The sequence below is a fragment of the Aliarcobacter cryaerophilus ATCC 43158 genome (genome assembly GCF_003660105.1).
Classification (GTDB): Bacteria; Campylobacterota; Campylobacteria; order Campylobacterales; family Arcobacteraceae; genus Aliarcobacter; species Aliarcobacter cryaerophilus.
The window spans coordinates 1,441,787-1,499,457 of sequence record NZ_CP032823.1 but is presented as its reverse complement, the minus strand read 5'-3'; the positions used below and the strand labels follow the sequence as shown (position 1 = coordinate 1,499,457).

The following is a 57,671-nucleotide window of genomic DNA, read 5'->3' as shown; positions in this document are numbered from 1 at the left end:
TAGAATTTCTAGCCCCTTTTAGAATTTAAGTAAAAAACTCAAATTATTTAACTATTACAGCATGAACTCTTCTGTTTTCTGCTTTACCTTCTGCAGTTTCGTTAGAAGCTATAGGTTTAGATTCTCCATAACCAACAGCTTTTAATCTTGATTTATCAACACCTAAATCTGTTAAAGCTTTAACAACTGACGCTGCTCTTCTTTCTGATAATTTTTGATTATATTTATCTGAACCAACAGAGTCTGTATGACCTTCTATATCAGCTTTTAATTTTTTATCTGTATTCATAGCTTTTGCAAAATCATGAATTCTTGTTCCATAAATATCTTTAATTTCAGATTTATCTGTATCAAAATTAACATTTAAATTAACTAGAGTCATACATCCAACAGTATCAACTTTTGCACCTTTAATTGTATCTGGACATTGATCTAATTCATCAATAATTCCATCTGCATCACTATCTTTAGGAGCAGCTTTTGCAGCTACAGGAGCAGCTACTGCTACAGGAGCAACTTTTGCAGCTTTTTCACCAAAAGGAATAGCTAAACCAAAGTTATATAATAAAGTACTGTCCCCATTTTGTGCAGATATTAAATGTCTTAAATCAAATTTTAAAGCCATTGCATCTGTTAATTGGTATTTTAAACCAACTCCATAGTTTCCAAATAGACCATCTTTTTGGTGTTTAGTTAATTCATTATCAAAAAACTCAACTCCAAGTCCTGCTAATGCATATAAAGATAAATCAGTAGTTAAACCATAATCTTTAACTAAGTTACCAAATACTCTAGTAATTGAAGTATCTTGATTTCTTACAGAATTTTTTCCATCAACATCTTGAACTGTTCTTAAAAAACCTAATTCAAATTGATCAATTAATGAATCTTCTGATTGATTAAAACCTAAAGCTAATCCAGCATTTGCATAATTTCTTTCTAAACTATGATTACCTTCACCTAGAGCTCCTCCTATTAATGGAGTAATCTCATATTTGTAGTCACTATTTGCAGCAAGTACTAAAGAAGCACAAGCTAATGAAGATAGTAATATTTTTTTCATTTATTTTCCTTAATTTAAAATTATCATGTAAGAATTATATCAATAATTTATTAATTTTTTATTAACTTTTGTTTAATTATTGAAAATAGAATTTACTGATTCGTTATTATGTATTCTTCTTATGGCTTCACCTATTATTGTTGAAGCTGTTAGCACAGTTATTTTTTTTGCATTTTTTTTCGTTGGAATTGTATCTGAGATAACTAATTCATCTAAAACACCATTTGCAACTCTATCATAAGCTGGACCACTTAAAACTCCATGAGTACAACATGCCATTACAGATGTTGCTCCTTTTTCTTTTAAAACTTCAGCAGCTTTTACCAAAGTTCCTGCTGTATCAACCATATCATCTACTAAAATAACGTCTTTGCCTTTTACATCACCAATTATATTCATAACTTGAGACTCATTTGCTTTTTCTCTTTTTTTATCAACAATTACTAAGTCATAACCTAGTTTATCAGCATATTGTCTAGCACGTGCTACTCCACCAATATCTGGACTTGCAATAATTGGATTTTTTAAATTTTTACTTTTAATATAGTTTACAAATAAAATTGAACCAAATAAATTATCAGCAGGAATATTAAAAAATCCTTGAATTTGAGCAGCATGTAAATCAATAGTTACAACTCTATGTATTCCAGCTTTTTCTAGTAAATCAGCAACTAGTTTTGCAGAAATAGGTACTCTAGGAGCTGCTTTTCTATCTTGTCTTGCATATCCATAATAAGGAATTACAGCATTTATTGATTTTGCACTTGATCTTTTAAGTGCATCTATCATTATTAAAAGTTCCATTAAATTATCATTTGTAGGAGCACAAGTTGGTTGAATAATATAAACATCTTGACCTCTTACACTTTGAGTTATTTGAACAGATATTTCACCATCACTAAATTTATTTAATTTAGCATCAGATACATTCATTCCTAAGTAGTCACCGACTTTTTTTGCAAATTCAGGATTTGCACTTCCACTAAAGAGTTTAAAAGTAGACATAAAAATTCCTCTAATTTTGATTTTTTTATTTAAAATAGTATCAAAAATCTACTTAATAAAAATTTGTTGATTATTAATAAAAAATTAATAAAATATTAATAAAAAAAAATGTACTATTCCAAAATCTAAAAATAATGATAACAAGTATCATTTGGATTATTAATTAAAGGAGTATTTATGAAAAAATTAAGTTTAGTTGTTTCAACTATTATGTTATCAAGTACAATGTTTGCTGCTTCAGCTTTTGATAAAGAGATGGATGCGCCTTTAAAAAAAGAAAATATAGAAAAATCAACAGATTCAAACTCTATTGATGAAGCTTTCAAAAATGGTAAAATTGAAGGAAGCGTAGGAGTATATGGATTAACTCAAGATAATAAAAATGAATCTATTAAAAGAGATTTTGCATTTGGAAATGGTAATTTAACTTTAGGATATAACACTGCTAATTTTTATGGTTTTAGTTTAGGAACTCAAGTTAAAGGAAATATAAAACTAGGTGAGAAACATAAAGATGATAGAAAAAATGAAGCACCTTTTGAAAACAATGCTTTAATAACTCAAGCATTTTTACAATACTCTTTAAATGAAATGCTATTAATTAAAGCTGGTAGATATGAAGGTGAATTAGAGTGGCTTACAGATTATCAACAAGGTGCTATTGCTCAAATTACAGCAATTCCTGATACTATTGTATCTTTAGCATTTTCAAATAGAAAAGCTGAATCAGGAATTGATACAAGTGAAGATTTTCATAAACCAAATGATTTAAATAAAGGTATTTATGTAGTTGATATTAAAAATGAGAGTTTAGAAGGATTTGAAATAAATCCTTACTATTATCAAATTCCAGATGCAGTAAAATTCTATGGTTTGAAAACTTCTTATAATTTAGAATATTTTGGAGCTATTGCACAATATGCAAAAAGTAGTTTAACTCATAAATATAAAGCTAATAATTCTTTAGAAAATGGTTATATAGCTCATTTTGAATTAAATGGTAATTTCCAAGATTTAACTTCAGCAGCTGGTTTAATAAAAACAAGTAAAAAAGGTGGAGCTGATATAATAACTTCTTATGGAGATAACATTTCACCATTTGAAGATGGAAATCAAGTATATACTTTAGATGCTAGAACAATTTATGGTTCTTTAGGTTATTCAATTTATGATTTTGATTTTGGGGCTTTGTATGGAATTACAAGATATGATAATAGTAGAAACTCTGGTTTAAAAGAAAAAGAGTTAAATCTAAGTGCTGGATATAACTTCACAAAAAGTTTAAATACGAATATTATGTATGTAAATGTAGATGCTGATCAAGCAAATGGCGACACGGACTATGATAAATATTTAGCTAGTGTTGAATATAAGTTCTAATAAAATAATTAAAAGTGGAACTCCACTTTTAATTATTTTGCACTTTTTATAAAAGCACTTCCAATAACTTTATTTCCATCATAAAATACAGCCAATTGCCCACTAGCAACTCCAAAAGCTGGCTCTTTTAATTTGATAATTACTTCATCATCAATAATCTCAATATCACAAGGAGTTGTATTACTTCTGTATCTTAGTTTTACAACACATGAGAATTTTTTATCATCAATATACATATTTAGCTGGTTACCAATAACCTTATTAATTTCTAAAGATCGTTTTTTACCAACAATAATTGTGTTATCTTTTGGATTTATTTTTGTAACAAAGTGAGGATCATGTGCACCTTTTACACTGAAGCCTTTTCTTTTTCCAATTGTGTAGTGAGCATAACCTTTATGTTTTCCAACAACATTTCCATTCTCATCTAAAACATCGCCTTCAACATCTATATTTGCATGTTTTTTAATAACATCTGTGTAAACAGTTTCAACAAAACAAATTTCTTGAGACTCATTTTTTTCAGTTATTTTTTTGTAAGCAACATCAAGATTAGCACCTAGGTTTATAATATCTTCTTTTTTGAAATTACTTAAAGGAAACATCATAAAAGGAAGAGCTTCTTTATTTATTTGTGATAGAAAATAGCTTTGATCTTTTGATTTATCACTAGCTTCGTAAAAAAACTTTCCATCAGTTTTTGCATAGTGACCAGTCGCTAAATAAGAAGCTTGGTGTTCTTTTGCAAAATCAAGCATAGCACCAAATTTTATATTTCTATTACACTTTACGCATGGGTTTGGAGTAGTTCCTTCTAAATAAGAGTTTACAAAGTAGTCATAAACCTCTTCACTAAATTTTTGCGATAAATCTAATATATGGTACTTTATGCCTAAAAATTTAGCGACACCATCAATATAACCTAAGTTTGATTCGTGGTAACCATCAGATCTATTATGAAGTTTTAAGTAAATTCCTTCAACTTCATATCCTTGTTGTTGAAGCAAATAAGCTGTAACTGAAGAATCAATTCCACCGCTCATACCAACCATTACTTTTTCTTTAATCATCTTTTGCCTTTTTATTTGTAGTAACTTATAAAGCCACCACCAAGACAATAATTACCAGAATATAAAACAAGACTTTGTCCTAGTGTTACAGCTCTTTGAGGATTTTCAAATTCAACCACTACTTTTTCATCACTAGCTTCAACAACCGTACAAGCTTGTTTTTGTTGTCTATATCTAACTTGTGCCATTAATTTATCTCCCATTTTGGGTATTTCTTCTAATACCCAATGCATATGGCTTGCTTCTACCTTTTTGCTCATTAGTAAAGGATGATTTGTATCTTGAACAATTGTTAATGTATTATTTACTACATCTTTAAGAGCTACATACCAAGGTTTGTGTGTATTGTTTTCATTTTCATTGTCCTTAATACCACCAAGACCAATACCTTTTCTTTGTCCCAATGTGTAACATACTAGACCTTTATGTTTTCCTAAAACTTTTCCATTTTCATCTAAAATATCTCCAGGAATAGCCTTTAAATGTTGTGTAATAAATTCATCAAATTTTTGATTACCAATAAAACAAATTCCTGTACTATCTTTTTTATCACTAACTGGTAAATTATGCTCTCTTGCTATTTCTCTAACCTCTTTTTTTGTTAAATCTCCAAGTGGAAACATAGCTTGTGATAATTGTTCACTTGATAATGCATGTAAAAAATAACTTTGGTCTTTTGTATTATCTTTTGGAGTATCTAGTACAAAGTGATCTTTGTATTTTGTAATTTTTGCATAATGACCAGTTGCAATAATATCGGCACCCATACTTTTTGCTTCATTTAAAAATACATTGAATTTTATTTCTTTATTGCATAAAATATCTGGATTTGGTGTTAGACCTTGTTTTAAACCTTCTAAAAATACATCAAAAACTCTATCTTTGTACTCTTTAACGAAGTCTTTTCCTCTTACTTCAATTCCTATTAATGCACCAACTTTTTTTGCATCTTCAAATTCTATACGATTAGGACATTGACTTCCTTTGATTCCATACTCCCAGTTACGCATGAATAGTCCAATAACATCATAACCTTGTTGTTTTAACAATAAGGCAGTAACAGATGAATCAACTCCACCTGACATTCCTACAACTACTTTTTTATTTTTGCTCATTTTTTACCTTTAAAAAATTGTTTTTTATATATTTTAAAGGAATAATCACTGACTCTCTATTTGCCCAATTTTTGTGAGGGATAATAAGACTTTTTGTATTTATTTTCTTATTATCAAAAAATATTATATCAATATCCAAGGTTCTAGGCGCATCTTGAAAGGATCGCTTTCTTCCGAATTTTTTTTCATATCTTTGCATAGCTTGTAAAAACTCAACGGCACAAAGATCTGTTTTGAGCGTGATTATACCATTTAAAAAATCACTTTGTTGTAAAAAACCAAAAGGAGGGTTTTTTAAAAGTGGTGAACTCATAAGTAAAGTAAATCTTGCATCTTTTTTTAAACATAAGATTAATTTATCAAATATTTTTTTTGTATCTCCAATGTTCCCGCCAATTCCTATAGTTACAATATGTTTTTTATTTGAAGTAATATTGAAAATTTTTGGAAAATTTGATGTATAAAAAAGTGTTAAATTGTGTGATAATTTTTTTTTCAAATTTCTCTCTCGTTTTTTATAAAAAATCTAAACTTATTTAATAAGTTTTATATATTTTATTAATTTTTTGCATTTATAAAATCTCTGCTTTTGTATTTTGCATATAAATAGTATCTTCAATTCTTACACCAAACTCATTTGGAATATAAATTCCAGGTTCTACTGTAAATACCATATTATCTTCAATCATAAGTTCATTTTTACTATTTATATTTGGAAATTCATGAATATCAAGTCCAACTCCATGACCAGTACTGTGAACAAAATATTTTCCATATCCAGCTTGAGTAATAAAATCTCTAGCAATTTTATCAACATCTTTGGCCATCATTCCACTTTTTGCCTCTTTTATACATTTTTCTTGAGCTTTTAATACAATATCATATATTTTTTGATGTTTTTTGTTTTTGAACTTTTGCTCTCTTTTAAAACTGAAATTATTAAAATCAGCAACACTAGTGCAAGTTCTATCTGAACAATATCTTTTATATTTTATTCCAGCATCAACTAAAATTAAGTCATTTTTATTTAATTTTTTAGATGTAGCAAGTGCGTGAGGTTTAGCTGCATTCTCATTTATTGCAACAATTGGATTAAATGATATATCATATTTTGAACTTTGACTTATATACTTGTAAGCATTAAAATATAACTCTTTTTCGCTTCTTTTAAATCCATTATTTTTGATATATTTTGCAAACTCTTTAAATCCATCTTTTCCTAATAAAGAGGCTTTTTTTAGAAGTTTTATTTCCTCATCACTTTTTATTAATCTTTTTGTTTTAGAAAAGTTTGGCTTTTCAATAAAATTTATATCTAAATCTTTTATTAAATTTTTATAATCAAAAAATGTAAAATCATTTGGATCAAAAACTAAATTTTTTATACTATTTTTTTTCAAAATCTCTTTTGTACTATCAATTAAATTTGAACTTTCAATAATTTCACAATTTTTAGCATACTCTTTTGCTTCAATTGTATATCTTGCATCTGTAATAAAAAACTTTTCACTTCCTAAATTTAAAAATATAGCATTGTCGCAAGAAAAACTACACTCATAATATATTGAATTTTCATTTTTTAAAATAAAGTTATCCACTAAGATTGCCTTTTTTTGGGTTTTTTAACAAAAATTTGATTATAATCTTACCTAAATTTTATAAAAGGAATATAATAATGAAAATAGCAGTAATTCAAGGACCAAACTTAAATATGTTGGGAGTTAGAGAACAACATATTTATGGAGGAGTAACTTTGGATCAAATTCACGCTCAACTTCAAAATGCAGCTGATCAAAATGGAGTTGAAATTGAGTTTTTTCAATCAAATTTTGAGGGAGAAATAGTTGATAGAGTTCAAGAGTGTTTAGGAACAGTTGATGGAATTATGATAAATCCAGCTGCATACTCTCATACTTCAATTGCAATTAGAGATGCTTTAGCAGCTGTTAATATGCCAGTTGTTGAAGTTCACATTTCAAATATTTATAAAAGAGAAGAGTTTAGACAAAAATCTATTACAGCAGGGTCTAGTACAGGCGTAATTACTGGATTTGGTGGGTTTGGTTATCATATGGGACTTATTGCTTTAATTCAAATGTTAAATGAGTTAAAAGCTTTAAATGAGGCAAGAAATGCTCAAATACAAGCACAAACACAAGAAGAGAATAAATAAGCTTTTATGAAAATATTAACTGCTTCTTATGTTGTTACATTTGATGAAAATTTTACTATTTTAAAAGATGGCTGTATTGTTTTTGATGAAAAAATTATTGAAGTTGCAAGCTATGATATTATTATAAAAAAATATTCAAATATTGAAATTATAAATCTTGGTGAAAACTCTGTTTTAATGCCAGGACTTATAAACTCGCATATTCATCTTGAATTTAGTGCAAATAAAACAACTTTAAAATATGGTAGTTTTTACTCTTGGTTAAATTCTGTTATAAAACATAGAGAAAAACTTATTGAAAAAGCTAAAACATCTTTGATAAATCAAGAGTTAAAAAAACTTTTAAAAACAGGAACTACAACTATTGGTGCTATATCATCTTACTCTTTTGATTTGGAAGCTTGTTTAAAATCTCCAATTAATACAATCTTTTTTTGTGAAGTAATTGGTTCAAAAGCAGATATGATTGATACTTTATTTACTGATTTTAAAGCAAGATTAAAAGATGCTCAAAAACATAATAGTAAAAGATTTAAAGCAGGTATTGCGATACATTCGCCATACTCTGTTCATCCATTTTTAGTTCGTGAAGTTTTGAATATTGCAAAAGAGGAGAAGCTACCAGTTACTTCTCATTTTTTAGAATCAAAAGAGGAAAAAGATTGGCTAAATAAAGATGAGGGAAGTTTTTTGGATTTTTTTAAAAAATTTTTAAATCAAGAAAAAGCAACAACAAAACCTTTAGAATTTTTAAACCTTTTTAAGGGTGTAAAAAATCTATCTTTTACCCATTGTGTAGAAGCAAGTAGTGAAGATTTTAATAAGATAAAAGAGTTAAAAGCAACTATAAATCATTGTGTTAGTTCAAATAGATTTTTAAATAATAGTAGATTAAATCTTGAAAGTTTAAATAATACTCCTTTTAGTATAGGAACAGATGGCTTAAGTTCAAACAATTCTTTAAGTATGTTTGATGAGTTGAGAGTTGCACTTTATGCACACTATGAAAAAAATATAATAAAATTTTCAAAAACTTTGTTAAATGCTGCAACTGTAAATGGAGCAAAAGCTCTAGGAGTTAACAAGGGTAGTTTAATAAAAGACTTTGATGCTGATATTATAGGTTTTTGTTTACCTGATAAGATTGAAGAAATTGAAGATATATATATGCAGATAATTTTGCATACAAAATATGTAGATAAAATTGTAATAGGAGGAGAGTTTGTTTGATTTTTTAAAAAAACTATTTTTACCAGTTGTTTGGTTTTTAGATTTTATTACAAAATATTTTAAAACAATAGTTTTTTTAACTATTGTATATTTTATATTTTTTAGTGGAGCAGAAGATGAAACTATTGCAAAATATAATGCAAACCTACAAAAGATTGATTTAGTTGGACAGATAATTGATCCATCAAAGGTGCTAGAAGATATAGAAAGAGCATCAAATGATGCTAGCATAAAAGGTGTTTTGTTTGTAATAGATAGTCCAGGAGGAGCTGTTGCACCTTCTGTTGAGATAGCTTATGCTATAAAAGAGTTGAGTATGAAAAAGCCAGTTGTTGCATATGCAAGTGGAACAATTGCAAGTGGAAGTTACTATGCTTCTATTTGGGCAGATAAAATTATTGCAAATCCTGGAAGTATTGTTGGTTCAATTGGTGTTATTATGCAAGGGTTTGAAGCTAGTAAACTTTTAGAAAATCTTGGAATTAGTTCTCAAACAATAAAAGCTGGAAAATATAAAGAGTCAGGAACATTTACAAGAAAATGGACAAATGATGAAGAGCAAGAGCTTCAAGGTGTTATAAATAGTACATATAATATGTTTATAAGTGATGTTGCAGATGCTAGAAAACTAGATATAAAAAAACATACAAGTTTTGCAGATGCAAAAATTTTTACAGCACATCAAGCAAAAGATGTTGGACTTGTAGATGAAGTTGCAACACTTAATTTTGCAAAACATAGTTTAATAGAGTTATCAAAGGTTGAAAAACCTATTTGGAAAAAAGAGGATAAGTTTGAAAAATTTATGGATAAACTTATGAGTCAAGCTATTTCAAAAGTTCTTATTAATTTTTCTAGCAGTTTAAAAGCATATTAGAATTTTATTAAAAGGCGATATTTTCGCCTTTTAACTTATCTACCTTTAGAAACTATATTGTAAGTATCATTTGCAATTACATACTCTTCTTGAGTTGGAATTACGAATATTCTAGCAGGTGATGCATTTGTAGAGATATCTCTTGCTTCACTTAATCTTTTATTATTTTTAGTTGGATCAATTACTAGTCCCATAGAATCTAGACCTGCACAAACTTTCTCTCTAATTAAAGCTGCATTTTCACCAATTCCACCTGTAAAACAAAGTGCATCAATACCATTTAATGCTGCAACATAAGCTCCAACATAAGATTTAATTTTATATGCAACCATATCAATAGCAAGTCTACATCTATCATCACCATTTGCCATACCATCTAAAACTTCTCTTAAATCAGATGATTTTCCTGAAATTCCTAAAATTCCAGATTTTTTATTCATAATATCAAGAACTTCATCAATATCTTTATTCTCTTGTTTCATCATATACTGAATAGCTCCAGCACCAATATCTCCAACTCTCGTACCCATCATAAGACCTTGAATAGGAGTTAATCCCATTGATGTATCAATACATTTTCCATCAAAAACTGCACTTACAGATGAACCATTTCCTAAGTGACAAACAATAATTCTAGTGTTGTGTTTTTTCTCTAACATTGTTCTTGCTTCATTTGAAACAAAATAGTGGCTAGTTCCATGGAAACCATATTTCCTAATTCCATGTTTTGTGTACATTTCATATGGTAGAGCATACATATAAGCATAATCAGGCATTGTTTGATGGAATGCAGTATCAAATACACCAACATTTGGTTTTCCTGGCATTAACTCTTGACAAATTTCAATTCCTAAAATATTTGCAGGATTATGTAAAGGTGCTAATGGAGATAATCTTTTCATAGTTTCAACAACATCTGGAGTAATTAAAACAGAACTTGCAAACTCTTCTCCTCCATGAACTGTTCTATGTCCAATAGCTTCAATATCATTTGTAGATTCAATAACTTTTCCCTCACCAGTTGTAAGTGTTGTTAAAACAGCATTTATAGCCTCTCTATGTGTAGGCATTGCTTCATTTAAAACTAATTTTTTCCCATCATTATATTCATGTTTTAAAACACCATCAATTCCTATTCTTTCGCAAATACCACTTGCCAAGATTTTTTTTGTAACTGGGTTCATTAATTGATATTTTAAAGATGAACTTCCTGCATTTAATACGAAAACTAACATTTACTAATCCTTTTTTGAAATTTAATTTATTATTTAATTTGAGTTGCTGTGATAGCTACTAAGTTTGAAATATCTTCAACTGAACAACCTCTTGATAGGTCATTTACAGGTTTATTTAAACCTTGAATAATTGGTCCATGAGCTTCAGCTCCTGCAAATCTTTGTACAAGTTTATATCCAATATTTCCAGCTTGTAAATCAGGGAATACCAAAATATTTGCATGTCCAGCGACTTTTGAATCAGGAGCTTTTTTAATACCAACACTTGCAACGATTGCAGCATCAGCTTGAAGTTCTCCATCAAATGCAAATTTTACATCTCTATCTTTTAGTATTTGGCAAGCAGTTGTAACTTTATCTACCATTGGGTGTGATGCACTACCTTTTGTAGAAAAAGATAACATAGCAACTCGAGGCTCAAGACCAACAACACTAGCAGCAGTTGCAGCAGTTGCACTAGCAATATCAGCTAACTGTTCAGCATTTGGGTCTGGAATAACAGCACAATCTGCAAATAAAATTAGACCATTATCTCCAAATTTACCATCAGCTGTTTCCATAATAAATGCAGATGAAACTGTATTTATACCAGGTGCTGTTTTGATTACTTGAATAGCAGCTCTTAAAACATCAGAAGTTGGAGAGTTTGAACCAGCAACTAATCCATCTGCATCTCCTAGTCTTACCATCATACAACCAAAAAATCTAGGTTCTGTAAGCATTAGTTTTTTAGCTTCATCTTTTGAAAGATTTTTACTTTTTCTAAGTTCAACTAATTCATCAACATATTTATCAAGATTTGCACATTTTGAAGGATCAACAATAGTTGCTCCAGAAATATTTGCACCATATTTTGAAGCATCAGCTTTTATTGTTTCTTCATTTCCAATAAGGATAATTTTTGCAGTTTTATCTTTTAAAACTATTTCAGTTGCTTTTAAAACTCTCTCATCCTCAGATTCAGGAAGAACTATAGTTCTTAAATTTTGTTTAGCTTTTTCTTTGATATTATCAATTAAACCCATAATGTAACCAATCCTTTCTTTTTTCAAATATAACGAAAACTATAATGAAAAAAAATAGCATTAAAGTAGCAAATAAAAGCGATATTTGAGGGCTTTGAGAGTGTTTAAAAAAGTGAAAAAATAAAACAAAAAGAGCATTTTTGAGTAAATTCTACAAGTCTGCTCTTTTTATTTTTATAAATTTTTACTTTTTTAGTAGATTATAAGTATCTGTTGCAATCACTAATTCTTCATTTGTAGGAATAACAAAGATTTTAGTTTTAGAGTTTTTTGTATTTATCTCTCTATTTCCTTTCTCTCTTTTTGAGTTTTTATCTTTATCAATTTCAATTCCCATAAACTCTAGACCTTCACAAACTTTTTCTCTAATTAAATCAGAATTTTCTCCAATTCCAGCAGTAAAGCAAATAGCATCAACACCGTGCATAAGTCCTGCATAAGAGCAAAGATATTTTTTAATTCTATCACATAGCATTGTAATTGCTATTTTAGATCTTTTATCTCCATCATTAGAAGCTTTTATTACCTCTCTTAAATCTGAGCTAACTCCAGAAACTCCCAGAATTCCTGATTTTTTATTTAGGTAATCAAGAATTTGAATATGATTTAAACCTTTTTTCTCCATTAAGTAAGGAATAACACCAGCATCTATATCACCACTTCTTGTACCCATTACTAAGCCTTCAAGAGGAGTAAGCCCCATAGAAGTGCTAATTGATTTTCCATCTTTAACCGCACAAACAGATGAACCATTTCCAAGGTGACAAACGATAACTTTGCTATCTTTTTTGTTTAAAAGCTTAATAGCTTCTTGAGAAACATAGTAGTGGCTTGTTCCATGAAATCCATATTTTCTTAAGTGATGTTCTGTATAATCAGCATAAGGAACGGCATATAAGAAGTTTTCCATAGGCATTGTTTGATGAAATGCTGTATCAAAAGTTACAACATTTGGAACTTTTGGCATTAAATCTTTACAAATTTTTACACCCATAATATTTGCAGGATTGTGTAAAGGAGCCAGAGGAATTAACTCCTCTATTTTTCTAATTACTTCATCATCAACAATAACAGAGCCTTTAAAATGCTCACCACCGTGAACAACTCTATGTCCAATGGCTTTTATCTCATCAATAGAGTTTATAACTTTTGTTTCATCATTTGTAAGAATTCTAAGAACCAATTCAATTGCTTCTTTGTGTGTAGGAATTGGAAGTTCAAAAGTAATCTTTTTATTCTCTCCAATTTCATGTTTTAAAATCCCATCAATCCCAATTCTTTCAACTAAACCACTAGCTTTTAGCTCTTTTGATTTTATATCGATTAGCTGATATTTAAGAGATGATGAACCAGCATTTAAAACGAAAACTAACATTTGTATCCTTTTACTTAATTTTATATTAAAATTTACAATTAATTTTTTTGAATAATATCAAATTAAAACTTAAATAAGTTTTTATTCAGCCCATTCAAAATCCGTTGTAAATACAATAGTAAGCCAAAGATTTGGATCCTCTTTTCCTAAATCTCTTTCTATCTCATCTCTTAACATATCCCACTCTTCAAGTTTTTTTGCTGGCCAACTTTTTGGAACTATAAAATAAAGTTCAATCTGTCTTCCTCTTCCAACTCTTGCAACATAAGCTCTAAAAGAGTCAAAGCCATATTTATTTACAATATTTTTAGCAACAATATCAACATGATTTTTTAAAGAAGAGGGTGTTACAAGTAAAATATCAGAAAGTGCTTGTTTAACAGTTTTAAAAGGCATTGGAATTACTAAAATTGATACAAAAATTAGAATAAATGGGTCAATAAATGGCGTTATCCAAGAAAGTTCACCATCTTTTACAAAATATCCAAAACTAAATGCAATAAGATATGCAAAAGACATTGAAGCTGAGATTAACCAACTAATAGAGTCTAGTTTTAAAAATTCAGAGTTTATATCTTTATTTGCCTTTTGAATAAAAACTCCCAAAGCAATCTCAACTATAATAGATATTGCAGTGATAATGATTGCATATGAAAAGATTATTTCTCTTCCTCCAAGCAAAATACTATCAATTGCATTTATAAAAGCATAAATTGAAGCACCAATTAATAGTATTCCATTTACCCCTAAAACAATTGGTTCAAGATGCCAAAAGCCCATTGTAAAATGTTTTTCAAGTCTATTTGAGACAATATCTTTTGATGTTGAAGATGTAATTAATTTTGCAACAACAAGTGCTAAAATAGTCATTAAAGCATCTATCATTCCATAAATACTATCAAAAATAATAGTTGCAGAACTTGCTAGTAAACCAAAAATTAAACCAAGAATTGCTAAAAAAATTGTGCTAAATATAGATAGTTTTAATATCTCTTTTTCTGATTTAAATTTTGATAAATTCATAAATTATTTAATTTTTACAGATGGATGATTTTTTAATTTTAAAAATATCATAGCTGTCATAATTGCATCATTAAATGAGTCGTGATTTCCAAATTGTGGTATTTCTAAATCTTTTAATATAGAATTGAATTTTAAATCCACAAAACTTTGAGGAATTAATTCAATTTTAAAATCATGATAAATTTCTGATACTTCTATACTTCTATTTGGTAAAGTTACTCCAATCATTGGTTTTAGATATTTATTTATCATATTTTTATCAAAATTTAAAAAATATCCAACTAAAGTTCTGTTTTCAATAAACTCTAAGAACTCTAAAATCACATCTTCAATTTCACAAGCATTTTTTAAATCACACTCTCTTATGTGATGTATTTTTATTGATTTTTCATCTAAAGATGAGTTTTTTGGTTTTATATATCTTACAAATTTTTTGCTTGAAACTATTGTGTTGTTTTTTATAATAACAGCACCAATAGATATAATATCATCGATTTTCGGATTTAATCCAGTTGTTTCACAATCAAAACATACATACTCATTTTGTATAGTTTTATCAAACAAAAAACTATATTTTTTGTCTTTTAAACTTTTTTTATTAAAGTAATTTGAAATATTTTTAAACATAGTTAAGCTTAAAGTGATTTTCTAACTTTTTCTTTAGCTTATTTACTATTTTAAAAGACTCTTTTAGTAAATCCTTTTCCATAATGGTTAATCTATTTGGATTTACAAAATTATCAATCTTCTCTTTTTTATCAAGTTTTTCTAAACTAGCTTTTAGTTTTAGACTATTTAAAATATTAAATGCCATAATTAACTCTTTTGCACTCTCATCATCTAAAATTTTTAACTCTTTTAAACTATTTATCCTTTTTATTGTATTTGTATTTAGAACTCTATTTTGAATACTTAGAGACCTAATTCCTTGAACAATTATAAAAATTCCACCTCTTTTTATATCAATTTCATCTTTATGTTTTTCATCTTTACTATTAAAAACAAAACCATCAAAAAATCCTAAAGGTACATCAAAACTATTTATGATTCTTGCAAAATTTGTATAAAAGCTTTGAGAGTTTGAAGAGATTTTAAATAGGTAATTTTTCAACTCTTTAATCATCTCAATATCACCAGATACACAAAGAGCATCATAAAATATTGCAATATTCATAAAGTTATCACCACTTGGATTATTTACCCATTCATAAATAAGCTCTTTAAAATCACTTTGAGATCTGCACCAATATGGATTTGAAACCATTATATTTCCTTCACATCTAGGAAATCCAAAAGTAACTAAAGTTTCAGTAAAAAGATGAGTAAACTCCCTAAGTTTTTCTTCACTAATTTTACAATCATCTGAAATAATAAGTGCATTGTCTTGGTCGGTTCTTAAAATCTGTTCAGCTCTTCCTTCACTTCCCATTACAACTAAACAAGATTTTCCAATAAGCTCTTTTGGAGCTAAAAGTTTATATAGTTTATCAAGTAGTTTTTTATTTAATTGATTTATTAATTTTGATATAAACTCTATTTTTACACCTTTTGCATTTAGTGATTTAATAATTTTTATAAATGATAGTGAAGCCTCTTTTAGCTCATCTAAAGTTTCGGCATTAATGATTTGATTTGAAACAGCAAAAGTATTTGTTGCAAAAAATGATGAAAGAGATATTTGATCAAGTATTCCAACAATCTCATCATAATCATTTTTTACTACAACTCTTTTTAATCCATGTTTTGCCATTTGAAGTTGAGCATTAAATAAAAAATCATCTTCGTTTATATAAATTAATCCTTTAGAAGCAATTTTTACAACCAAATCATCATAATCCATTCTATTTAAAATAACTTTTTGTCTAAAATCTGAATCAGTTACAATATACATTTCACCATTTTCATCTTTTAATAAAAGGGTTGGTATTTTCTCTTGTTTTATTATTTTTGCTGCTTCAAATATTGTTTTGTTTGTATCAACAATTACAGCTTTATGAACTTTTGCATCTTTAACTTTTGCAACCATAATATTTGCCATATCTTTGTTTTTTTCATTTAAGATATTATTGTTTAACTTATCTGAAATGGATTGAAAAAAATAGTTTTCTAGTTGTTGATTTGAGCTTAAAATCTGCATAAATATATCTTTTTTTAGTACATAACAGATACTCTCTTCAATAGCCACAAAACTATTCTTACTATAATTTTTTATTAAAGAGACTGAGTCAAATATCTCACCTTTTGAATATACACTTAAAACTTCATCGTCATTTATTTCTTGAATTAAACCTTTTAAAACAAAATATAAAAACTCGGGATTACTATCTTGTGCCTGAACTATAGAGTTTGCTTTGAAATAAACAATGTCTAAAGATTCAACTAAATCATCCAATTCAAAAGTATTTAAATTATTAAATGGGTGAATATTTGAAATAAATTTTTTTTGCTCTTGCATACTCATCTCTCCTATATTTAAAGTAGTGCAAAATCAAAAAGAGAAGAGATTCTCTTTTTGATATTTTTAGTGTGAAACCGCTCCAGCTGAACCAATTCCAGTATTTGCTCTAACATTTTGAGCTCTAAACATAGCTCTTTCTTGAGTAGCTCTTTTTGAGTTATCAATAATAGAGAAAAACCAAATTGATATAAACGCAACTGTAACAGAGAATAGTGCAGGGTGAGCATAAGGGAAAATAGCTTTTTCATTTCCTAAAATTTGTACCCAAACATTTGGACCTAAAATTACTAGAGAAACTGCTGTAATTAATCCCATAAATCCACCAATAAATGCACCTCTTGTTGTTAATTTTGACCAATAAATTGATAAAAATAGTATTGGGAAATTTGCACTTGCAGCGATTCCAAAAGCAAGTCCAACCATATATGCAATATTTTGAGACTCAAATGCAATTCCAAGTGTAACTCCAATAATACCTACAATTATAACAGTTATTTTTGAAATTTTTACAACTTTTTCATCACTTGCATTTGGATTTATAACATTTGCATAAATGTCATGTGAAATTGCACTAGCACCTGCAAGAGTAAGTCCAGAAACAACGGCCAAAATAGTAGCAAATGCAACAGCTGAAATAAATCCTAAGAAAGCATTTCCACCAAGCATGTGTGAAAGGTGAACTGATGCCATATTAGATCCACCAAATAGTTTTCCATCTACAAAATATTGAGCACCTTCTGCACTATTTAAAAATGCAATTGCTCCAAGTCCAACGATAGAAATAATTACCCAAAAGTATGCAACAAATCCAGTAGCATAAACAACAGATTTTCTAGCTTCTTTTGCATTTCCAACTGTAAAGAATCTCATTAAAACGTGAGGAAGACCTGCAGTTCCAAGCATTAAAGCCATACCTAAAGAGATAGCAGATACTGGATCACTTAAAAAACCACCTGGTTTTAAAATCTCTTCACCTTTTGCATGATTATTTACAGCAGTTTGAGCTAATGATTCAAAATTAAAACCAAAGTGCCATAAAACCATAATAGCCATAAATGAAACACCAGATAGAAGAAGAACTGCTTTAATAATTTGTACCCAAGTAGTTGCAAGCATTCCACCAAATGTTACATAAATAATCATTAGTGCTCCAACCATAAATACAGCATATTCATATTCCATACCAAATAGTATTTGAATAAGTTTTCCAGCACCAACCATCTGTGCAATTAGATATAAAATAACAACAGATAAAGAACCAAATGCAGCCAAAGTTCTAATCTCTTTTTGTGCCAATCTATATGCAGCAATATCAGCAAATGTAAATTTACCTAAGTTTCTTAATTTTTCAGCCATAAAAAACAAAATTACAGGCCAACCAACTAAGAAAGATACAGCATATATAATTCCATCATATCCATTCATATAAATAAGCCCAGAAACTCCCAAAAATGCTGCTGCACTCATATAATCACCAGCAATTGCTAAACCATTTTGGAAACCAGTTATTCCTCCACCCGCAGTGTAAAAATCACTAGCAGATTTTGTTCTTTTAGCCGCCCAATATGTAATTCCTAGTGTGCCAAGTATAAATACCATAAACATAGCAACTGCAGGTATATTAAGTTCTCTTTTTCCTTCAAATGTTGCATCACCAGCAGCAAAAAGTGTAAGTGAAGTAAAAAATAATAAAGTTAATACTCTAATCATAAAAACTCCCTTACATCTCTTTTAATCTGATTTGTAAGATCATCAAATTCACCATTTGCTTTTCTAACATAAACTAGTGTTGTTAAAAAGCTAATAACTAAAATTGCTAATGCAATAGGAAATGCAATAGTTGTTATATAACCTTCCGCTACTTTTATTGCAAACAAATCTTTGTTAAATGCAACTATTGTGATAAATGAGTAAAACATTATCAAAACAAATATTCCTAATTTTAAAGCTAAAGAGTTTCTTTTTGAAACTAGCTCTTGATATTTAGGATTGGCTTCTATTTTTGCAACCAATTTTTCATCCATACCTTATTCTCCTGCGACTTTTTTATTTTTTATCTAAATGATAGATAAAGTAATGGATTATACAAATAAATTTATATTTTGATTGATTTGTTGATAGAAATTATATAGAAATTTCAGAATAAATGTAGAATTGTAACAAAAAACAATATATTAATTATTACAATTAATTATAATTATTAAGTCATTATTAAGTTATTACTAAAGAGATTTCTCTCTTTAGTAATTGTTTTAGTGAGAAACAGCTCCGTCAGAACCAATACCAGTTTCACCTCTAATTTGTTGAGCTTCAAATCCTGATTTGTCTTCACTTGCTCTTTCTGAGCTATCAGTAATTGAGAAGAACCAAATACCAATAAATGCAGCAGATACAGAGAATAGTGCAGGATGTGTCCATGGGAATATCGCACTTCCAAATCCAAATATATCAACCCATACAGTTTTACTTAGTACAACTAGAATAACAGCTGTTAGTAAACCTATAAATCCACCTATAAATGCACCTCTTGTTGTTAATTTTGACCAATAGATTGATAAAATTAATATTGGGAAGTTTGCAGATGCTGCAACAGCAAACGCAAGTCCAACCATAAACGCAATATTTTGATTTTCAAATGCAAATCCTAAAAGAACTGCAACTATACCAATTACAATAACTGTTCTTTTTGAAACTTTCATCTCTTCAGCATCAGTAGCTTGACCTTTTCTAATAACGATTGCATATAAATCATGTGCAATTAAATTAGAAGCAGCAAGTGCAAGACCAGCAACAACCGCTAGAATTGTAGCAAATGCAACAGCAGATATAAATCCTAAGAAAATAGATCCACCAGTAGCTTGAGCTAAGTGAACAGCAGCCATATTATTTCCACCGATTAATTTACCAGCAGCATCTAAATAAGCACTATTAACATTTGGATCCATTAGGTAAACAATTCCACCAAGACCAACAACAGCTATTAATAAATAGAAGTAACCAATAAATCCAGTTGCATAAACAACAGATTTTCTAGCTTCTTTTGCATTTCCAACTGTAAAGAATCTCATAAGAATATGAGGTAATCCAGCAGTTCCAAGCATTAAAGCAAGTCCTAGTGAAATAGAAGCAATTGGATCAGATACAAATGAACCTGGTGCCAAAATAGCATCTTTTTTAGCATGTAAATTAACAGCAGTTTCAGCTAAGTTTGCAAAAGAGAAGTTAATCCCAGTTGTAGCTAGAACTAAAAGAGCCATAATTGTAACTCCACCTAGTAAAAGTACAGCTTTAATAATTTGTACCCAAGTAGTAGCAAGCATACCACCAAATGTTACATATATAATCATTAATGCACCAACAATTACAACTGCAAAGTGATATGGAATATGGAATAAAACTTCGATTAGTTTTCCAGCTCCAACCATTTGAGCAATTAAGTAGAAAGTAACAACTGTTAAAGAACCACAAGCAGCAAGAATTCTTATTCTTTTTTCATCAAGTCTGTAAGCAGCAATATCAGTAAAGTTAAACTTACCTAAGTTTCTTAATTTTTCAGCCATTAAGAAAAGAATGATTGGCCAACCAACTAAAAATCCGATAGCATAAATAATACCATCAAAACCATTTAGATAAATCATACCCGAAATACCAATGAAAGAAGCAGCAGACATATAATCTCCAGCAATTGCTAGACCATTTTGGAAACCTGTAATTCCTCCACCTGCTGTATAGAAATCTGAAGCAGATTTTGTTTTACTAGCAGCCCATTTTGTAATACCCATAGTACCTATAATAAATGCAAAGAACATTAACATAGCTTCCATATTTATACTACTTTTAGCATCATCTGCAAATAGTGCTAATGATGATAAACCTAATAAAGTAATTATTTTCAACATTATAATATATCCTTCACATCATTTTTAATATCATTAGTTAAGTTCTCAAACTCACCATTTGCTCTAACAACATAAATTAAAGTTGTTATAAATGCTATTACAATAATTGCAAAGCCTATAGGGAATGCAACTGTCATAGTTTCACCTATTTTTGTAGCAAAAAACTCTTTGTTAAATGCAATAGTTAATATGAAACCATAGTAAACTACTAGCATGAAAATAGCTAATTTAATAGCGAATGAACTTCTTTTTGAAACAAGTTCATGGTATTTAGGATTAGCTTTAATCCTTTCTACTAATTTGTTATCCATTTTTTCTCCTAAAATAAGATTAGTTGAAATAGTAAAATATTTTAGTTGCAAAAGCATAGCATTTAAAAAAAGATTTGAAAAAAAGGTTTAAAAAGATTAGAAATACTATTTTATAGCATTTCTAAAAGTTAATTTTTTTCTGTTTTGCGAGATTTTTTAGTTTTAAGAATATCATAGAAGTCATTATTGCATCATTTAAAGCATCATGTTTTCCCAAAACTGGAATATCAAGAAAAGTCATAATAGTATCAAACTTTAAATCTATAAATCCGTAGTTGTCTTTTGTCTTTTTTATATCGTAATATATTGATGATACTTCAACTCTTTCATTTGGAAGTTTTATACCTATTAATTTTTTTGTATATTTTGAAATCATTTCCATATCAAAATCTATATAGTAGCCAACTATTGGTCTTGAACCAATAAAATCAAGAAGTTTATATATGGCAACATCAGGTTCAATAGCATTTTGTAAATCTATCTCTCTTAGAAGATGAATTTTTATAGATTCAGGATTTATATTTTTTGATGGTTTTACAAATATATTAAATGTTTTTCTCATTAAAATTTTATTATCTTTTATTAAAACTGCACCAATAGATAAAATCTCATCTTTTTTAGGGTTTAAACCTGTAGTTTCACAGTCTAAACTTATATATTCTCCTTGTGGATATTCATCAAATAAAAAATCAAATTTTTTATTTAAAAGTCTTTTCCTTTGCCACTGTTTTATAATATTTTTAAACATCTTAATAAATCTTATCTAGTTTAAATATATAACTTATTATTTTTTTGAAATCATTTACAATTTTAAATGATTCTTTTAGTAAATCTCTCTCAATTTTTCCTAAGCTATTTGTTTCTATCTCATTTGAAAGTGGTTTGTTTTGTTGTAATAACTCCATTTGATGTCTCAATCTTAAAGTATTTGCTATTTCAAGTGCTTCTAATAATTCAGCAGCTCTATCTTTATCCAAAATTTTTCTTTGCTCTAAAATTTGGATTCTTTTTATGGTTGTTGTCTCTTTTATTTTTTCTTTTAAAGCTAAACTTCTAATTCCATGAACTATTGGAAAAATTGCAGCTTTTTTAATATTTATAAAATTCTCTTTACCAATAAAACTAGATATTGTTGTTGGAGTTTCGAATGCTGTTGTTGATTTTGCAAAATATGCCATAAAAATATCATTTTGTACTTTTGAGTATAAAAACTCTTTTAAATCAATCAGCATCTGTTTATCACCAGCAACCGAAAATGAGTCTGTAAATATAGCTAAATCTAAAAAGTTTTTCATATCTTGAGTGCCGACCCATCTTGATATATCATTTTTAAAATTTAGATATGATTTACACCAATCAGGATTAGAAACCATTATATTTCCTTCACAAGGAGGATAACCTAAAAATACAAGAGCATCTGTAATTTTTTGCATATAAGGTCTGTATTGTTCAACATCAACACCATCTCTTACAATTAGAGCATTATCCTGATCTGTTTTTATAATTTGTTCATTTCTTCCTTCACTTCCCATTACAAATAAACAAGCATCTTTTTGTAACTCTAAAGGAAGAATTAGTGAGAATATTTTTTGATAAACTTTTGTATTTAGTTGTCCAATAAGATTTGAAATATGGTGTAATTTCACCCCTTTTGTTTGAAGACTTGTAATAATATCTATAAAATCTTTACTAGCATCTTTTAAATCTTCAATATTTTTCGCATTTTTTATCTTTGATTCAATAACATATGTATGATTTGCAAAATGCGATAAAATATCTATTTGTTCAATAATTCCAACCATGTTTCCATCATTATCAACTACACCAACTCTTTTAATATTTCTTTTTACTAAAATTGTCAAAGCTTCAAATAAATAGTCATCTTGTTTAATAGTCAAAAGTGGAAAAATAGCAATATCGCTAACAGGGATAGATAAATCTCTCCCTTCTAAAAGAACTTTTACTTTAAGTAGTGAATCTGTAATAATTCCATATTCTTTATTTTCACCTTCTATTATAATAGTTGAAGTTTTATATTTCATTGATTTATCAATAGCATCTATTAATTTTGTATCTTTTTTCACGATACAAGCTTCGTGTATTAAAGTATCGCTTACTTTTGCTATCATAAAAGATGATAATTGAGAAGTGTTCTCTTTATCTTTAAGAGTTCGTATTTTATTTACCAAATCTTTTAAGAAAAAATCTTTAAATTTTTGATTTTTATCAATTAGCTCTAAAAAAATCTTTTTTTCTATTTCGTAGCATATGAGCTCTTCATTTACTCTAAAACTATTTTCACATTTTCCATAAATTAATGAATTTGAATCAAAAGTATCTTCGCTTTGATAATCCATAACTACGACATTTTCAGGAGAATATTCAAAAACTGAACCTTTAATAATAATAAAAAAATATTTTGGTATTTTTTCTGGACCTATTAAAACTGTATCTTTTGGATAGTAAGCTATATCCATATGTTCAATACACATGGCCATTTGACTTGGTGTTAAAACCTCAAATGGGTGAGTTTTTGATAAAAAACTCTCTTGATCTTGAATACTCATTTTTACTCCTTATATTGCGTAAAATTAATATAATTTTTAAATTTATTTTAAAACTTTAACAAAATCAATTGATTCTTCTATATTTTTTTCTTTTTTTGGTGTTATTTTTGAAACTATAACTGTAATGATAATATTCAAAATTGCACCAATAGAGCCAATTCCTTCACTACTAATACCAAAAAAGTAATTATTTGAACTATCAATATATAAAAAATAAATACTATAAGATAGTGTAAAAATTAGTCCAACAGCTATACCAAAAATTGCTCCAATTTTATTTACTTTTTTATAAAAGATTCCTAAAATTAAAGTTGGAAATAGTGTGGCTGTGCATATCGTAAAAGCTATAGCTACGGTTTGTAAAATTGTATAGTTTGGAATATAAAATAAAGTTGCTAAAACTATAATTAAGACTATCAATAACTTTGAAAATATAACTCTAGTAACAATACTATTTTTACTAAAATTTTCTTTTAGTAATTCATAAGATATTGTGGTTTTTATTATTAGAATCAAACCAGTTATTGTTGATAAAGTTGCGGCTAATGCACCTGCTAAAACTAAAGATATAACCCAATTTGGTAAGTTTGCAATTTCTGTAGTTAAGAGTGTTAGTGCATCTGGATTGATTGATAATTCACTTATATTATTTTCATATTTTAAATCTATTTTATTATTTTTATTCAAATCTTCAAATTTTACTAAACCCGTTTTTTCCCAAGTTTTTAACCATTTCCCCTCATTTTGATCTATTTCATTATTTATAAAAGCATCATATTCTACACCATTTGTATTTTTTACTAAATTTAAAGTAGAAAGAATAAATAAAGATGAGATAGAAGTATAAATAACAGATATAAAAACTAATGCCCAAAATGATGATTTTCTTGCATCATTTACTGTAGGACTTGAGAAAAATTTGATTAGAATATGTGGTAAAGAAGCAACCCCTAAACTCAAAGATATTGCAATTAATAAACTATTTAAAATATTAAAGTCAGAAAAAGATTTAAAACCAATATCATTTAAAGTTTGTTCAAAAACTTCAATTAAGTATCTCTCTTCATATATTGAGGATTTTGAAAAAATAGCTAATTGTGGAAGATAAGAGTTCGTAAATTCAATAGTTAAGAAAAAAATAGGTGTCATAAATGAAAAAAGTATAATAATATATTGAGCAATTTGTGTATAAGCTATATTTTTCATACCACCAATAAAAGCATAAAAAAGAGTTATGCACATTCCTATTAGAAGAGCAGTTGATAAATCAATTTGAAAAATTCTTGAAAATATTATTCCTACGCCTTTTAGTTGTGCCGAAATATATATAAATGATACCAAAACAACAATAAGTATTGCAGTTATTTTGAGTAATTTAGAGTTAAATTTTTTTTCAAAAAAAAGTGGAATAGATAAGCACTCCATTTTTCTTAGATAAGGAACTATAAGAATTGTAAGAAAAACAAAACCAGAAGTAATCCCAATAATGTAAGCAAAACTATCATATCCAAAACTTAAAAAAGCTCCACACAAAGATATAAATGTTGCAGCACTAATAAAATCAACAGCAATAGAAATTCCATTAAAAATTGGATTAAATGATTTATTTGCAACATAAAAATCTTTTGTAGAACTAGCTTTCGTCCAAAGAGCCAAACCAAAGTATATTGTAAATGATACACCTACAAAAAGGTATATTAAAGATTGAAGTTCCATTTAATAGGTATTCTCATATTTTTTTTCTAATTTTAAAACCTGTTTTTGATATATAAATATTAATAAAATAGATAAGTAAATTGTAAATTGTCCAGATATAAAATATGATAATTTAGCTCCAAAAATATTGAAATTATTTAAGTAGCCAAAAAGAACTATTCCAAATCCAAAAGAGAAAATTGATAGTAAAAAAATAAGAGTAAAAATAAGAGTTATTTTTTCTCTAAAAAATTTAATATTAGGTTCTTCGATTTTCATAATTCTCCTTGTAAACAAGGCGAATTATAATCATATTTAATAGCAAAAAAGTAGCAAAAAACTATTAAAATTTTTATACTGAGTAATATCTATCTATTTTATATCCAAGACCACGAATATTTTTTATAAAATCCTCTTTTAGTGATTTTTTTAATCTTGAAATTTCAGCTCTTATTGTTGGATTGTCAATATTTTCAGCATCCCAAACATCTACTCTAAATCTTTCAAAATCTACAATCATATTTATGTTTAAAGCTAGAATATGAATAATTTCTAACTGTTTTTTTGTAAGATTTTGAGGTTCTCCATTGAAATATACTGTTTGTTTGTCTTTTGAATAAGAGTAGTTTTCTGAGAATCTAATATGCGTTGTATTATTTTGCTCTTTTTTTAAAATTTGATTTATTTTTATTCCTAATTCTCCTAGATGAAAAGGTTTTTTAAGATATTCTCTAGCCCCTAGATTATAAGCTCTTGTAATATCTTCAATATCTATTTGTGCGGATATAAAAATTGTAGGAATATGAATTTTTCTATTGTTTAGCTCATTTAAAATAGAAAATCCATCCATACTTGGTACATTTACATCAAGAATTAATAAATCATACCCATTTTCAATACTTTTTAAAACTTCAGCACCATCAAAAAAACTTTCAACCATATGACCAATATTCTTTAAATATTCGCTAATAGCGCTATTTAGCATCAATTCATCTTCAAGAAGTAGTATTTTCATTTATTTTAAACCTGTAAGTAAATTTTGTCTCTTTTTTGTCTGATAAAATTTCTATTGTAACTAAATTTTTATCACAAATCTCTTTTACAATTTTCAATCCTAATCCAAAGCCACCTCGAGCTTTATTTTCTCTATAAAAATCTTCAAATATCTTATTTGTATCTTCTATTATTTTTGAGTTTGTTGTTACACTAAACTCTATTTCATTGTCGTTTAGATAATATAATTTTATATGAATTGCTGATTTGCTAAATGAGTATTTTACAGCATTTGATATATTGTTGTCTATTACTCTTTGAAGCTCTACAGAGTTAAATTTTAAATAAACATCATCTTCAATATTTTTTATAAAATATAAAGAGTTTGATTTTACAATCTCTTCAAAAAAATCTAATCTACTTTTTAGAATTTCTGAAAATTCTAAATACTCTTTCTCATATAAAACCCTATCTTTTTTTATAAGATAAGATAAATCATCATAAATATATTGAATAGTTTTTGATCCAGATTCAATATTTGTGATATATTTATTTTCAGGAATTTTCATTTTAAGCAGATCAATATTTGTTCGTATAATTGCTAAAGGAGTGTTTATTTCATGTACGGAATTTTTTAGAAACTGCTTTTGAGATTCTACTAAGTTTGATAATTCTTTTGTTTTTTCATTTACTTTTATTTCTAGATTTTTGTTTAGCTCTTCAAGCATAGAGCTTTTCAATTTTATACTTGTCATAGTGTCATTTGCATAATTTGCAATAATTTTAAACTCTCCCAAAATAATTCTATTTTGATTGATTGGCTCATTTTTTTCTTCTGATTCTTTAAAATATTTACCTATCTCTTTTACATCATTTACTATTAATATAGTAGCATTTTTATAGATAAATATAGAGTATAAAATAAGTAAAATAGTTAAAGAAGTTATTTGTAATGTATAGTTTGATATTTTGCTACTGTACTCTTCTTCCTTTTGTTTAATTAATCTATCAATCTCATCTAAATATACTCCTTTTCCAATTGTCCAGTTCCATTTATCATAGGATTGAACATAAGATATTTTGTTTGTCTCTTTTGTTAAACTAGGTTTGGACCAAAAATAGTTTACAAATCCTCCATCACTAATTTTTGAAACTTCTATTAGCTCTTTTAAAACATTTTTACCTTTAAAGTCTTGATGATTTAAAAAGTTTTTACCAATTTCTTGCTTGTCATTTGAATTATCTATTAAAGTTCCGTTGAAATCAAAAATAAAGATGTACTCATTTGGATTTGAGCTAAGATTTAAGTGATTTAAAGCCAAAATAAGATTTTTTTGTATAGTTTTTTCATCAAATTTATCTTTATTTTCTAAATAGTAGTAATCAATAAATTTAATAACATAGTTTACATGGTTTTTAAGTAAAGCTTTTTGATTACTAGTATAATCTTCTTTTAGTGTAGTTATCTTTTCTTGAAGTTCTTCATGTGCATTGTTTATAATAATAAAAGTAAAAAAAGATATTAAAATAATAATAAAAAATATACTGTAAACAATTAAATGATATAGACTTTTAGCTTTTAGCAATTTTTTCAACCTTAAAATATAAAAATTAATAATAGCTAGATTTGAATTAAGGGATAGTTAAAAAATAAATAAAATGGCGCGGCCAACGAGACTCGAACTCGCGACCTCCTGCGTGACAGGCAGGCATTCTAACCAACTAAACTATGGCCGCACCTTTTAAGTAATGGTGGTCGATATAAGACTCGAACTTATGACATCTACCTTGTAAGGGTAGCGCTCTACCAACTGAGCTAATCGACCGAAAATAGGGGATTTGTTATATATTAGTCTTGGTGACCCCTAGGGGATTCGAACCCCTGTGGCATGGATGAAAACCATGAATCCTAACCGTTAGATGAAGGGGCCAAGATATATAACAAAAGAAATGGTGACCCGTGATGGATTCGAACCATCGGCCTCCTCATTAAAAGTGAGATGCTCTACCGACTGAGCTAACGAGTCAAAAAAATAAATAAAATGGCGCGGCCAACGAGACTCGAACTCGCGACCTCCTGCGTGACAGGCAGGCATTCTAACCAACTAAACTATGGCCGCACCTTTTAAGTAATGGTGGTCGATATAAGACTCGAACTTATGACATCTACCTTGTAAGGGTAGCGCTCTACCAACTGAGCTAATCGACCATTTGTTGCATATTGTACTTGGTGACCCCTAGGGGATTCGAACCCCTGTGGCATGGATGAAAACCATGAATCCTAACCGTTAGATGAAGGGGCCAAGATTATGCAACAATAAAATGGTGACCCGTGATGGATTCGAACCATCGGCCTCCTCATTAAAAGTGAGATGCTCTACCGACTGAGCTAACGAGTCATTTTAATTTTAAGCTTTTACTTAAAATGGACTGGAATTATAGTGCAAATTAAATTAATTGTCAATAGTTTTTGCGACAAATTTTAAAATTTTTGAAAGAGCTATATTTGCCGATTGTTTTTGAATTGAAATTCTACTACCTTTTAGATGATATTTTTTTATTTTTTTTATTTTTTTATCTGAAGCAATGCCTATTACAATAGTTCCTACAGGTTTATTTTTTGTTCCACCATTTGGTCCAGCAACTCCTGAAATTGCAATAGCAAAATGTGCTTCAAATTTTTTTAAAACACCATCTAGCATTTCAGATACAACTTGTTTACTTACTGCTCCAAATTTATCTAAGCTTTCATTTAAAACACCCAGTTCTTGATTTTTAATAGTATTAGAATAAGTAACTATGCTACCATTAAATATATCACTAGAACCAGATATTTTAGTAATCATACTTGCAACTAGTCCACCTGTACAAGATTCTGCAGTTGTAATTGTTTTTTTTGATTTTCTTAAAAGATTTTGAAGTTTTATCATATCTTTCTTTGAGAAGTTTGTTGCCATAAAAAGCCTTGTATCAAAAAGGGCAAAAGCCCTTTTTATTAGTTATTATCTGTAAAATCAGCTAAGAATTGTTCTTCGTTGAATTTTTTACCTAAATATTCACAAACTATTTTTATATCTCTTTCTGCATTTCCTAAACAAGAAGTTGCTCCTGGAGATGGAGTCATATTATAAATAATACCTTTTTCTTCAGTTATAGAAGCTTCACCTAACATTAGTTTTTTCTCTGTTTTATTTAAAACTTGAGGTCTAACTCCTCCAAAACCTTTTGCATATTCAATATCATCTACACTTAAAGATGGAACAATTTTTTTTGCATCTTGAACAAAAAGTTTTTTATTAATTCCAGGAACTTCAAATAAGAAGTTTTTAAACACATAATTTCTAATATCGCTATCTTTTAGTAAATCCCAGAAAATTTTCATGATGCTTCCATCAAAGTTTAGAGTTTTTAAACATTGGAAGAAAGATTTTCCGCCTTTGTATCTTTCAAGCACTAAAAGAGCCAATGCTGTTGGTCCAAATCTTGTTTTCCCATCACATAGAATATCTGGATCTCCATGAAGTGCAGCAAATGGAAGCTTGTCATTTTGTACCATATATACTTTACCATTTAAATATGTTCCATTTGTAATATAAAATGAACCAGCCATAGATAATGAACCCATATGTTTTCCATGACCCATTTTATGAGCCAAATAAAGTGAATGTGCTCCCGCATTTACAACAACAAAGTCAGCTGTATAAACAGTTCCATCTGTAATTGTTACTTTGAATTTATCACCAATTTTTTCTACTTCATCTACTTCTTGATTAAAAAATACATCAGTTGTTTTAGAACTATCTGCTTCTTGTGCAGCTTTTACAAGTTCTTTTGTCATAGCTCCAAAATCTACAGTTGTGTATTGGTCATTTGTTCCCATAGCTATTATTGGTTCTGGTCTATCTTTTGTTCTTTCTTTGTCTGTATAAACCAATAAAGGCTCTTTTTCTCTTAAAATTTCTTTATCCCAAAGCTCTAAATATGGAAAAATTTCTTTGAATTGTTCATATCTTTTTGTTATGAATTCAACCTCTTTTTCACCTACTCCAAGAGCCATTTTTTGATGCTTAAACATAATTTTATCTTGTAAGTTATACATAAGATTAAATTTTTCAATCATCTTTGCTGTTCTTTTTGTAATTTTTGCTTTATCAAAAGTATAGTTTGTTTCAATATCTCCAACATGTATTGTTTGAGAGTTACTTGTACCTTTAGAATTAAGTGTAGCAAGAGCATCATACTTTTCAAGTAAACAAATATTATTTATATCCGAATATTTTGCTAACTCAAAGAATAAAGCAGCTCCAGAAATTCCACCACCAACAACAATTACTTCATAGTGTTTTGCGCTCATTTTCTATCCTATATTTATTTTGTCAAAATTTGGGAAATATTCTATCATATAATTTTTTTATTTCACATAAAGATTTTGTTAAATTATTAAATTTTCAAGTAAAGATAATAAAATTTTATTTTAAATATATTTAGATATAATCTTCGATTTAACAAAATAGAAAATTATTTAAACTAGAGGTGAAATATGGATTATAAAGAGAGTTTGTTGCTTCCAAAAACTGATTTTCCAATGAGAGGTGGTTTGCCACAAAACGAACCAATAAGATATAAACAGTGGGATGAAAAAGCTGTTTATGAAAAAATGAAGAAAAACAGAGTAGGATGTGAAAGTTTTACACTTCACGATGGACCTCCTTATGCAAATGGTAATATTCATATTGGTCATGCTTTAAATAAAATTTTAAAAGATATTATAAACAAATTTCACTATTTTGATGGAAAATCTATACGATATACTCCAGGTTGGGATTGTCATGGTTTACCAATTGAACAAAAAGTTGAAGAAAAAATTGGTAGCGAAAAGAAAAAAACTATAGCAAAATCAAAATTAAGAGAACTATGTCGTGAACATGCAACAAAATTTGTAAATATTCAAAAAGATGAATTTAAAGCTTTGGGAGTTATTGCTGATTGGGAAAATCCATATTTAACAATGGATTTTAAATTTGAAGCAAACATATATAGAGAACTTTGTGCTATTGCAAAACAAGGGCTTTTAGTTCAAAGAAGCAAACCTGTTTATTGGTCTTGGGCTGCTCAAACAGCACTTGCAGAAGCTGAAGTTGAATATGAAGATAAGACTTCACCTTCTATTTATGTAGCATTTAAACATCAAGATATAGATGCAAGTTTAATTATTTGGACAACAACACCATGGACTCTTCCAGCAAATCAAGCAATTGCTTTAAATAAAGAAGAGGAATATGTTCTTACAAGTGATAAATTTATAGTGGCAAAAAAACTATATAACTCTTTAATAGAGCAAGGTGTTATATCAGGAAATGTTGTTGAATCAATAGATATTTTAAAACTAGAAAATACAAATGCTACAAACCCATTAAATGGTAGAAATTCAAGAATAATTTTTGGAGAACATGTTGAAATGAGTGCTGGAAGTGGTGCTGTTCATACAGCTCCAGGGCATGGAGAAGATGACTATAAAGTATCACTTAAATACGGTATTGAAGTAATTATGCCAGTTGATGCTTATGGAAAATATGATGAAACAATTGTTAGAGAAAAACTTTTTAAAGATTGTGATAAATATTTAGGATTAAATGTATTTAAAGCAAATGATTTAATACTTGAAGAGTTAGGATCTGCACTACTTAAAAAAAGTGATATTAGACACTCATATCCACACTGTTGGAGAACTCATACACCAATTATTTTTAGAGCTACAAAACAATGGTTTATCTCTATTGATGATGAGTACGGTCAAAAGAATCAAACTCTAAGACAAAATGCTCTTGATGTTGTTGAAAATCTAAAATTTTATCCAGAGTGGGGAAGAAATAGATTAAAAGCGATGCTTGATGGACGTCCTGATTGGTGTATTTCAAGACAAAGAGACTGGGGAGTTCCAATAGCATTTTTTAGGAATAAAAAAACTGATGAGATAGTTTTTGATGAGAAAGTATTAAATTTTACTGCAATGATTTTTGAACAACATGGTTGTGATGCTTGGTATGATATGGAAATTAAAGATTTACTATATCCTGGAAGTGGATTAAATCCTGATGATTTAGAAAAGACTCTGGATATTTTGGATGTTTGGTTTGATAGTGGAAGTACACAAAATGCAGTTTTAAGAAGTGGAAACTACGATGCTGGAACATTTCCTGCAGATATGTATCTTGAAGGAAGCGACCAACATAGAGGTTGGTTCCAATCTTCACTTTTAACAACACTTGCTTCAAGTGAAATTGCTCCTTATAAATCAATTTTAACTCATGGTTTCACTGTTGATGAAAAAGGTGAAAAAATGAGTAAATCTAAAGGAAATGTTGTTGCTCCTGATAAAGTTTTAAAAGAGTATGGAAGTGAAATACTAAGACTTTGGGTTGCTATGAGTGATTATCAAAGTGATTTAAAAATTTCTGATAATATATTAAAACAAAATGGTGAACTTTATAGAAAAATAAGAAATACAGCAAGATTTTTATTGGCAAATATTGATGGGCTTGACTCACTAGTAGAAGTTTCTAAGCTTGGAGTTTTGGATAAATGGATTTTAAATAAAGCAAAAAAAGTTTTTGATGAAATAGAATCTAGTTTTAAAGTATATGAGTTTTCAAAAGGTTTAAATAAACTAAACAACTTTTTAGTTGTAGATTTATCAGGTATTTATCTTGATGTTTGTAAAGATAGATTATATTGTGATGATAAAAACGATATTCATAGAACGGCATCACAAACTGCTATGGCTATGATTACAAAAAAACTGATTTCTACACTAGCTTGTATTTTGACTTATACTATGGATGAATTTTTAGATTATGCACCTAAAATAATAAAAGGTGATGCAAAAGATATTTTTGATTTTGTAAAATATGATTTACCAAAAGTTGAGTCAAATATAAATGATACTTTGTTTATAGAAGTAAAAGAGAAATTTTCAGAAATAAAAGATAGTTTGAGTAAAGATAAAGTTATAAAATCGACTTTAGAGTTAGAAATTGTTACAGATAATAAAGAGTTTTTAGCTTTAGATGAGGTAGAATCAAGTGATTGGTTTTTAGTTAGTAAGGTTTCAAATAATAGTTTAGAAGAAAAAGAGTTAGGAAGTTTCAAAGTAGAAGATAGTGAGTTTAAAGTATATAAAGCAAGTGGACATAAATGCCCTAGATGTTGGAAATATACTTCAACAAAAGAAGATGAGCTATGTTCTAGATGTGAAAAAGTAGCTAAATAATGTTTGAAAGTGAAGTTACACTTACATTTGTATTTCAAACTATAGGAGCTGTTTTAGCTCTTACAGCTATTGGAATATTTTTTGTAAAAAGGTATGAAAAAAAGAAGGATTAAAAAATGTTTCCATTTACAGATGAAGATTTACAAGAGCCTGTAAACAATATAATAGAAAAAAAAATTTCTCCTATGCTTGCACGTGATGGTGGAGCAATTGAGTTGCTAGATATAAAAAATGCGAAAGTTTATATTCAGTTAAAAGGTGCTTGTGTTGGATGTAGTGCAAGTGGAAGTACACTAAAATATGTTGTTGAAAAAGAGCTAAAAAGTGCTATACATCCAGATTTAAAAATAATTAATGTTCCAATAGGAAAAGAAAACTATTTAGAGGATTAAATATAAATGATAAAAGAAAATAGAGTTTTAAACGAGGCAAATTCACTTTTTACTCAAAGAAAATTTGATAAAGCACTTTTTTTATACTCATTGCTGATTTCAAATTTTCCAAACAATGAAGAATATCCTATATATGCAATTTTATGTGATATTTCAATTGAAGATGAAAACAAGGCAATAGCTCTGTTTGATTATTTTTTTCTTCTAAAAAAAGATGACCCAAAAGAGGCAATAAGTTACATAAAAAATGTAATAAATGCTTATGATGGTGATATTGAGAAGATGATGGATTTATTAAAAGAGCTAAATTTGACAACAGTAAATCAATTAGAAGCTATCAATTATGAAGATTTTCAACTTTTAATAAAACAAAGAGGCTCTTTTAAAGTAGCTTTTGAAGATATTATGTTTTCAACAAAAGTAGCTATTGAAAAAAAAGAAGATTTTTATGATTTTGTTACAAAACTTATAGATAATGGTTTTAATAATATGGCTTATAACTATCTTGAGGGATTTCAAGACTACTTTTTTCAAGATAAAGAGATAGTAAAACTTTATAAAAGATTGGAAGAAAAACAAAATGAAACTAAGCATAAACAATAAAATATTTACAGACAATACAAATGAGTTAGAAAAAGATAATACTATTTTTGTAGTATCAAAGCAAAATGAAAAGTTTAAAGATAAAGCAACAAATAGTGGTTTTGAACTATTAAATTCAAACGAGCTTAAAAACTATTTGGATATGAGTTCTATAAAAATTATTGGAGTTACAGGTACAAACGGTAAAACGACAACAGCTTCAACGATATATAAGATTCTTTTAAATTTGGGATATAAAGTAGCTCTTCAAGGTACAAGAGGGTTTTTTATAAATGAGCATTGTGTAGAAGATTATTCACTTACAACTCCTGTACAGTTAGGAAATTTTACAAATATTCAAAAAGCTATACAAAATTCATGTCAATTTTTTATAATGGAAGTAAGCTCACATGCAATTGAACAAAATAGAATTGAAGGTTTAGATTTTGCTTTAAAAATTCATACAAATATTACAAGAGATCATCTTGATTATCATAAAACTATTGAGGAGTATATAAGAGTAAAAAATCTATTTTTGAGTGATGAAAGTAAAAAATTAATAAATATAGATGACAAGGTTGTGAAATTTAATCCAACAAATGCATTTACTTATTCGCTAGAAAATAACTCAAACTTTAAAGTTCTAAAATATGAATTAAAAGATAGCATGAATGTAGAGTTCTTATATGAAAATAAAAACTATAAATTCTCTACAAATATGATGGGAATTTTTAATATTTACAACCTTTTAGCAGCAATAGCAGCAGTTTATATTACTACAAATGAAAAATTAGAAAATATTTGTAAAGTTGTAGAAAAATTCAGTTCAATAAGTGGAAGAATGGAGATTGTTTCAACAAAACCTCTTATAATTGTAGATTTTGCTCATACTCCAGATGGTATGGATGAAGTTTTAAAAAGTTTCCCAAATAAAGAGATAATTTCTGTTTTTGGAGCAGGTGGGAATAGAGATTCTTTGAAACGACCACTTATGGGAGAAGTTGCAAGTAAATATTCAAAGCATATAGTTGTAACTAGTGATAATCCAAGGTTTGAAGAACCAAAAAAAATAATTGAAGATATTTTAAATGGAATAAATGACAAATCAAATGTTATAGTAATTGAAGATAGAAAAGAGGCTTTGAAAAAAGCTATAAATTTGGCAAATGATAAAAGTGTTATTCTAATTCTTGGAAAAGGTGATGAATCAGCACAAATAATTGGTGATAAAAAGTTTGAGTTTAATGATAAAGATGAGATTTTAAAGATTTTAGAAGCTAGACTTTAGTTCTAGCTTTATATCAAACTTTTTTTAAATATTTTCTAAAATAGAAGTTTTTATAAGCTCAAAAAGTCCCTTTTCAAAATTAAACAAATCTTAATAAATTTTAGGTATAATCGCAGTTCTATTTTTCAAATTTTGAAACTTAGTACCTCACATGTATCAATCCTTGCTCGGGTTGTGTTAGTTTAAAAACTAGCATTAAGGGATACAGAGGCTAAACCCTAGAAAAAAATAAAAACAAACATAATTCAAGGAGAATTAACATGGTTACAATGAAAGACCTATTAGAGTGTGGTGTACACTTCGGACACCAAACAAGAAGATGGAATCCAAAAATGAAAAAATTCATTTTCGGTGTTAGAAAAAATATCTATATTATAGATTTACAAAAAACATTAAGATACTTTAGATATACATATAATGTTGTAAGAGACAGAGCTGCTGAAGGTCAAACAATGATTTTTGTTGGTACTAAAAAACAAGCTAGTGAAACTATTAAAAAAGCTGCTCAAGATTGTGGAATGCCATACGTAAACCACAGATGGTTAGGTGGAATGCTTACAAACTTTGGAACAATCAAAAAATCAATTAGAAAATTAGAAATTATTAAAAAAATGAGAGAAGAAGGGCAATTAGACCTTTTAACTAAAAAAGAAGCTTTAATGCTTTCAAGAAAAGAAGAAAAACTAGAGCTATACCTTGGTGGAATTAAAGATATGCACAAACTTCCAGATATGATGTTTGTTCTTGATGCAGTTAAAGAAAAAATTGCTATTGCTGAAGCTAGAAGATTAGGAATAACTGTTGTTGCTCCACTTGATACAAACTGTGATCCAGATGTTGTAGATTTACCAATTCCAGGAAATGATGATGCTATTAGAAGTATTCATTTATTTTGTAACGAAATGGCAGCAGCTATGAACGAAGGAAAAGCTGTATTAGCTGAAAGTGGTGCTGAAACTTCAGGTGAGCCTATTTCTCAAGCAGAGCAAGATGAACTTATAGCTGAAGCAGTTGCAGAAGGTGGAGAAATTAACTTTGGTGAAGGAGAAGAAGCATAATGGCAGCAACTCCGCAATTAATCAAAGAGTTAAGAGAGCTAACTGGTGCTGGGATGATGGATTGTAAGAATGCATTAAATGAAACTGGTGGAGATTTAGAAAAAGCTGTTCAAGCACTTAGAGAAGCTGGTCTTGGAAAAGCTGCAAAAAAAGCTGGAAATGTTGCGGCTGAAGGTTTAATTGCTATTGAAGTAAATAGTGATAAAACAAAAGCAGTAATTTTAGAGTTAAATTCTCAAACAGACTTTGTTGCAAAAAATGAAAATTTTATTAACATTACAAAAGAAATTACAGCTCATGCATTTTCAAATAATATAAATGATGCTGAAACTCTTAATAGTTCAACTATAAATGGTAAAGATTTTGCAACATATTTAGCAGAAAAAATTGCAACTATTGGTGAAAATTTAGTTGCTAGAAAATTACAAAGTGTTGAAGGTCAAGTTGTTAATGGTTATGTTCATGTAAATGGAAGAACAGGAGTTATTCTAGCAGCTTCTTGTGATGCTGGTGTAAAAGATAAAGCAGCAGCACTTTTAAGAAATATTGCAATGCATGCAAGTGCTATGAAGCCAACAGTTATTTCATACAAAGATTTAGATCCAGCTTTTGTTGAGAGTGAAAATAGAGCAATTAGAGCTGAAATTGAAGCTGAAAATGAAGAGTTAGTAAGATTAAAAAAACCTCTTAAAAAAATTCCAGATTTTGTTTCTAAATCTCAATTAACAGATGCTGCAATTGCTGAAGCAAAAGCAAGATTTGAAGATGAGTTAAGAGCTGCTGGTAAACCTGAAAAAATTTGGGCAAATATTATTCCTGGGCAAATTGAGAGATTTATAACTGATAATACTCAATTAGATGGAAGATTTGCACTTTTATCTCAAGCTTATGTAATGAATGACAAACAAACTGTTGAGCAAGCAATTGCAGAAGTTGATGCATCAATTAAAATTACTGGTTACATTAGATTTGAACTAGGTGAAGGAATTGAGAAAAAAGAAGAAGATTTTGCAGCTGAAGTTGCAAAACAAATGGGTAAATAATAAAATAGTTTAAAACAACTATTATAAAAGGATATGCAATGAGTGAAAAAAATAATATTAAACCACTCCTTGCATCCATACTTCTTGAAGCAAAAACCCTATCTCATAATTTTGATTATGAACTTTTTAAAAATATTAATCTTAGTTTAGAAAAAAAAGAGTCAATAGCTATTATAGGAACTAGTGGTAGTGGAAAATCAACTCTTTTAAATATATTATCTTCACTTTTAAAGCCAACAAATGGAAATGTTGTTTTTAAAAGTAAAGATTTATACTCTTTAAAACAAAATGAACTATTAAAAATTAGAAGAGATGATTTTGGAATTGTATTTCAAGCACACTATTTATTTCGTGGATTTAGTGCCTTGGAAAACCTAAATATTGCTACACTTTTAAGTCATCAAGACATTGATTATAAACTTTTAAATGATTTAAATATTTCACATGTTCTAAATCAAGGTGTTGGAGAACTAAGTGGTGGACAACAACAACGTTTGTCAATTGCAAGAATTCTTATGAAAAAACCAAAAATAATTTTTGCTGATGAGCCAACAGGAAATTTAGATAAAGATACGGCAAATGTAGTTATGAATACTCTTTTTAACTATATAAAAGAGAATGATGCTGGACTTATTTTGGTAACTCATGAAGAGGATTTAGCTTTTAGATGTGATAAAGTTTTTAAATTAGAAGAGCTAAGTTTAAAGGAGATAAAAAAGTGAGAATCCTTCTTATTTGCGATACAGCAATAATTGAACATATCTTTATACTTGTTTGTAAAAGAATAAAAGTTGATTTAATAGTTCAAAAAACAGCTAGTGTTGATAAAAAATATGATTTGATAATAGTAGATCAACCATTCATTGATAATAAATTTAATAAAATAAAGACATTAACAGCTAGATTAGGAGCAATTAGTTCAGAAGAACTAAGTTTTGAGAAGCAGAGAGATTTTTTGATTCCAAGACCATTTCTTCCTACAAAATTAGAAGCAATCTTAAAAGAGCAAATAGAGCTTTTGTCAAGTGAAAAAAAAGATAGTAAAAATTTATCAAAATTTATTTCTGCAGAAGAGGAAGAACTCGTGCTTCCTGTAGTTGATTTTATAAATGACAGTTTGGATGATAGCGAAGATTTTGATAATTACGATGATTTGAGTTTTGTTGATGATTTGCTTGATGAAAATGAAAATGAAGATGAGAGTATTATTAGCTTAAGTGCATTACAAAAAGGTGGAGTTTTAGATAATCTTGAATTAACTAAAATCAATACTATTTTAAAAGATGATAAAAAACAAATAGACACAGAAGCTGATTGGAAAGATATAAGCGAAATTATTGATGAAGCTTTAGATGAAGTAAAAGATTATGAATTCTCTTTGGATAATAACAAGTATCATTTAGTTTTAAATAGATTTAAAATTGATGAGCTAAAACCACTTCTTGCAAAACTTGATCAAAACCTAATAAACAGATTAGCAAGTGGTGAGTCTGTTGATATAAGTATATCGATAAAGGAATAAGATGATAAAAGAATTAAAAGGTGCAATTTTAATTATTTCAGGACCTAGTGGATGTGGAAAATCTACACTTTTAAAAGAGATATATAAAAATATACCAAACTACTATTTTTCTATTTCAACAACAACTAGAGCTTTAAGAGGCGAAGAAGAAGATGGTGTTGATTACAATTTTGTAAGTCAAGAAGAGTTCGAAAAGAATATAGAAGATGATAAATTTTTGGAGTATGCAAAAGTTCATAATAACTATTATGGAACTATGCTAGAACCAATTACAAAAGCTTTAAATGATGGAAAACTTGTAATTTTTGATATAGATGTTCAAGGACATAAGATTTTGAGAAAAAAATTGGACAATTTAATTACTTCTGTTTTTATTACAACACCAACTTTAAAAATATTAGAGCAAAGATTGATAGCTAGAGATACAGATACAGCTGAAATGATTCAAAAAAGAGTTCAAAATGCTAGGGTAGAGATTGAATCATTTACTGATTATGACTACTTGATTGTAAATGATAATATTCATAAAGCTACTAAAGAGATTTTAGCTATTGCAAATATAGCAAGGGCAAAAACAAAGATTTTTGATAAAAAAAGTATAGTTGACAACTGGATAAACAGTTAAACTATATCCTCGAATTTTAAAGGTTTATCAAAAAAGTATCCTTGAGAATAATCTATATTTAACTCTTTTACTTTATTATAAATATATTCATTTGCCACAAATTCTGCAACAGTTTTTATATTGAATTCTTTTGCAATATTTGATATTGTTTTTACAATTATCTCTAAATCTTTTGACTGATGAATATTTTTTATTAAAGAACCATCTATTTTTATGAAGTCTATATCCAATCTTGATAAAAGATGAAAATTTGAGTATCCGCTACCAAAATCATCAATTCCAACTTTACAACCATATCTTGAAACATTATCTATAAATGCATCAACTAAGTCAAAATCCGAAATCTCTTCGCTCTCTAGTATTTCAAACTCAATATTTGAAGCAAAATCTATATTTTCATCTAAATAGTTATAGATATATTTTGTAGTTTTTTCATTTAAAATATCATCATAAGATATATTTATAGATACTCTTTTATTTTTATTTTTAATAAGTTTTAAAGAGTCTTCTAAAATAACTTTAATAATATTTGAGTAAAGCTTCGTTTTTTTTGCAATATGTAAAAAACTATATGGGCTAAATTCTTTACCATCATGGTCTATGTATCTAATTAATGCTTCATATTTTATAACCTCTTTTGTTTGTGTATCAACAATTGGTTGAAAATATGCTTTTAGTAAATTGTCTTTAAATCCTTGTTTTAGTTGTTTTATCCATTTTATATTCTCTTCAAAAGATATGTGAATATTGTAAGAATCATCATAAATCATAATTTTTTGGAAAGTTTTTCTAGCATAAGATATAATTCTTTTTGTATATTTGTAAGCTTCTGAACCATCCCCTTGGGCTATTCCTACAGTAATATTTACATCTATTTCATTATCATCTATTAAAAATGGTTCATTTTCTACTTTTTCTAAGAAATCTTTACAAATATTGAAAAAATCTTTTGTCTCCATCTTATTTTTTGGTACTACTGCAAATTTATCTGATTCTATCCTATATAGTAAGGAGTCATTTCCATCAAAATAATTTCTCATTTTTGAAGCAAACTCTTTTAAGATTTTATCACCAATAGTTTCCCCAAAAAGATCATTTGTTGCAATAAATTCATCAATATCGAATAAAGCCATAAGTTCACTATTTGAATCTTTTAAATCTTTTTTTAGTTTATTTCTATTTGAAAGGTTTGTTAAGCTATCCAAATACAAATCTTTTAGTTCATGATAATTTAATGATTGTGACATAGCTTGAAGTAGTTTTGAAACATCTACAGGTTTTAAAACATATTTATCAACACCAATATCAATTGCTTCTAGTAGATATTCTTTGTTTGAAAAAGCTGTTGTTACAATGATTGGAACATTTTTATTTATATCTTTGATTTTTTTAATCATCTCCAAACCATTCAAAATTGGCATATTTATATCTGAGATAATTAAATCAATATCACTATCATGTTTTAAAAAAAGTTCATACCCTTCTTGACCATTTGTTGCAACATACTGATTCTTTGTAAATGATTTTAAAATAGAAGATGTAACTTCTCTTAAATCTTTTTCATCTTCAACATATAGTACTGTAATACTTTTTAGATTTGATATATCGTTGTTCATTAAACCACTCTTTGAAATTAATAAGATATAATACACAAAAATCTTAATATAAAGTTTAATTTTAAAAAAAGGGGATGTTTTTTTGCTAAAAATAGAGTGTAATCATTGTCATTTATCATTTGATGAAAAAATAATGATAAAAGAGAATGATTTAAATTTTTGTTGTGGTGGTTGCCAAAGTGTTTATCATATTTTAAAAAGTGAAAATTTAGACTCTTTTTATGAAAAACTTGGAAATAAAACTATAAAAGCTCCTTTGCAAGTCTCAAATGATGACTTATCAAAATTTGACTCAGAAAACTTCTTAAATAGTTATACAACAATTACAAAAGATGGGTTTGTACAAATTGATTTAATACTTGAAGGAATTCATTGTGCAGCTTGTGTTTGGCTAAATGAAAAAGTTTTATATGATACAAAAGGTGTTATTGAAGCAAATATAAATTTTACAACAAATAAAGCAAGAGTTGTTTTTAACAGTGATATTTTAAAACTCAGTGATATTATAAAAAAAATTAGAAGTGTTGGTTACAACGCTTATGCTTATGACTCAAATATAGCAGACAAAGAAGCTAGTAAAGCCAAGCAAGATTATTTTGTAAGAATTATGGTTGCTGTTGTTTGTACTATGAATATAATGATGTTAAGTGTTGCAAAATATACAGGCTTTTTTACAGGAATGAGTCTTGAAGTAAAAAATATGATACATCTAGCAGAGTTTATTCTTACAACTCCAGTTTTATTTTTTAGTGGATTTGTATTTTATAAAGGTGCATATTTTGGTTTAAAAAATCGTATTGTAAATATGGATTTGCTTGTAAGTTCTGGTGCAACAATGACTTATGTTTACTCTTTATTTGTTTTGTTTGGGGCAAAAGGTGAGAGCTATTTTGATTCAGTTGCTATGATTATAACTTTTGTTTTAGTTGGAAAATATCTTGAAGTAATTGGTAAAAAATCAGCTATTGATACTTTGGATAAAATAAAATCGACTCTTCCTCTTGAAGCAGTTGTTGTAAAAGATGGAAAAAAAGAGACAAAAGCTTTAAATTTAGTAAAAGTTGGTGATTTAATTGAGCTTAAGATTGGAGAAAAAGTTCCAGTTGATGGAAAAATTATAAGTGGAAATGCATCTTTTGATGAAGCAAGCTTAACTGGTGAGTCAATTCCAGTTTATAAAAAAACTGGAGATAATATTTTTAGTGGAACTGTTATTTTAGACTCTACAATACTTTTTGAAGTTGTAAAAGATTTTAAAAATTCAACTTTTTCTTCTATTGTAACCTTGCTTGAAGATTCACTAAACTCAAAACCTAAAATTCAAACTTTGGCAAATAAAATTTCAAGAGGTTTTAGTTTAATAATTTTAAGTATTGCCTTTGTTACATTTTTAGTTTGGTACTATTTAGGTCTTGATTTAGGATTTTACTTTGAAGGTGTTAATCAGTTTGAAAGGTCATTTATAACTGCTATTTCTGTTGTTGTGATTGCTTGTCCTTGTGCTTTAGCACTTGCAACGCCAATGGCTAGCTTAGTTGGAATTAGTGAGTTGGCAAAAAAATCATTACTATTTAAAGAAGCAAAATTTATAGAAACTATTGCAAATGCTACAACTGTTGTTTTTGATAAAACAGGAACTTTGACAAAAGGAGAGTTAGAAGTTAGTTTTGTAGAGTTTTTCAATAAAGATGAAAAAAATATAAATCTTCTTTACTCTTTGCTTGATAGCTCAAATCATCCAGTGAGTATTGCTGTTAAAAGATATATTAAAGAAAATTTTGAAGTTTCTAATTTAAGTTTAGAAAATATAAAAAATATAGAAGCAAAAGGTTTAAGTGCAATATATGAAAATGTTGAAATATTAGGTGGGAATGAGGCACTTTTAAAAGAGTTTGAGATAAATCTAAATATTGAGTTAAACTCAAAATTTACTCAATATTTGTTTTGTGTAAATAAAAAAATTATTGCAAATTTTGAATTAAAAGATGAGTTAAAAGAAGATGCAAAAGATCTTATAGAATATTTAAAAGAACAAAATATAGAATCTATAATGTTAACAGGTGATAATAATTTTGTAGCTTCAAGTATTGCAAAAGAGTTAGAAATATCAAACTATAAAGCAAATTTAACTCCAAAAGATAAAGCAGATTTTATAAAAGATTTGAAAAATAGTGGTAAAATAGTTGTTATGGTTGGAGATGGTGTAAATGATAGTGTTGCCCTAGCTTCAAGCGATGTTGCAATTGCTATGGGAAATTCTGCTGATATTTCTATGATGGTTTCTGATGTAGTAATGCTAAATTCAAAGCTAAAATCATTAAAAGATGCTTTTATAATATCTAAAAAAACATATAAACATATAAAACAAAATTTAGCTTTCTCTTTAATTTATAATACAATTACAATTCCAATTGCAGCAGCTGGATTTATAATTCCACTTTTTGCTGCATTATCTATGAGTTTAAGTTCTTTGGTAGTTGTTTTAAACTCTCTTAGAATAAAACTTAAATAAAGGGGAAATTTATATTATGATAGATGATACACTATTTTTTATGTTAGTAGTTGGGCTTGTAATTTCAGCAGGAATGCTATTTTTATTTATTTGGGCTGCAAAATCAGGACAATTTGATGATGCTTCAAAAATGACAAATGGAATGCTTTTTGATAGTGTTGAAGATTTAAATGATGCTATAAAAAAAGAAAAATCTATAAAAGAGGCTAAAAAAGAGATAAAAAAAGAGGATAAGTAAAACTCATCCTCTTTAAAGTTTTGGTAAAACCAATTATTTACCCATATAATCAGCTAATGCTTTAATATCAGTATCAGTTAATTTAGCAACTTGACCTTTCATAAGACCTTTCATCGCTCCACCGTAAGAACCATCTTTATAACCATTTAAAGCTTTTACAATATCAGCTTTTGTTAAATTAGCTGGAACATGAGATTTGCTTTGAGTAGTGATATTAATTTCACCTTTAACTCCGTGACATGCTTTACAAGTTGCATAAGATGCTGGAGCATCTGCAAATGCAAAACCTACTAGTGCTACTGTTGCAAGAACTACTTTTTTCATTTTTTCTCCTTTTAAATTTTAAGAAAGAAATATTAGCTATTTTTTCTTTTTTTTATGCTTAATAACATTAAAACTAAAGTTATTACAATTAAAAGTTTTACTTATTATTGTATATTATTTGTGAAGCTTAACTACAATAATTTTAGAAATTTAATATAATAATTTGCAATTATTTATTTTTTCAGATAGAATTGTTTTGTTAAAGATGATTTAGAGTTTTACGACATCTTTAGTTTGCTTTTATTGATACTTACAAAGTTAATACAAACATCTATTAAAAATATAACTCCTCATTATATAAACACCACATACTTCAATTAAGAAGTAAATTAAATTCAAGGAATTGCAATGGCAACTCAAAATATTGGAACAGTAAAATGGTTCAACACAGAAAAAGGTTTTGGATTTATCCAATTAGAAAATGAAAATGATGAGTTTTTTGTTCATCATAGTGAAGTTAACTCTTCAGGTTATGGAAGAGTTAACTTGATTGAAGGTCAAAAAGTATCTTTTGAAATTGGTAGAAATGAAAAAGGTCCTCAAGCAAAAAATGTTGCTGCTATCTAGTGAAATATGGTTTATTTATAAACCATATCCACATAATGATAAATATTACAAAGGAGAAAAATGTCAATAACGAATATTAGTATGCAAATAAAACAGTTAGTACTGCTAAGACTTATAAGCAATGGTGAAAGTCTAATAGATGCAAGTTCAAAATCTGGTTTATGTATTAAAATTGCAAAAGAATATCTACAAAATAAATAAATTTATTTAATAAAATCAAAATTTTAGTGTTAAATAGTTTTAAAGTTTCACTTAAGATCCTTTAACTCTGTTATAAAAATATAGTTTCCCCACAAAATATCTTTTTCAAGTTTTCCAAATTACCTATTTTATTTATTGTATAATGTTTTCAAAAAATAAAAATTAGAGGTTTTACTTTGGTATTAGAGATAAAAAAATTAACATTTGGATACAAAAAAAATAACTTTATATTTGAAAATTTTGATTTAGAGCTTAAAAAAGGTGAATTAAAAACAATTTTTGGAAAGAGTGGAAGTGGTAAAACTACACTTTTTGAGCTTATTTTAGGAAACTTAAAACAACAAAGTGGAGAGATAAAAAAAAGTAAAACAGCTATGATTTTTCAAGATCCTTTTTCATCTTTTCATCCAACATATACAATTTTTGAACAGATAAAAGATGTAGTAAATAGAGATTTTAAAGATGAAGTTGATAGTATTTTGTCTAAATTAAGCTTAGAAGCAGAACTTTTGTATAAAAAACCATATGAATTAAGTGGTGGGCAGCTTCAAAGATGCTCTATTTTAAGAGCAATTTTGTTAAAACCAGATTTACTTTTAATAGATGAGCCAACATCTGCTCTAGATAATATAATTGCTTATGATACAATGAAATTAATAGTAAATCTTCTAAGTGATTGTGCAATTTTGCTTGTGACTCACGATATAGATATGGCTTCTTGGTGTAGTAATGAAATAATAAGGTTGGAAAATGGAAAATAAAAAAAAAGCTTTGATACTCCTAAATATGGGTGGAGCTAGAAATAAAAATGAGTTAAAAATGTTTTTAACAAATATGTTTAATGATGAAAATATTTTGACTATAAAAAGTTCATTTATAAGAAAAATAATAGCTGCTTTGATTGTAAATAAAAGGTTAAATGAAGCTTGGAAAAACTATGAGCTTATTGGAAATTGTTCTCCTATAAACCCCTTAACTGAAAAATTAGTAGAAAAATGTAATGAAAAAATAGAAGATTTTAAAACATATCAAGTAATGAGATATACTCCGCCTTTTGCAAAAGATGTGATTGAAACTTTAAAAAAAGATGATGTAGATGAAGTGTTACTTTTTCCTTTATATCCTCAATACTCTACAACAACTACAAAATCATCTTTGGAAGATTTTATTAAGTTTGCAAAAAATAGTTTTAAAATAAAATCTATATATGATTTTTATAGAAATGATAAATTTAATAGTTGTATTGTAGATGAAATAGAAAGAATTCAAGAGGGAAAAGTTGATTTTAATCTAATATTCTCAGCTCATGGCTTACCTCAAAAAATTGTGGACAATGGTGATCCTTATCAAAAACAGATGATTGAGCATGTTCAGATTTTAAGTAAAAAATTACAAAATAAAAATATAAACTTCAAATCAATAAATCTTGCATATCAATCAAAAGTTGGTCCTTTGAAGTGGCTTGAACCATCGCTTGAAGATATGTTGAAAAATTTCAAAGGTGAAAAAGTGATTATTTATCCACTATCTTTTATAGTTGATAACTCTGAAACAGATTTTGAACTTGATATTGAATATAGACATATTGCAAAAGATTTAGGGATATTAGATTATAAAGTTTGTAAATGCGTGAATTATAATGATGATTTTATAGATGCTATAAAAGATATAATAGATAAAAATTAATTTTTTTATGTTTTTTTTTGATAATATTCGCAAAAAATTTGTGAGTATTAAAAAGGTCGAAAATGGATGAAAAAGAAAAAAAGAGCTTTATAGAGAGAATCTTTTTAAAAGTAAATAGTATAGATAAAGTTTTGGAAAATAGAGTAGATACAATACTTTTAAGAGTTATAAATATGCTGAAATATATTTTTATATTAATAATGATTATATATTTAGCAGTTTGTTTATTAAGCTTGGGATATAAACTAATATCTTTTACTATAGAGCAAGGAGCTTTGGATTTCTCTTCTATAAAAACTATTTTAACAGATGGTCTTTTTACTTTGATTGTAATTGCGATTGTAAAAACTCTTTTTATTAAAAATGGATTTGATTACTCTTTGACATTTTTGGAAATCGCTTTTGTTGTTATTATTAGAAAGCTTATTTTGCTTGAAACAATACCTAGTGAAACTAGTTTACTTGTAGCTTTGGGAATAACATCATCTATATTTTTTATTCTAATAATTTATATTCATAATCTAAAAAGAAAGTGGCAAAAAGAGTCTAACTAAAATAACATTTTAATAAAATAAGCAATTTAATTGCTTATTTTATCTCCTCTTTTTTCATACTATCAAGCATTTTTACACATCTTGCACTATGAAAACTTTTAAAATATTCAGGATTTGAAAATATATTATCTTTTAAATTCCAACCTAATTTATCGTTTATCATAATTGATTTTGAAACTTCTCTTTTTGTTCTATTTTCACAAAGAACCGTTTCACCTTTTAAAAACTCATTTTCAACTTCAGCCATTCTTGAAGTTGTAACTTTAAAATGAGAAAAAATTGCAATAATTAGAAATATTAAAACCAGTGGAAAAACTTTTTTAAAGCTATTTGCTGGAGAAAAACTTCTTGTTGTTACAACAGTTGTTACAATAAGAAAAAATATAGCTATAAAAATATAAGCAATTTCAAGTTCAAAAAAAAGTTTCATTTTATACTCCATTTTTTAATTATTATTCTCTTTTTCCCAATCTTCAAACTCCTCACTAAAGTAAATAATTCTTACTTTTTTAAACTCTTTACTTGAGTATAGTGCCATTTTATCTCTATATTGAATTTTATCGGCTATGGCATCTATTGTTTTTTGAGTATCATCTTTGGTTTTTCCATGAATCATTGTAAAAAGATTATATTTCCAGTTTGGATATTGAGGTCTTAAATAACAGTGACTTACAGCACTAAAAGATGCTGCTATTTCTCCTATACTTTGAGAATTTTTTTCATCAATATCCCAAACAACCATAGCATTTGCACTAAATCCAGCCTTTCTATGATTTAAAATTGAGGCAAATCTTCGCATAACACCAGAGTTTATAAATTCTTGAATAATTTTAAATAGTTCATCATAGCTGATATTTAGTTCATCAACTATAAATTTAAAAGGCTCACTTTTAAACTCAATATCTTGTTGCAAAAGTTTGATAAATGTATAGTGATATTCTGATAAATCAAGATTTGTAAAACTCTTTTGAATAAACTCTTCTTGTTTTTCCTCTTTATTTGTTGTATCAAGTTTTACTGAAATTTTAAATAATTTTAAAGTTGGAAGTATTATATAATTTTTTGCATTTGTTCTCTTAGCCAAACTTTCAATACTTTTTTCTAATCCCAAATTAGAATTTGGAGCTACAGCAATAGTAAACCAAATATTAAAAGAGTGATTTCTTTCGTAGTTGTGCGAAATTCCAGGGTGAGAGTTTAAGATTTTTACAGCAGTAGGTATATCTTCCTCTTCAATTTCAAATGCTACCAAGGATGATTTATATCCTAGTTTTTTTGTATCAAAAATAGCAGATGTTTGTCTTATGATACCATCTCTTTTTGCTTCATTTAAAATTTCTAAAACTCTCTCTTCTGTTGTATGAAGTTCGTTTGCAATGTAAAGAAAAGGTTTTTTTGCAAGTGGAAAATTTTTCTGGATTCTAAGTAGAACTTCATTTTTTAGTTCTAGTTGTGGAATTTGTGTCATATCTTTCTCTCCTATTTGAAATTAAAAAAATTTTAACTTAATAATATTTTTTATAGATTGACTTAAATTAAGATAGAATACCCTAATCTTTGCTAGAATAAAATACATAATAAAAGGATTTTTAGTGACATATTTTCCAGCTTTTTTAAAATTTGATGATAAAACTATTTTGATAGTTGGTGGTGGTAATATAGCTTTAGAAAAGTTAGAACATCTTTTGAATTTTTCTTCAAATATTACTTTGATTTCAAAAAACTTTAATGAAGAAATAGAAGCTTTAATAGATAAAAATAGTCTTAAAATTTTTCAAAAAGAGTATGAAAAGGGCGATGCTAAAGGTTATGATATAGTTATTGTTGCTGTAGATGATTTTTTGTTACAAGAGGATATCTATTTTGAAACAAGAGAGTATAAAATTCTTTGTAACTGTGTAGATTTACAGCAATATTGCGATTTTATTTTTCCTTCATATATAAAAAGAGGGGATTTAACTCTTGCAATTTCTACAAGTGGAAGTTCTCCTGCTTTTGCGAAAAATTTTAAAATATTTCTTTCTAATTTAATTCCAGAAGGAGTTGAAGATTTTTTAAAAGAGTTAAAAGATTTGAGAAGCACAATTCCAAAAGGAAGAGAAAGAATGCAATTTTTTGACAATAAAGTAAAAGATTATATAAATTCATGGGAGAAAAAAAATGGACAAAAATAAGAAAAATATTTTATTAATATTACTAGTTGTTATATTTTTTGTGGTTGGTTTTATCGGATTTAAAGATTCATTACCTGAAAATAAAAATGAAAGAGTATATAGTATTTTGCAAGAGTATCTTCCATATAAAATAGAGAAAAGAACAGGTGGTTTGGCAATAGTTTATAAAGATGGAAGGGAAAAAGAGAAACCAAAAAACTCTCAGATTTTTCATATAACTGATAAACTTGATAAAGAGTGGGGAAAAGAGAACTTAAGACTAGATGGAAATATTTTGATAGTTTTAAATAAAGATAAACAAGAGCTTAAAAGAGTAGATTTAAACAGTCAAGAACTAGTTTGGGTTAAAGATTTTTTCGGAATTTAAGATTAGAAAAGTAGGGCTTCCTACTCTTCAAACCACTTTAACTCTTCTCTTAATTTTACAACTTCTCCAACAACGATTATCGCAGGTGTTGGAATCTCTTTTGCTTTATCTACAATATCTTCAAGTGTTCCAACAACCACTTTTTGTTCCTTTGTTGTACCTTTTGATATAACAGCACAAGGAGTTGTAGATGGTTTTCCAATTTTGATTAGTTTTTTTGATATTAATTTTATATTATGAATTCCCATTAAGAAGACTATTGTTTCATCGGCAATAAAACTATCCCAATTTATTTGAGTATCTTTTTTATTTGGTGCTTCATGACCAGTTACTACTCTAAAAGAGCAAGTAACTCCTCTATGAGTTACAGGAATTCCTGCATATGCCGGAACGCTAATACTTGATGTAATTCCAGGAATTATCTCAAATTTAACTCCACGCTCTTTTAAATAAAGAGCTTCTTCTCCACCTCTACCAAATACAAAAGGGTCACCACCTTTTAGTCTTACTACAAGATTGTATTTAAGAGAAGCTTGATATATTATCTCATTTATCTCATCTTGTGGTATTAAGTGTTTTCCAAACTCTTTACCTACAAATATAAACTCAGTCCCATCTTTTGCCATCTCTAATATGTCAGGGTTAGCAAGTTTATCATATATAATTACATCTGCCTCTTTTATAACTCTTGCTGCTTTTAAAGTCATAAGCTCAATATCTCCAGGACCAGCACCAGTTAAATATACTTTTTTCATACTCTATCTCTCCTCAAAAATAAATATACCAGAAGGTTTTTTAATATCATTTATAGTCTTAATATTTTTCCAAGTAATTGTGTCTAAAACCTCTATTTTATCTGTATCATTTACACTTACATATAGTTCATTCTTATCATTTGACCATCTTACATGCAATACTTTACCATCAAATTTATACTCTTTTATAATTTTAAAAGTTTTTGTATCAAGAATTTGTAAATATGGAAAATCTTCTCCAGAAAAGGTTACTGCTAAAAAATCTTTATTTGGGCTAAGACTTGTGAATACAGGCATTCCTTTTATGTCTATGGATTTTAGGAATTTAAATTTTTTATCATAAACAAAAACTTTATTATCTCCAACTGCGGGTATAAAAATCTCATCTTTACTCAAACTCCAAAAACCAAAGTGAGGTACTTTTAAAACTTGTTGTTTTTTTTCATCTAAAAAAACATCTATTTTTTTGTACTCCATTTTCTCTAAATCAACAACTCCAAAAAATGGAGAGTTAAAAAAGCCCATTATATAACTTTGTTCTTGAAGCATAGCATCAAAAGGCATTTCTCCTGCATTTTTAAACTCTTTATGTAAAACAAAATTTGGCTCTTTTTTTCCTTCATTTAAATCTTTGTAAACAGATATTATGTCACTATCCATTTGAGAAAAAATCATATAGTTTTTATATAGTTTTATCCCTACATTTCGTGAGTTTGTAACTATTTTTTTTAGAGGTTTTAAATCTTTTGTTAAAACATCAACACTTTTATCATCATAGTTTGCAACGGCTACGAAGTATTCTGATATTTCAAAGCCTATTGCACTTTTACTAGTTTTGTATTCAGCTTCTATAATCTCTTTTTTTGGGTCAAACTTTATAACATATCCATCTCTTGAGATTGCATAAGCTTCATCTTTGTAAAATTTTACAACAGAGTGGTTTGTATTTCTAAAGTTTTCCATTCTATTTTTGAATTTATCATTTTTAATAACAGCTAGACTAGAACTCTCTCTTTCAACTACAAATATTTTCTCACTAGCAAACAAACTACTAGCTAATACTAGACTTAAAGCTATTTTTTTAAACATTTTTACCCCTTTATCTCTTCTAAAGTCAAATAACAAGATGGATCTTCATCCCATAAATCAGCACTTATTGCATAAGCTCTACTTCTTGAACCACCATTACATATATCTATATATTTGCAAGAGCTACATTTTCCTTTTATATTTCGTGGAAACTCTCTTAGTTTATTTAGTAGCTCATTGTTATCATCTAGCCAAATTTTATTAAAATCTTTTTCTAAATAGTTTCCAATAGTAATAGGGAAAAATGGGTCTGGTTTTACAAAACCATTCCAATCCATATTTCCAAGCCTTTTTCCAGCACTATTTCCACCCCAAGATTTTAATCTATTTTTTAAAGAATTCGTAAAATCTGGATATTTTTTTTCAAACTCTTTTAAAAGTATTATGGCATCCATTTCCATATTTCCTGTAACAATATCTATATCTTTGTCATTTTCATAATACTCAAATGCTTTATTTATCATAAAATTTACATACTCTCTTCTTTTCTCTTTACTTATATCAATCTCAATGTTCTCTTTTCCTCGACCTGAATATACAAGATGAGAGATATATATTTTGTTTACATTTAACTCTTCTGCAAGAGTAAAAATATCATAAAAACTGCTTTCAGTATCTTTTGTAATTGTAAATCTAATACCAGCATTTCCACCTATCTTTTGAATAGTTTTTATAGCCTCAATACTTTTAGCATATGAGCCTTTTTGTCCTCTAAAATAGTCGTGAACTTCTCCTATTCCATCTATTGAAATACCTATATAGTTAAATGTATCAACTATTTGTTTTGCATTTTTTTGGGTTATATATGTACCATTTGTTGAAAGGTAAGTCATAATTTTATTATCTTTCATACATTGTGCAATTTCGAAAATATCTTTTCTTAAAAGTGGCTCACCTCCACTAAAGATTACAAAATTTATATTAGCAATTTTAAGTTTTGGAATAGTTTTTAAAATATCTTCTAATGATAAACTCTCTTTTTCATTTGCACTAGCTTTGCTATAACAGTGGTGACAAAGTAAATTGCAACGATTTGTCATATTCCAAATTATAATACTTCCATCTAAACTTCTACTTTTTTGCTCTTGTAAAGTTGATTTTATAAGGTTTGATAATCTAAACATTATTTATCCTTGAAGCTTAGAATAAAGTTAGTTAAATCTTGAAGCTCTTTAGCATTTAGTTGTGGAAATGCAGGCATTGCAGTTCTTTTATACCCTAAAGTTTGATAGTTACTCTTTGGATTTACAATATGTGCAATAATTTGTCCACTATCTCTTTGGTTTGCAATTTGATTAAAAGATGGTCCAAAAGCCATTGAAGTTTCATGGTGACAACCCCAACAATACTTTTTAAAAAGTTTCTCTCCATCATCTTGTAAAGCTTGTAGATTGACACAAAATAGTAAAACCAATATAAAAAAATATCTCACAATAAACCCCTTTTTTATACAAATTTATTTAATTATAATATTTGCATCTTTTTTTATATTTTTAATTCTCTCATCAATTAAAGATTGAAATTTATCCATTCTTATTTGATTTTCAATGTTACTATAAACTTGGTCTAATTTAATTGTTAAAGGCTCTTGAATTTCATCTAAAAATATGATATGGTAACCAAACATCGATTTTACAGGCTCTTTTGTAAATTCTTTAGGTTTTAACTTCAAAGTTGCATCCCAAAACTCATCTATCATATCACCTTTAGAAAACCAACCTAACTCTCCACCACTATGCCTTGAACCATCAATAGAGTTTTTACTAGCTAGTTCTACAAATGTAAGCTCTTTGTTTTTTGACTTTTCAATCTCTTTTATAATATCCGAAGCTGTTTTAATATTTTCAACTAAAATATGTCTAGCTTTCAATTTTTTATCTTGCTGAAATTCATGTAAGTTTGAGTTATAGTAGTTTTCAACTTCATTTTTTGATATTTCTATCTTTGAAAACTCATTTTTCATAAAAAATTCTACTAATAAAGAGTTTTTAAACTCCTCAATAGCTTCTTTAAACTCTTTTGTTTTATCAAGATTTTCTTTTTGTGCCTCTTGAATTAAAAGAGTTTTTTCTATTGTTTGATGAAGAGTTAGATTTTTTGCTTTATTGTCTAGTTTATTATAATCCATATCTTGGTCTGTTGATTTTAAAAAGTTGTTTACATCTTCAACTTTTATCTCTTGATTATTTACTGTTGCTAAAGTTTGAGCATTTAAACTTATAGCTAGAAATATTGAGGCTGTTATAAATTTTTTCATATTTTTCCTTATTTAATAGTTTTTTTAAAATCTTCAAAACTTTTATTTTCATAATAATTAAAGTTTGAACTATCGCAAGGTAACTTTGAGTTACAGTTTTGTTTAAAAATATCTATTCCAAAAAGTCTTGGATAAAACTCTCTATTTTTATTTATAAAGTTATATTTTCCAACAGGTACATTTGCATCATAACTTGCTAATTCTTTAAAACTATTTGTATCAATTACTATTATCTCACCATTTGATTCATAAATACTCAAATATGCATATTTTCCATCTCCACTATACTCTGTATGAATATATTTTTTTCCCTCTCTTGGAGTTATTGTTTTTAAACTATAATCATTTTTATCTATTAAAACTAATTTATCGCTTCCATTATCAGCCCATAAATATGGTGTATTTGGATGTGTTTTTACAAAAAAACCATCTCCTTTAATATCTACTTCTTTTACAAATTCCCAATCATACATTTTCCAAATAGTTATGTAAGATTTTTTTATATGTGGAGTTGCAAAATAGAAATTTCCATCTTTATACCAATATGTTGCAGAAAAAAGATGTGGCATACCTTTCATTTCATGTTCAAAAACTACACTATTATCTTTTAAGCTATAAACTCTTAAAACATCTCCACCTCTTGCAGTTCCTATTAAAAAATCATCAAAAGGATCTATAAAAAAATCTTCAATAGGTTCTTTAATATCTATATATTTTATTTCATTTGTTTTTGTATTTAATCTACCAATTAATGGCTTATCTCTAAAAGTAAAAATAGCCTCATCTTTACTATATAATTCATATAAAGCAGATATTTTCCCATCTATTTTTAAAATATCTTTTGCTTCCATAGTTTTTGGATTCATCACAACTAATTGTTCTGGTAAAAGACATGTTGCAAATAAGTTTTGCTCATCACGACTTAAAGATATGTTTCTTAGGTTTATACAAGCTCTTGTTTTATTCATCCTTTGACCAGTTTCAAGTGAATAGTTTTGTATCCAACCATCTCTTGTTGGAACATAAATATTTTTTGCATCCATAGTAAATTTTATTCCACCGTGAATATTGTTTAGTGGAAATTTACTCAAAACTCTTGTATCTTCCATAATCCAAGTTTTGTTTCCATCTCTTTCAACTACTGGTAAAATTTGCTCTTTGTCTTTTATATTTAATCGATTGATAGGGTCTTTAAATGATGTTACAGATTTATTTATATCACTTAAATCCCAAGAAAAAATTCCATCAATAGGAGATTTTATATATCTTGCTATTTGATGTAATTCGTATAAAGATAAAAAATCATACTTTGGCATTAAAGTTTGTGGAAAACCATCTTTTATTTTTGAAGCCAAATCTTTTTCATCATACTTTTTTAGATTATTTGGAAGAAGTGGTGGACCATCTATTCCAACTCTTTTTTCATGATGACAAGTTGCACAATATTGATTATACAACTCTTTTCCTATCTCTTTTTTAGGTAATGCTTCAGTCATATGTGCTGTAGCTCCATCGATTTGTGCGAAAACATTGCTTAAAAAAAAGATTGTAAAAATTGATACTTTTGATATGTTTGATAAAAATTTCATAGAAGCCCCCAAAGAAAATAGATATAACAGTATCAAGCGCTAGGGCTTGATACTGTTTTTTTAGTAAACATCTTTCATAGTATTTGTAACATTAAACTTACCAGTAGGTGTTTTAAGTCTAGGGTCTTCAATTACTTTTTTTAGTTCTAATGTTTTTGAATCATAAACTAAAATAGCAGTTGCAACCTCTTTGTTACCCCAAATACTTGTCCAAACCTCACTACCATCTGCATTGAATTCAAAATGAACAGGTCCTCTTGACTCAATTGTTTTATCTCCAACTTTTACAGAAGGAAGATATTTTTCAGGTATTTGTATAGTTTTTACAACTTCAAGTTTGTTTTTATCAATTACATAAAATGATGTTTGTATCTTTCTATCAGGATGAACAGGTCTATCAGCAAAGATATATGGTGAATTAGGATGTCCTTTTACAAACAAGTTTCCTCCACCTTCACCTGGTAGTTGAATTTTTTTCACAACTTTCCAAGCATTTTTTGGATGTTTTACAGGGTCTGTTCCAATAAATATTATATCATTTGAACCAATATGTCCAGATGCCCATAGTGGACCATAAGTTGGATGATCAACATTTGCACCACGTCCTGGATGTGGTTTATTTCCTTGAGATGGAATATTAGCAACTAATTTACCATCTTTTGTATCAATAACAGAGATCATATCTCTAGCATTCGCAGCTGTCATGAAATATCTTTTTGATAAATCCCAACCACCATCGTGTAAGAATCTTTCAGCTTCAACCATTGTAACTTTTGGATTTTTAACATTTGAGTAGTCATATAACCAAACTTGACCTGTCTCTTTAATGTTAATAATCCACTCTGGTTTATCGTGAGATGCAATAATTGCAGCAACTCTAGCTTCTCTTAAGTACTCATTTGTATCATAAGTATAACTTGCAGTTGAAACAATTTTTAATGGATCAAGTGTATCAGCTTCTAAAGTAACAATTGATGGTGGCCAATAACAACCAACAACGGCATATTTATCAAGATAATCTTTATGTTTTGATGTATCAATTGCTCTAGCATCGTTACATACTTGAATTTCTGCAACATTTTTAGGTTCTTTCATCCACATATCAATCATAGATGCTTTTCCATCTCTACCAATAACATACATATATCTTCCAGATGCACTTGTTCTTGTAATGTGTGTTGCAAAACCAGATGGAACAACAGATTTAATCTCCTTTGTTTTTCCATCAATAATAGCAATTTGTCCAACATCTCTTAAGATTACTGAGAAATAATCTTTCCAGTTTTCAGCACCAGCTTCTGGTTTTGTTGGTCTGTCTTTTACAGGAACTAAAACTTTATGAGATTTTCTCATATCAGCAATAGATTTTTCAGGTGGAGTTTGAGCCTCTACTTGAATATATTTTGCCATTAATTCAGTTTGAGCAGATGTTAATTCACCAGATTTTCCCCAATCTGGCATTCCACCA

At 27.8% G+C, this 57,671-nt stretch carries 57 protein-coding genes and 8 tRNA genes (1 of these 65 cut by a window edge); 22 read left to right on the top strand and 43 right to left on the bottom strand.

The window, feature by feature from the left end; genetic code table 11:
* Positions 1-43: 43 nt before the first annotated feature.
* Both ACRYA_RS10930 and ACRYA_RS07510 read right to left on the bottom strand, forming a co-directional pair.
* A complete protein-coding gene (locus ACRYA_RS10930) occupies positions 44-1,063 on the bottom strand; it encodes an OmpA family protein (protein WP_105916477.1) in 1,020 nt (339 codons plus the stop codon).
* A gap of 72 nt (positions 1,064-1,135) precedes the next feature.
* Positions 1,136-2,068, bottom strand: a complete 933-nt coding sequence (locus tag ACRYA_RS07510; protein ID WP_105916476.1) for a ribose-phosphate pyrophosphokinase — start codon at positions 2,066-2,068, stop codon at positions 1,136-1,138.
* Between the two features lie 177 nt (positions 2,069-2,245).
* Between ACRYA_RS07510 and ACRYA_RS07505 the strand changes: the two genes are divergently transcribed.
* Positions 2,246-3,448, top strand: coding sequence for an Opr family porin (locus ACRYA_RS07505; RefSeq protein ID WP_105916475.1), 1,203 nt, complete (start codon positions 2,246-2,248; stop codon positions 3,446-3,448).
* A gap of 32 nt (positions 3,449-3,480) precedes the next feature.
* On the opposite strand, the gene mnmA (ACRYA_RS07500) is transcribed toward ACRYA_RS07505, so the two are convergent.
* The 4 genes from mnmA (ACRYA_RS07500) to ACRYA_RS07485 all read right to left on the bottom strand — a co-directional run bounded on the left by mnmA (ACRYA_RS07500) (position 3,481) and on the right by ACRYA_RS07485 (position 7,231).
* Entirely contained in the window at positions 3,481-4,518 is a 1,038-nt protein-coding gene (gene mnmA / locus ACRYA_RS07500) for a tRNA 2-thiouridine(34) synthase MnmA (protein WP_105916474.1), read from the bottom strand.
* Positions 4,519-4,529: 11 nt separating this feature from the next.
* Positions 4,530-5,633 carry a tRNA 2-thiouridine(34) synthase MnmA gene (mnmA, locus tag ACRYA_RS07495; RefSeq protein WP_105916473.1) on the bottom strand — a complete coding sequence of 368 codons (1,104 nt, stop codon included), beginning with the start codon at positions 5,631-5,633 and terminating at the stop codon, positions 4,530-4,532.
* Positions 5,620-6,132 (bottom strand): 2-amino-4-hydroxy-6-hydroxymethyldihydropteridine diphosphokinase, encoded by a 513-nt coding sequence (gene folK, locus ACRYA_RS07490; RefSeq protein ID WP_105916472.1) that lies wholly within the window; start codon positions 6,130-6,132, stop codon positions 5,620-5,622. The genes mnmA (ACRYA_RS07495) and folK overlap by 14 nt, the downstream gene beginning before the upstream one ends.
* Before the next feature lie 73 nt (positions 6,133-6,205).
* On the bottom strand, positions 6,206-7,231 hold the full coding sequence (locus tag ACRYA_RS07485; RefSeq protein WP_105916471.1) for a M24 family metallopeptidase: 1,026 nt from the start codon (positions 7,229-7,231) through the stop codon (positions 6,206-6,208).
* A 77-nt stretch (positions 7,232-7,308) separates the two neighbouring features.
* On the opposite strand from ACRYA_RS07485, the gene aroQ reads away from it, so the two are divergent.
* Genes aroQ through sppA form a run of 3 tightly spaced genes read left to right on the top strand, consistent with a single transcriptional unit; the run spans position 7,309 to position 9,913 of the window.
* The gene (aroQ, locus tag ACRYA_RS07480; RefSeq protein WP_105916470.1) at positions 7,309-7,806 is read left to right on the top strand and encodes a type II 3-dehydroquinate dehydratase; all 498 of its coding nucleotides are present in this window, start codon (positions 7,309-7,311) and stop codon (positions 7,804-7,806) included.
* A 6-nt stretch (positions 7,807-7,812) separates the two neighbouring features.
* Positions 7,813-9,036 (top strand): aminofutalosine deaminase family hydrolase, encoded by a 1,224-nt coding sequence (mqnF, locus tag ACRYA_RS07475; protein WP_105916469.1) that lies wholly within the window; start codon positions 7,813-7,815, stop codon positions 9,034-9,036.
* Entirely contained in the window at positions 9,029-9,913 is an 885-nt protein-coding gene (gene sppA / locus ACRYA_RS07470; protein WP_105916468.1) for a signal peptide peptidase SppA, read from the top strand. Before mqnF ends, sppA begins: the two co-directional genes overlap by 8 nt.
* Before the next feature lie 35 nt (positions 9,914-9,948).
* Here sppA and ACRYA_RS07465 read toward each other — a convergent pair whose 3' ends face one another.
* From ACRYA_RS07465 to ACRYA_RS07340, 26 genes are all read right to left on the bottom strand, one after another.
* Positions 9,949-11,148 carry an acetate/propionate family kinase gene (locus ACRYA_RS07465; RefSeq protein ID WP_105916467.1) on the bottom strand — a complete coding sequence of 400 codons (1,200 nt, stop codon included), beginning with the start codon at positions 11,146-11,148 and terminating at the stop codon, positions 9,949-9,951.
* Between the two features lie 29 nt (positions 11,149-11,177).
* The gene (gene pta / locus ACRYA_RS07460) at positions 11,178-12,173 is read right to left on the bottom strand and encodes a phosphate acetyltransferase (protein WP_105916466.1); all 996 of its coding nucleotides are present in this window, start codon (positions 12,171-12,173) and stop codon (positions 11,178-11,180) included.
* A 184-nt stretch (positions 12,174-12,357) separates the two neighbouring features.
* Positions 12,358-13,548 (bottom strand): acetate/propionate family kinase, encoded by a 1,191-nt coding sequence (locus ACRYA_RS07455; protein ID WP_105916465.1) that lies wholly within the window; start codon positions 13,546-13,548, stop codon positions 12,358-12,360.
* Positions 13,549-13,629: 81 nt separating this feature from the next.
* On the bottom strand, positions 13,630-14,571 hold the full coding sequence (locus ACRYA_RS07450; protein ID WP_105916464.1) for a cation diffusion facilitator family transporter: 942 nt from the start codon (positions 14,569-14,571) through the stop codon (positions 13,630-13,632).
* Positions 14,572-14,574: 3 nt separating this feature from the next.
* The gene (locus tag ACRYA_RS07445) at positions 14,575-15,198 is read right to left on the bottom strand and encodes a 3'-5' exonuclease (protein WP_105916463.1); all 624 of its coding nucleotides are present in this window, start codon (positions 15,196-15,198) and stop codon (positions 14,575-14,577) included.
* Positions 15,191-17,026 carry a putative nucleotidyltransferase substrate binding domain-containing protein gene (locus ACRYA_RS07440; protein WP_170144479.1) on the bottom strand — a complete coding sequence of 612 codons (1,836 nt, stop codon included), beginning with the start codon at positions 17,024-17,026 and terminating at the stop codon, positions 15,191-15,193. Before ACRYA_RS07440 ends, ACRYA_RS07445 begins: the two co-directional genes overlap by 8 nt.
* A 66-nt stretch (positions 17,027-17,092) precedes the next feature.
* Positions 17,093-18,739, bottom strand: a complete 1,647-nt coding sequence (locus tag ACRYA_RS07435; protein ID WP_105916461.1) for a cation acetate symporter — start codon at positions 18,737-18,739, stop codon at positions 17,093-17,095.
* A complete protein-coding gene (locus ACRYA_RS07430; protein WP_105916460.1) occupies positions 18,736-19,053 on the bottom strand; it encodes a DUF485 domain-containing protein in 318 nt (105 codons plus the stop codon). Before ACRYA_RS07430 ends, ACRYA_RS07435 begins: the two co-directional genes overlap by 4 nt.
* 228 nt (positions 19,054-19,281) lie before the next feature.
* Entirely contained in the window at positions 19,282-20,928 is a 1,647-nt protein-coding gene (locus ACRYA_RS07425; protein WP_105916459.1) for a cation acetate symporter, read from the bottom strand.
* On the bottom strand, positions 20,928-21,239 hold the full coding sequence (locus tag ACRYA_RS07420; RefSeq protein WP_176549265.1) for a DUF485 domain-containing protein: 312 nt from the start codon (positions 21,237-21,239) through the stop codon (positions 20,928-20,930). The genes ACRYA_RS07425 and ACRYA_RS07420 overlap by 1 nt, the downstream gene beginning before the upstream one ends.
* 121 nt (positions 21,240-21,360) lie before the next feature.
* Positions 21,361-21,987 carry a 3'-5' exonuclease gene (locus tag ACRYA_RS07415; protein ID WP_105916457.1) on the bottom strand — a complete coding sequence of 209 codons (627 nt, stop codon included), beginning with the start codon at positions 21,985-21,987 and terminating at the stop codon, positions 21,361-21,363.
* 1 nt (position 21,988) lies between these two features.
* The gene (locus ACRYA_RS07410) at positions 21,989-23,806 is read right to left on the bottom strand and encodes a DUF294 nucleotidyltransferase-like domain-containing protein (RefSeq protein WP_105916456.1); all 1,818 of its coding nucleotides are present in this window, start codon (positions 23,804-23,806) and stop codon (positions 21,989-21,991) included.
* 42 nt (positions 23,807-23,848) lie between these two features.
* Positions 23,849-25,522: a VC_2705 family sodium/solute symporter gene (locus ACRYA_RS07405; protein ID WP_105916455.1), complete on the bottom strand. Its 1,674-nt coding sequence runs from the start codon at positions 25,520-25,522 to the stop codon at positions 23,849-23,851.
* Entirely contained in the window at positions 25,523-25,780 is a 258-nt protein-coding gene (locus ACRYA_RS07400) for a sodium/substrate symporter small subunit (protein ID WP_105916454.1), read from the bottom strand.
* A 73-nt stretch (positions 25,781-25,853) separates the two neighbouring features.
* On the bottom strand, positions 25,854-26,516 hold the full coding sequence (locus tag ACRYA_RS07395) for a response regulator transcription factor (protein WP_105916453.1): 663 nt from the start codon (positions 26,514-26,516) through the stop codon (positions 25,854-25,856).
* The gene (locus ACRYA_RS07390; RefSeq protein ID WP_105916452.1) at positions 26,497-28,080 is read right to left on the bottom strand and encodes a sensor histidine kinase; all 1,584 of its coding nucleotides are present in this window, start codon (positions 28,078-28,080) and stop codon (positions 26,497-26,499) included. Before ACRYA_RS07390 ends, ACRYA_RS07395 begins: the two co-directional genes overlap by 20 nt.
* Positions 28,081-28,154: 74 nt before the next feature.
* Positions 28,155-28,231 (bottom strand) — tRNA-Asp (locus ACRYA_RS07385).
* A gap of 13 nt (positions 28,232-28,244) precedes the next feature.
* Positions 28,245-28,320 (bottom strand) — tRNA-Val (locus ACRYA_RS07380).
* A 30-nt stretch (positions 28,321-28,350) separates the two neighbouring features.
* Positions 28,351-28,425 (bottom strand) — tRNA-Glu (locus tag ACRYA_RS07375).
* A 20-nt stretch (positions 28,426-28,445) separates the two neighbouring features.
* Positions 28,446-28,521, bottom strand: a tRNA-Lys gene (locus ACRYA_RS07370).
* 16 nt (positions 28,522-28,537) lie between these two features.
* A tRNA-Asp gene (locus tag ACRYA_RS07365) sits at positions 28,538-28,614 on the bottom strand.
* A gap of 13 nt (positions 28,615-28,627) precedes the next feature.
* Positions 28,628-28,703: transfer RNA gene (locus ACRYA_RS07360), tRNA-Val, on the bottom strand.
* 19 nt (positions 28,704-28,722) lie between these two features.
* Positions 28,723-28,797: transfer RNA gene (locus ACRYA_RS07355), tRNA-Glu, on the bottom strand.
* A 20-nt stretch (positions 28,798-28,817) separates the two neighbouring features.
* Positions 28,818-28,893 (bottom strand) — tRNA-Lys (locus ACRYA_RS07350).
* A 54-nt stretch (positions 28,894-28,947) separates the two neighbouring features.
* Entirely contained in the window at positions 28,948-29,451 is a 504-nt protein-coding gene (locus ACRYA_RS07345; RefSeq protein WP_105917965.1) for a CinA family protein, read from the bottom strand.
* Between the two features lie 38 nt (positions 29,452-29,489).
* Positions 29,490-30,848 carry an FAD-dependent oxidoreductase gene (locus ACRYA_RS07340; RefSeq protein WP_105917966.1) on the bottom strand — a complete coding sequence of 453 codons (1,359 nt, stop codon included), beginning with the start codon at positions 30,846-30,848 and terminating at the stop codon, positions 29,490-29,492.
* A 186-nt stretch (positions 30,849-31,034) separates the two neighbouring features.
* Here ACRYA_RS07340 and ileS point away from each other — a divergent pair, with 186 nt between their 5' ends.
* The 9 genes from ileS (at position 31,035) to gmk (ending at position 40,274) form a co-directional block, all read left to right on the top strand.
* The gene (gene ileS, locus ACRYA_RS07335) at positions 31,035-33,764 is read left to right on the top strand and encodes an isoleucine--tRNA ligase (RefSeq protein ID WP_105917967.1); all 2,730 of its coding nucleotides are present in this window, start codon (positions 31,035-31,037) and stop codon (positions 33,762-33,764) included.
* Between the two features lie 116 nt (positions 33,765-33,880).
* Entirely contained in the window at positions 33,881-34,156 is a 276-nt protein-coding gene (locus ACRYA_RS07330) for a NifU family protein (RefSeq protein ID WP_066220258.1), read from the top strand.
* A gap of 6 nt (positions 34,157-34,162) precedes the next feature.
* The gene (locus ACRYA_RS07325) at positions 34,163-34,759 is read left to right on the top strand and encodes a hypothetical protein (protein ID WP_105917968.1); all 597 of its coding nucleotides are present in this window, start codon (positions 34,163-34,165) and stop codon (positions 34,757-34,759) included.
* Positions 34,737-36,026 (top strand): UDP-N-acetylmuramoyl-L-alanyl-D-glutamate--2,6-diaminopimelate ligase, encoded by a 1,290-nt coding sequence (locus tag ACRYA_RS07320; RefSeq protein WP_105917969.1) that lies wholly within the window; start codon positions 34,737-34,739, stop codon positions 36,024-36,026. Before ACRYA_RS07325 ends, ACRYA_RS07320 begins: the two co-directional genes overlap by 23 nt.
* A 260-nt stretch (positions 36,027-36,286) precedes the next feature.
* Positions 36,287-37,084: a 30S ribosomal protein S2 gene (rpsB, locus tag ACRYA_RS07315; RefSeq protein WP_105917970.1), complete on the top strand. Its 798-nt coding sequence runs from the start codon at positions 36,287-36,289 to the stop codon at positions 37,082-37,084.
* Entirely contained in the window at positions 37,081-38,127 is a 1,047-nt protein-coding gene (tsf, locus tag ACRYA_RS07310; protein ID WP_105917971.1) for a translation elongation factor Ts, read from the top strand. Before rpsB ends, tsf begins: the two co-directional genes overlap by 4 nt.
* Positions 38,128-38,165: 38 nt before the next feature.
* Positions 38,166-38,849, top strand: a complete 684-nt coding sequence (locus tag ACRYA_RS07305; RefSeq protein ID WP_105917972.1) for an ABC transporter ATP-binding protein — start codon at positions 38,166-38,168, stop codon at positions 38,847-38,849.
* The gene (locus ACRYA_RS07300) at positions 38,846-39,649 is read left to right on the top strand and encodes a hypothetical protein (protein ID WP_105917973.1); all 804 of its coding nucleotides are present in this window, start codon (positions 38,846-38,848) and stop codon (positions 39,647-39,649) included. Before ACRYA_RS07305 ends, ACRYA_RS07300 begins: the two co-directional genes overlap by 4 nt.
* 1 nt (position 39,650) lies before the next feature.
* Entirely contained in the window at positions 39,651-40,274 is a 624-nt protein-coding gene (gmk, locus tag ACRYA_RS07295) for a guanylate kinase (protein WP_176549264.1), read from the top strand.
* Here the strand turns inward: gmk and ACRYA_RS07290 are convergent.
* Complete coding sequence (locus ACRYA_RS07290; protein ID WP_105917974.1) at positions 40,271-41,890, bottom strand: EAL domain-containing response regulator; 1,620 nt, start codon at positions 41,888-41,890, stop codon at positions 40,271-40,273. The two genes, gmk and ACRYA_RS07290, sit on opposite strands and share 4 nt — an antisense overlap.
* Positions 41,891-41,972: 82 nt before the next feature.
* On the opposite strand from ACRYA_RS07290, the gene ACRYA_RS07285 reads away from it, so the two are divergent.
* The gene (locus tag ACRYA_RS07285) at positions 41,973-44,402 is read left to right on the top strand and encodes a heavy metal translocating P-type ATPase (RefSeq protein ID WP_105917975.1); all 2,430 of its coding nucleotides are present in this window, start codon (positions 41,973-41,975) and stop codon (positions 44,400-44,402) included.
* A 16-nt stretch (positions 44,403-44,418) separates the two neighbouring features.
* Positions 44,419-44,640, top strand: a complete 222-nt coding sequence (gene ccoS, locus ACRYA_RS07280) for a cbb3-type cytochrome oxidase assembly protein CcoS (RefSeq protein WP_105917976.1) — start codon at positions 44,419-44,421, stop codon at positions 44,638-44,640.
* A gap of 33 nt (positions 44,641-44,673) precedes the next feature.
* Here ccoS and ACRYA_RS07275 read toward each other — a convergent pair whose 3' ends face one another.
* Positions 44,674-44,964 (bottom strand): c-type cytochrome, encoded by a 291-nt coding sequence (locus tag ACRYA_RS07275; RefSeq protein ID WP_105917977.1) that lies wholly within the window; start codon positions 44,962-44,964, stop codon positions 44,674-44,676.
* Between the two features lie 348 nt (positions 44,965-45,312).
* On the opposite strand from ACRYA_RS07275, the gene ACRYA_RS07270 reads away from it, so the two are divergent.
* The 5 genes from ACRYA_RS07270 (at position 45,313) to ACRYA_RS07255 (ending at position 47,972) form a co-directional block, all read left to right on the top strand.
* A complete protein-coding gene (locus tag ACRYA_RS07270; protein ID WP_105917978.1) occupies positions 45,313-45,531 on the top strand; it encodes a cold-shock protein in 219 nt (72 codons plus the stop codon).
* A gap of 60 nt (positions 45,532-45,591) precedes the next feature.
* The gene (locus ACRYA_RS10770) at positions 45,592-45,732 is read left to right on the top strand and encodes a hypothetical protein (RefSeq protein WP_165786105.1); all 141 of its coding nucleotides are present in this window, start codon (positions 45,592-45,594) and stop codon (positions 45,730-45,732) included.
* A 176-nt stretch (positions 45,733-45,908) separates the two neighbouring features.
* On the top strand, positions 45,909-46,493 hold the full coding sequence (locus ACRYA_RS07265) for an ATP-binding cassette domain-containing protein (protein WP_105917979.1): 585 nt from the start codon (positions 45,909-45,911) through the stop codon (positions 46,491-46,493).
* Positions 46,483-47,418, top strand: a complete 936-nt coding sequence (hemH, locus tag ACRYA_RS07260; RefSeq protein ID WP_105917980.1) for a ferrochelatase — start codon at positions 46,483-46,485, stop codon at positions 47,416-47,418. The genes ACRYA_RS07265 and hemH overlap by 11 nt, the downstream gene beginning before the upstream one ends.
* A 62-nt stretch (positions 47,419-47,480) precedes the next feature.
* On the top strand, positions 47,481-47,972 hold the full coding sequence (locus ACRYA_RS07255; protein ID WP_105917981.1) for a hypothetical protein: 492 nt from the start codon (positions 47,481-47,483) through the stop codon (positions 47,970-47,972).
* A 34-nt stretch (positions 47,973-48,006) separates the two neighbouring features.
* Here the strand turns inward: ACRYA_RS07255 and ACRYA_RS07250 are convergent, their stop codons facing one another.
* Positions 48,007-48,402, bottom strand: coding sequence for a hypothetical protein (locus ACRYA_RS07250; protein ID WP_105917982.1), 396 nt, complete (start codon positions 48,400-48,402; stop codon positions 48,007-48,009).
* 15 nt (positions 48,403-48,417) lie between these two features.
* The gene (gene ahbA, locus ACRYA_RS07245; protein WP_105917983.1) at positions 48,418-49,440 is read right to left on the bottom strand and encodes a siroheme decarboxylase subunit alpha; all 1,023 of its coding nucleotides are present in this window, start codon (positions 49,438-49,440) and stop codon (positions 48,418-48,420) included.
* A 124-nt stretch (positions 49,441-49,564) separates the two neighbouring features.
* Between ahbA and ACRYA_RS07240 the strand changes: the two genes are divergently transcribed.
* Both ACRYA_RS07240 and ACRYA_RS07235 read left to right on the top strand, forming a co-directional pair.
* Entirely contained in the window at positions 49,565-50,146 is a 582-nt protein-coding gene (locus tag ACRYA_RS07240) for a precorrin-2 dehydrogenase/sirohydrochlorin ferrochelatase family protein (protein ID WP_105917984.1), read from the top strand.
* On the top strand, positions 50,133-50,513 hold the full coding sequence (locus ACRYA_RS07235) for a hypothetical protein (RefSeq protein WP_105917985.1): 381 nt from the start codon (positions 50,133-50,135) through the stop codon (positions 50,511-50,513). Before ACRYA_RS07240 ends, ACRYA_RS07235 begins: the two co-directional genes overlap by 14 nt.
* A gap of 20 nt (positions 50,514-50,533) precedes the next feature.
* On the opposite strand, the gene cobA is transcribed toward ACRYA_RS07235, so the two are convergent.
* The 7 genes in view from cobA to ACRYA_RS07200 are tightly spaced (at most 60 nt apart) and all read right to left on the bottom strand, a layout consistent with a single transcriptional unit that may run on beyond the window.
* Positions 50,534-51,268 (bottom strand): uroporphyrinogen-III C-methyltransferase, encoded by a 735-nt coding sequence (gene cobA / locus ACRYA_RS07230; protein WP_105917986.1) that lies wholly within the window; start codon positions 51,266-51,268, stop codon positions 50,534-50,536.
* A gap of 3 nt (positions 51,269-51,271) precedes the next feature.
* On the bottom strand, positions 51,272-52,357 hold the full coding sequence (locus tag ACRYA_RS07225; RefSeq protein ID WP_105917987.1) for a cytochrome D1 domain-containing protein: 1,086 nt from the start codon (positions 52,355-52,357) through the stop codon (positions 51,272-51,274).
* 2 nt (positions 52,358-52,359) lie between these two features.
* A complete protein-coding gene (locus tag ACRYA_RS07220; RefSeq protein ID WP_105917988.1) occupies positions 52,360-53,481 on the bottom strand; it encodes a radical SAM/SPASM domain-containing protein in 1,122 nt (373 codons plus the stop codon).
* Positions 53,481-53,789, bottom strand: a complete 309-nt coding sequence (locus ACRYA_RS07215) for a c-type cytochrome (protein ID WP_105917989.1) — start codon at positions 53,787-53,789, stop codon at positions 53,481-53,483. The genes ACRYA_RS07220 and ACRYA_RS07215 overlap by 1 nt, the downstream gene beginning before the upstream one ends.
* Positions 53,790-53,813: 24 nt before the next feature.
* Positions 53,814-54,614: a peptidylprolyl isomerase gene (locus tag ACRYA_RS07210; protein ID WP_105917990.1), complete on the bottom strand. Its 801-nt coding sequence runs from the start codon at positions 54,612-54,614 to the stop codon at positions 53,814-53,816.
* 8 nt (positions 54,615-54,622) lie between these two features.
* Positions 54,623-56,203: a nitrite reductase gene (locus ACRYA_RS07205; RefSeq protein ID WP_105917991.1), complete on the bottom strand. Its 1,581-nt coding sequence runs from the start codon at positions 56,201-56,203 to the stop codon at positions 54,623-54,625.
* A gap of 60 nt (positions 56,204-56,263) precedes the next feature.
* Positions 56,264-57,671: the 3' portion of a nitrite reductase gene (locus ACRYA_RS07200; RefSeq protein WP_105917992.1), read on the bottom strand. 245 nt of this gene lie beyond the right edge of the window; only the last 1,408 of its 1,653 coding nucleotides appear in the window; the start codon falls outside the window, past its right edge — the gene reads right to left on this strand; it ends in the stop codon at positions 56,264-56,266.

What these genes read in the sequence shown, in the direction of transcription:
- ACRYA_RS10930 (WP_105916477.1), bottom strand. Translation starts at nt 1,063, where the DNA reads ATGAAAAAAATATTACTATCTTCATTAGCTTGTGCTTCTTTAGTACTT.
- ACRYA_RS07510 (WP_105916476.1), bottom strand. Translation starts at nt 2,068, where the DNA reads ATGTCTACTTTTAAACTCTTTAGTGGAAGTGCAAATCCTGAATTTGCA.
- ACRYA_RS07505 (WP_105916475.1), top strand. Translation starts at nt 2,246, where the DNA reads ATGAAAAAATTAAGTTTAGTTGTTTCAACTATTATGTTATCAAGTACA.
- mnmA (WP_105916474.1), bottom strand. Translation starts at nt 4,518, where the DNA reads ATGATTAAAGAAAAAGTAATGGTTGGTATGAGCGGTGGAATTGATTCT.
- mnmA (WP_105916473.1), bottom strand. Translation starts at nt 5,633, where the DNA reads ATGAGCAAAAATAAAAAAGTAGTTGTAGGAATGTCAGGTGGAGTTGAT.
- aroQ (WP_105916470.1), top strand. Translation starts at nt 7,309, where the DNA reads ATGAAAATAGCAGTAATTCAAGGACCAAACTTAAATATGTTGGGAGTT.
- mqnF (WP_105916469.1), top strand. Translation starts at nt 7,813, where the DNA reads ATGAAAATATTAACTGCTTCTTATGTTGTTACATTTGATGAAAATTTT.
- ACRYA_RS07465 (WP_105916467.1), bottom strand. Translation starts at nt 11,148, where the DNA reads ATGTTAGTTTTCGTATTAAATGCAGGAAGTTCATCTTTAAAATATCAA.
- pta (WP_105916466.1), bottom strand. Translation starts at nt 12,173, where the DNA reads ATGGGTTTAATTGATAATATCAAAGAAAAAGCTAAACAAAATTTAAGA.
- ACRYA_RS07455 (WP_105916465.1), bottom strand. Translation starts at nt 13,548, where the DNA reads ATGTTAGTTTTCGTTTTAAATGCTGGTTCATCATCTCTTAAATATCAG.
- ACRYA_RS07450 (WP_105916464.1), bottom strand. Translation starts at nt 14,571, where the DNA reads ATGAATTTATCAAAATTTAAATCAGAAAAAGAGATATTAAAACTATCT.
- ACRYA_RS07445 (WP_105916463.1), bottom strand. Translation starts at nt 15,198, where the DNA reads ATGTTTAAAAATATTTCAAATTACTTTAATAAAAAAAGTTTAAAAGAC.
- ACRYA_RS07440 (WP_170144479.1), bottom strand. Translation starts at nt 17,026, where the DNA reads ATGCAAGAGCAAAAAAAATTTATTTCAAATATTCACCCATTTAATAAT.
- ACRYA_RS07435 (WP_105916461.1), bottom strand. Translation starts at nt 18,739, where the DNA reads ATGATTAGAGTATTAACTTTATTATTTTTTACTTCACTTACACTTTTT.
- ACRYA_RS07430 (WP_105916460.1), bottom strand. Translation starts at nt 19,053, where the DNA reads ATGGATGAAAAATTGGTTGCAAAAATAGAAGCCAATCCTAAATATCAA.
- ACRYA_RS07425 (WP_105916459.1), bottom strand. Translation starts at nt 20,928, where the DNA reads ATGTTGAAAATAATTACTTTATTAGGTTTATCATCATTAGCACTATTT.
- ACRYA_RS07420 (WP_176549265.1), bottom strand. Translation starts at nt 21,239, where the DNA reads ATGGATAACAAATTAGTAGAAAGGATTAAAGCTAATCCTAAATACCAT.
- ACRYA_RS07415 (WP_105916457.1), bottom strand. Translation starts at nt 21,987, where the DNA reads ATGTTTAAAAATATTATAAAACAGTGGCAAAGGAAAAGACTTTTAAAT.
- ACRYA_RS07410 (WP_105916456.1), bottom strand. Translation starts at nt 23,806, where the DNA reads ATGAGTATTCAAGATCAAGAGAGTTTTTTATCAAAAACTCACCCATTT.
- ACRYA_RS07405 (WP_105916455.1), bottom strand. Translation starts at nt 25,522, where the DNA reads ATGGAACTTCAATCTTTAATATACCTTTTTGTAGGTGTATCATTTACA.
- ACRYA_RS07400 (WP_105916454.1), bottom strand. Translation starts at nt 25,780, where the DNA reads ATGAAAATCGAAGAACCTAATATTAAATTTTTTAGAGAAAAAATAACT.
- ACRYA_RS07395 (WP_105916453.1), bottom strand. Translation starts at nt 26,516, where the DNA reads ATGAAAATACTACTTCTTGAAGATGAATTGATGCTAAATAGCGCTATT.
- ACRYA_RS07345 (WP_105917965.1), bottom strand. Translation starts at nt 29,451, where the DNA reads ATGGCAACAAACTTCTCAAAGAAAGATATGATAAAACTTCAAAATCTT.
- ACRYA_RS07340 (WP_105917966.1), bottom strand. Translation starts at nt 30,848, where the DNA reads ATGAGCGCAAAACACTATGAAGTAATTGTTGTTGGTGGTGGAATTTCT.
- ileS (WP_105917967.1), top strand. Translation starts at nt 31,035, where the DNA reads ATGGATTATAAAGAGAGTTTGTTGCTTCCAAAAACTGATTTTCCAATG.
- ACRYA_RS07330 (WP_066220258.1), top strand. Translation starts at nt 33,881, where the DNA reads ATGTTTCCATTTACAGATGAAGATTTACAAGAGCCTGTAAACAATATA.
- ACRYA_RS07325 (WP_105917968.1), top strand. Translation starts at nt 34,163, where the DNA reads ATGATAAAAGAAAATAGAGTTTTAAACGAGGCAAATTCACTTTTTACT.
- ACRYA_RS07320 (WP_105917969.1), top strand. Translation starts at nt 34,737, where the DNA reads ATGAAACTAAGCATAAACAATAAAATATTTACAGACAATACAAATGAG.
- rpsB (WP_105917970.1), top strand. Translation starts at nt 36,287, where the DNA reads ATGGTTACAATGAAAGACCTATTAGAGTGTGGTGTACACTTCGGACAC.
- ACRYA_RS07305 (WP_105917972.1), top strand. Translation starts at nt 38,166, where the DNA reads ATGAGTGAAAAAAATAATATTAAACCACTCCTTGCATCCATACTTCTT.
- gmk (WP_176549264.1), top strand. Translation starts at nt 39,651, where the DNA reads ATGATAAAAGAATTAAAAGGTGCAATTTTAATTATTTCAGGACCTAGT.
- ACRYA_RS07290 (WP_105917974.1), bottom strand. Translation starts at nt 41,890, where the DNA reads ATGAACAACGATATATCAAATCTAAAAAGTATTACAGTACTATATGTT.
- ccoS (WP_105917976.1), top strand. Translation starts at nt 44,419, where the DNA reads ATGATAGATGATACACTATTTTTTATGTTAGTAGTTGGGCTTGTAATT.
- ACRYA_RS07275 (WP_105917977.1), bottom strand. Translation starts at nt 44,964, where the DNA reads ATGAAAAAAGTAGTTCTTGCAACAGTAGCACTAGTAGGTTTTGCATTT.
- ACRYA_RS07270 (WP_105917978.1), top strand. Translation starts at nt 45,313, where the DNA reads ATGGCAACTCAAAATATTGGAACAGTAAAATGGTTCAACACAGAAAAA.
- ACRYA_RS10770 (WP_165786105.1), top strand. Translation starts at nt 45,592, where the DNA reads ATGTCAATAACGAATATTAGTATGCAAATAAAACAGTTAGTACTGCTA.
- hemH (WP_105917980.1), top strand. Translation starts at nt 46,483, where the DNA reads ATGGAAAATAAAAAAAAAGCTTTGATACTCCTAAATATGGGTGGAGCT.
- ACRYA_RS07255 (WP_105917981.1), top strand. Translation starts at nt 47,481, where the DNA reads ATGGATGAAAAAGAAAAAAAGAGCTTTATAGAGAGAATCTTTTTAAAA.
- ACRYA_RS07250 (WP_105917982.1), bottom strand. Translation starts at nt 48,402, where the DNA reads ATGAAACTTTTTTTTGAACTTGAAATTGCTTATATTTTTATAGCTATA.
- ahbA (WP_105917983.1), bottom strand. Translation starts at nt 49,440, where the DNA reads ATGACACAAATTCCACAACTAGAACTAAAAAATGAAGTTCTACTTAGA.
- ACRYA_RS07235 (WP_105917985.1), top strand. Translation starts at nt 50,133, where the DNA reads ATGGACAAAAATAAGAAAAATATTTTATTAATATTACTAGTTGTTATA.
- cobA (WP_105917986.1), bottom strand. Translation starts at nt 51,268, where the DNA reads ATGAAAAAAGTATATTTAACTGGTGCTGGTCCTGGAGATATTGAGCTT.
- ACRYA_RS07225 (WP_105917987.1), bottom strand. Translation starts at nt 52,357, where the DNA reads ATGTTTAAAAAAATAGCTTTAAGTCTAGTATTAGCTAGTAGTTTGTTT.
- ACRYA_RS07220 (WP_105917988.1), bottom strand. Translation starts at nt 53,481, where the DNA reads ATGTTTAGATTATCAAACCTTATAAAATCAACTTTACAAGAGCAAAAA.
- ACRYA_RS07210 (WP_105917990.1), bottom strand. Translation starts at nt 54,614, where the DNA reads ATGAAAAAATTTATAACAGCCTCAATATTTCTAGCTATAAGTTTAAAT.
- ACRYA_RS07205 (WP_105917991.1), bottom strand. Translation starts at nt 56,203, where the DNA reads ATGAAATTTTTATCAAACATATCAAAAGTATCAATTTTTACAATCTTT.